This window comes from Thermorhabdus hydrogeniformans (assembly GCF_049310025.1).
In the GTDB taxonomy this organism is placed as follows: domain Bacteria; phylum Bacillota; class Thermosediminibacteria; order Thermosediminibacterales; family Tepidanaerobacteraceae; genus JBJYKD01.
In genome coordinates this window covers 1-54783 of the sequence record NZ_JBJYKD010000022.1, presented here as the reverse complement: position 1 = coordinate 54783, position 54783 = coordinate 1, and the positions used below count along the sequence as shown (strand labels likewise).

Below are 54783 nucleotides of genomic sequence, written 5' to 3'. Positions count from 1 at the left end.
TTTACCGGCATTAAAGATATGCTGGTGGCGGCGGTGGTCTTTGCGGGGCTGTACCTGCTGAAAATAAACCCGCTCATGATTATCGCTCTAGCCGCTGCCCTGGGTATCTTAATATATTGACGATAGATAAATGGCTTTTCAGAAAAAACAAATAAGTGCTTCAAAGATATAGACATCTTCCTGAGGAGAAGTAATCATCTACATGGCTAGGTGCGGCATAATGCCATTTCTAGGGGAAGTTCTCAAGTACGCAGATAAAAGACATAGAGAGTTTGTGATACCCATGCATATAGCTGTAACCAGCTTAGGAGATTTTTGAATTACAAAAGTGGGGATTTTATTTTATACCTCTGTCCATTTTTATTATGTAATAAACAACCTGGCTTCCTGACTGTGTCGCCATGAATAGCGAACATCCGAAAGGGCTGCTGGAGGAACGACAGAAAAACTATTAAATAGAGCCCTCAACAAGCCTTGCGGCAAAGTTAAGGGCTCATGAGTCTAGTCAAAAGATATCATGAAATTCGGTCAAGCTTGGTGAACAGCCAGATACGGGACCATACGTTGGTGGTATAAGCGGGCGGGGGTTAATCACACCCTCCTACTCGATTTTTTAAAATTCTGTGAGAGAGCCTCCGGCCCTGCTTTTTGCAATCCTTTTGACCGATTGTTGATATAGGGTATAGAGAACGGATACCGGTTAACTCCTTCCGATTTTTAATTTTAATATGAAGTTGTCACTATACCCAGAACTGCACCTGTTATCATTTGATTGGAAGAGAGCTTTTCTAATGATGACGGGCTTCCCACGGCCACTACACCGTAATATTTAATCCCGTTCTCTTTCAAGTAGTCTGTTGTCCTTTTTATATTATCAGAATGATAACTCGGTATATTGCCAAGTCTTTCAAGGTCGTTTACAAATTCCTTTTCCCCGTTCCTGTCAGCAAGGTAGGGGTTGCCCACCAGCCTTTCATCAAGATAATTTTTTTTCTTATAGTCTTCATCTTTGAAAACACTCACGGCACCCCACATCAGCTTTAAATCTCCTGGCATTAATGCTTTCATTTCATCAAATGTTAGAGGCTTTTTAAACGAAAGTGCCATTTCCACAAGATTATCGCGGGGGATATTTTTCAGCGCGTCAAATTCTCTTGCGATATTTTCATGATTCGCAGCAGGATGATAAAATCTCAGTTTCGGCACCGCATAAGGAGCGATGTATTCTTTAGCTCCTTCCGGGATGGAGATTGATAACTTTGATGCCTGCAAAACACTGAAAGCGGGGTTGCTCATGGTTTGTTCTCCTCCCCATATGTCAAAATCGACTGTAGTTGTTCCAGCAGGGTAGGGTTTATCGGCTATCAATCTGATCAAATAATACTCCAGTTGCCTGCCGAACAGTCTGACATTATAGCTTTTTCCTCTGAGCGCAATTGTGTTTGGCTCACTGAACTTAACGAGGTCCGGGTAAAATTCATTTATTCGGTTTTCTTGATTTTGCAGGAGTATTTCGGGTAAGACGAATGACAGCATAAACACGCCGATTGCCACACCCAAGGAGATTAAAATTATACGGAGAGTGCTTTTTAAACGGGCTTTACGTAAAAAATTTTTCTCGTCAAAACGTATGTTATTGGCATCATTTTCAAAACTTCCGTTTTGAACCATTCAGCTTTCAGCCTCCCCTTCTAGATACTCTTTCAATTTTTTTCTTATCCTGTACAGCATCACCTTGACAGAGCCGGGCGTTGTTTTCAGCAAAGATGAAATTTCAGCATTCGTCAGTTCCAAATTGTATTTCATATAAAAAAGCTTCTGCTCATTGAGATTGAGTTTGTTAAGCGCCCTTTGCATCACATCTTTGTTTTCGATTTGATGAATTTGTGCAAATTCACTCATACAAAAGTCACTTATGATTGGGGTAATAAATTCTCTGCCGTTCTTCCTTAAAAAGTCAATGTACTTGTGTTTTGCCGTGGTCAGCAGATAAGTTTTTAATTTGCCTTCCTGGATGCTGTCCAGATGCAGGTATGTAGACAAAAGTGCCTCCTGCGCTATATCCTCCGCGTCCGTATAAGGCAAGCCCAGTTTCAGTAAATAGCGAAAGGCGGTTTTGTACAAATCCTGCCACATCAATCCCTCCCCCTTATAATTGTTTTCACTTTATAAAGACGTTTTAGGGAGCAAGAAGTAAACAAAAAAAACGAAGAATTTTTCACAGCGCTCTCCGGCCCTGTAATTACTCGACGATTATTATTGAGAAATTATATGGAATTTACCGCTGTAAATGCAAATCCTGTGAGACATTTTATTATATTTCCCGCATGTTGAGAAGCAGGTTATAGTTTTTGAAAGATGAGAAGGCTGAAACTCTTCATCTACTATATATTGGCATATATATTGGCACGGGCCTTGGTTTTCGGGTGTTTATATTTTTTAAGTAATACTGTATAATTTTAAATATATTAATTATTAATTAATCAACTGCAAAAGCAATAGATTGTACCATTATTGCAGGATTTGCAGGATGGTGGGAAGCCAAAATTTGTTATGGGAGATGGTAGGATGGTAGGCAGGGTTTTATTTCGGGCCGCAGGCCTTTTAATTTTAGCGGGATGGAGGGGGGGAGTATGATGTTATGGTCGGAAAATGAGGCCCTTTCCAGGAAAAAATTGGAGGAACTGCAGCTGGAAAGGCTGAAGCATATCGTAAAATATGTTTATGAAAGAGTCCCGTTTTATAAGAACGCCTTTGACGGGATGGGTCTGTCCCCGGATGATATAAAGTCGCTGGAAGATATAGAAAAAATCCCGTTCACCACTAAGGAAGATTTGAGACAAAATTACCCTTACGGCATGTTTGCGGTGCCCATGAAAGACGTGGTCAGAATTCACGCCTCGTCGGGCACCACGGGCAGGCCGACGGTGGTGGGGTATACCAGACAGGACATTTCCACCTGGTCCGAACTTGTGGCCAGGATTGCCTACATGGCAGGCGCAAGGGAAGACGACATAGCCCAGATTTCCTTTGGTTACGGGCTTTTCACCGGAGCGCTGGGCCTTCACTACGGCCTTGAAAAAATCGGGGCGTCGGTGATTCCTGTCTCCAGCGGCAACACCGAGCGCCAGGTAACTATCATGCGGGATTTCGGCTCAACGGTTCTTGTAAGCACTCCGTCCTATGCCCTTTACATGGCCGAAGTGGCCAGGGAGATGGGTGTAAGGCGGGATGAGCTTCGCCTGAGGCTGGGGCTTTTCGGAGCCGAGGGTTCCACAAAAGAAATGAGAAATGAGATAGAGCGCTGCTGGGGCATCACCGCCACCGAGAACTACGGCCTCAGTGAAATCATAGGCCCCGGAGTTGCAGGAGAGTGTGAAGAAAGGGAAGGCATGCACGTGGCGGAGGACCATTTCCTGGTGGAAATCATAGACCCCGAAACCGGCAGGAGGCTGGATTACGGCCAAAAGGGGGAACTGGTCATCACCACCCTTACAAAGGAAGCGCTGCCGCTGCTGCGATACAGGACGCGGGATATCACCAGCCTGAATCCCGAGCCATGCCGGTGCGGCAGGACCCTGCTCAGGATGGCCCGTGTGGACGGCAGGAGCGATGACATGCTCATAATCCGCGGGGTAAACGTGTTCCCGTCTCAGATAGAAAGCGTGTTAATGACGGTGGAGGGCATCGGGCCGCATTATGAGATAGTTGTAACAAAAAGAGGCTACCTGGATGAGCTTACCGTAAATGTGGAGCTTTCCGACGGAAGTATGCTTGACAACTACCGGAAACTGGAGGAACTCGCCGCCCTTATCCGCCGCAAATTGAAAACCGTGCTCCAGGTGGATGCGAGGGTGAATCTTGTGGAGCCCAGGAGCCTTGCGAGATTTGAAGGCAAGGCGAAGAGGGTAAAAGATCTGAGAAAAATGGGGTGATGGTATTGAAAAGATTAATGCTCGGCAATGAGGCGGTGGCCAGGGGGGCTTATGAAGCCGGAGTGAAGGTGGCTGCGGCCTATCCCGGCACCCCCAGCACCGAGATCACCGAAAGCCTGGCAGGATACGATGATGTATACGTGGAGTGGTCGCCAAATGAAAAGGTGGCCCTGGAAGTGGCGCTGGGAGCGGCTATAGGAGGCGCCCGGGCGATGGTATGCATGAAACACGTGGGCCTCAATGTGGCGGCAGACCCCCTTTTTACATCTTCTTATACGGGCATAAATGCTGGCCTTGTCATAGTAGTCGCCGACGACCCGGGGATGCACAGCTCCCAGAACGAACAGGACACCAGGCTTTATGCCAGAGCCGCCCATATCCCGCTGCTGGAGCCTTCCGACAGCCGGGAGGCCATGGAATTCACCAAACTGGCTTTTGACATAAGCGAAAAATTCGATACGCCGGTTATCATAAGGATGGCCACCCGTGTTTCACATTCCAGAAGCCCGGTGGAATTGGGGGAGAGGATGGACACCGGAATTTTGGACTACAAAAAAGATGCCGGCAAGTATGTGATGATGCCGGTCATGGCCAGGGTAAGGCGGCTTGTACTGGTTGAGAGGGAAAAAAGGCTTGAGGAATACAGCGAGAGCGCGAGTGTGAACAGGGTGGAACCTGGCGGCAAAATCGGCATAATAACCGCCGGAGCGGCATATAATTACGCAAAGGAAGCCTTCCCACAGGCGTCGTTTTTGAAGCTCGGCATGGTATACCCCCTCCCCCGCAATTTGATAAAATCCTTTGCGGGCAGGGTGGATAAACTCTACGTGGTGGAGGAACTGGAAACATTTATAGAAGACCACGTGAAAGCCCTGGGGCTGGAGGTCAGGGGCAGAGAGATTTTCCCGAAAACCGGGGAACTTTCATACGAGACTGTGGCCGCCGGCTTAAAGTCTGACGGGGTAACTTGCGGCGTGGATTTATCTTTTGAAAGCCATGTGAAGCTTGCGACAGATGAGGCCATTCCGGCCAGGCCGCCGGTGTTGTGCCCCGGGTGCCCCCACAGAGGAGTATATTACGTATTGAGGCGGATGGAGCTGACCGTGACGGGGGATATCGGGTGTTATACGCTTGGAGCCCTGCCGCCCCTGTCGTCGATGGATACCTGCATCTGCATGGGCGCCAGTATCGGGAACGCACTTGGCATGGAAAAGGCCCGGGGCCGCGAATTCGCCAGGAAAACCGTTGCGGTGATAGGCGATTCCACCTTTATTCATTCGGGCATTACAGGTCTTATCGATGTGGTCTACAACGGCGGCAACACCACCGTTATAATCCTCGACAATTCAACCACCGGCATGACGGGCCACCAGGACCACCCGGCCACCGGCTTTAACGCCAGGGGGGAACCGGCGGCTAAACTCAACCTGGAAAAGCTGTGCGAGGCGGTGGGGGTAAAACGGGTCAGGGTGGAAGACCCCTTTGACACCGAAGGCTTTGAAAAGGCGGTGAAAGAGGAAATTGAGGCGCCGGGGCCTTCTGTGATCATCGCACGCCGCCCGTGCGCCCTGCTGAAAAGGGCAGGGAAGAAAAAAGCCTTATACAGAATAAATCCGGAGACGTGTATGGCGTGCGGCATATGCGTTGAACTGGGATGCCCTGCGATAATGAATTCCGATTCCGGCGGCGTATATATAGACGAAACCGTGTGCAACGGGTGCGGATTGTGTGCGGGAATTTGTCCCACAAGGTCGATAGAATGTGAACAGGTGGTGAGATGATGGCAAATACGGGCGTACTTATAGCAGGTGTCGGCGGGCAGGGGACGCTTCTTGCAAGCCGCATCCTGGGGGAAGTGGCCCTCAAAAAGGGTTTTGACGTGAAGGTTTCGGAGGTCCACGGCATGGCCCAGAGGGGGGGCGGCGTGGTCACCCACGTGAGGTTTGGAGAAAGGATTTATTCGCCCCTGGTGGGGAAAGGGCAGGCTGATTACATCCTGGCCTTCGAAAAACTGGAGGCCCTCAGGTGGGCCGAGTATTTAAAAAAGACAGGGACATTTATAGTGAACAATCATGAACTGTATCCTGTGCCCGTAACCCTGGGATATCAGAAATACCCCGCCGGTATAGAAGTAAAGCTTGCCGAAACGGCCGAAACCCTTATCATCGATGCAAGAAAAATGGCGGCTCGCTGCGGAAGCGTAAAGGCGCAGAACGTGGTGCTTCTGGGCGTGCTGGCTGGCCGCCTTGATTTTGAAAAAGAGCTCTGGGAGGAAACCATAAAAAATACGGTGCCTCCCTCGACGGTGGAAGTCAACCTGAGGGCCTTTGAAGAAGGCTTCAGGGCCGCCTGCAAAGGCTTAGAGTAAACAGGCAGGGACGTTGAAATCCACCGAGGGGGTGCGACGAGCGGCGGGAAGTAAGTTCCAGGCGTACATTTGCAAGCCGGCTGAGCCGGATGGCAGTTGAGTTTGCGGCACTGGCAGATTGCCCGGCACCGCTGGGGAATTTACGAATGCGATATAATGAGGGGGTTTGGCAATGTACTGGAATAAGACCCGGGAGTGCATGGATAGAGAACAGCTCCTGGCCTATCAGCTGCAAAAGCTCAAGGAAACCGTTGATAGGGTTTATCATAATGTGGAAAGCTACAGGCAAAAGATGCAGGAAAAGGGCTTGATGCCCGAGGATATCAAAAGCCTGCAGGATCTCAGACTCCTGCCGTTTACCACCAAGCAGGATTTGAGAGACAACTATCCCACCGGTTTGTTTGCCGCGCCTTTAAGCGAGATCATCAGGATTCACGCCTCCTCCGGCACCACCGGCAAGCCCACGGTGGTGGGCTACACCCGCAGGGATATCGCCGGCTGGGCGGAACTCATGGCCCGGTGCCTCACTATGGCGGGAGGCGGGAGAGATTCGGTGGTGCAGGTGGCGTACGGCTACGGCCTCTTCACCGGAGGCCTGGGATTTCACTACGGTGCAGAAAAACTGGGGGCCATGGTGATACCCGTTTCCGGCGGCAACACCCGCAGGCAGATAATGCTCATGAAGGATTTAAAGACCGACATACTGGCATGCACCCCATCCTACGCCCTGTATATGGCCGAAACCATGCGGGAAATGGGCGTCGACAGAAGCGAATTGAACTTAAAGGCCGGTATATTCGGGGCGGAACCCTGGACCCAGAACATGAGAAAAGAAATTGAAGAAGCGCTCAACATAAAAGCGCTGGATATATACGGCCTCAGCGAGGTCATCGGCCCCGGGGTGGCATGCGAGTGCCCGGAGCAAAACGGCCTTCACATCTTTGAAGATTACTTCATTCCGGAAATCATAGACCCGGATACCGGCGAACCTCTTCCACCCGGCAGCGAGGGGGAACTGGTTATTACCACCATTGATAAGGAAGGGCTGCCGGTGATCCGGTACAGGACAAGGGACATAACCTCTATAACGTATGAGATTTGCCCGTGCGGCAGGACCCACGCCCGCATTGAAAAGATAAAGGGCAGGACCGACGACATGCTCATCATCAGGGGCGTCAATGTATTCCCTTCCCAGATAGAAAGCGTGCTTATGGCCACAGGAGAGACCGAGCCCCACTACCTGCTTATCGTGGACCGGATCGACAACCTGGACTCCCTGGAGGTATGGGTGGAAGTTTCGGAAAAACTTTTCTCCGATGAGGTAAGGAAACTGGAAGACCTTCGAAAGAAGATTGCCTCCGATATTTACACCACCCTGGGCATAAATGTAAATGTGAAACTGGTGGAACCTCATACCATCGAGCGCAGCGAAGGCAAGGCAAAAAGGGTAATCGACAGGAGAAAGATGTAACCGACGCAGCCGGATAAAATGTCAAGGAGGGATGATAATGTTTGTCAAGCAGATATCGGTTTTCCTGGAAAACAAGCCCGGCAGGCTGGCGGCCGTGACCGGAGTTTTGAAGGAAAAAAACATAGACATCAGCGCCATATCCATAGCCGATACCACTCAATTCGGCATTTTGCGGATGATCGTCAACAGGCCCGAAGAAGCGGTGGCTGCCATAAAAGAGGCGGGTTTCCCCGTGAGCACCACCGAGGTGCTGGCGGTGGAGGTGGCCGACCGGCCCGGTGGGTTAAACCGTGCCCTGCAGGTGCTTCAGCAGGCCGGGGTAAGCATTGAATACCTTTACTCGTTTATAAAGCGCAATAAAGACAGGGCTCTCATATTGTTTCGGGTGGAAGACCCCGACAAAGCCGTAAAGGCCCTGAACTCGGCGGGAATAAAGATGTACAGCAGCGAAGAAATAGCGGCGCTGTGAGTCAAGCACGCCACGGTTCGCTCCAGACCCGACCGGTGCTGCCATCAAGACTTTACCTTCACCGGCAAATTTTGGCCGGTGTTTATTTTCCACAAATTTTCCACATTTGTAATAATATTCTCCCGCAAAAAACGGATAGAATAAAAAATGTAAACATCATCATAAAAAATCAATCAAAGGAGATGGTGGCATGCTAAAAAAGGTAATTTGCGTGGTGATGGGGGGGTTGATGCTACTTTACTTTGGGGCTGCGGCCCTTGCCGGAGAAGAACGGGGCGTGACGGCGGAGACAAACGTGATAACCAGCGCAGCGGCAAATGAAGACCGGGACACTTCGGATAACAGGACCGAACTTTACAAACTGAGAGCGGAAGTCAAAGAAATGGCGGGGGATTACCATGATTACCTCAAGACCTTGAGCCCCGAGGACAGGCAGGGAATAAAAGACAGGTTGAAGGATGAGTTTACAAGGCTCAAGGAACTCCGGGAGGAAACGGGGGTTTTAAAGGAGGAGCTGAAGGACAAGCGCCGGGAACTGAAAAGTCTGTTGCCCGAGGCAAAAAAAGATGAAAGTCTGAAAGACGACCTCAGAGCGATAAAGGTGGAGCTCAAAAACCTCCACGACGCCGGCATGAGATTGCGGATGGCCAAATTAAATCTGTGGAAAGAGTTTTTTAAAGAAATGCTGGATGGAAAAGTCGCAGAAGCTGAAGAGACGTTGAAAAACGTCATTCATTACAAGATGCTGATCAACGCCAACCTCAAATCCGCAGGGGAACTCGTGGGCAAGGCGATAAATCTCATCCGGAAAGCAGGCTGAGGGAAAAGCGGGATATTCCTGCCGGAGGTATATCCCGCTTTTTTTATTGCGACATACAAAGTGTTTGATAATTGCCGTTTTTTGTTATAATATCTAATCGGGGTGATGTTGTGAGGGAACTGATTTTTGTGGCCGATGATGACCCGAATATTTTGAACATACTGGTAAAATACATAGAAAAAGAGGGCTACCGGGTGAAGGGGTTTGAGTCGGGGGCCGAACTGGAAGGAGCCCTGGAACGGGAACATCCAGATATGCTGGTGCTTGACATCATGATGCCGGGGAAGGACGGCCTGGAACTTTGCAGGAGCATCCGGCAAAAATCGGATATACCCATAATATTCATCTCCGCCAGAGGCGAAGATGTGGACAAGATAGTGGGGCTGGAACTGGGAGCCGACGACTACCTGGCCAAGCCCTTTTCCCCCAGGGAGCTGGTGGCGAGGATAAAGAGCGTTTTCAGGAGGACCAGGGCGAGAGCCAACGGCCCGGAATCATTCTATGCCGCGGATGTAGAGATACATCCGGAAGAACGGCGCTGCCTGGCGAACGGAGAGGAACTGGATTTGACCCCGAAGGAATTCGATATGTTGCTCTGCCTGTTGCGGAATAAAAACCGGGCATTGAACCGCGAGCAGCTTTTAAATAATGTCTGGGGAACAGACTATTTTGGCGACGGCAGGGCCGTGGACGACGTCATAAAGCGCCTGAGGAAAAAGCTCCAGGAAAAAGGGTCAGCCCTGGAAATTAAGACCGTATGGGGATACGGATACAAAGTAGAGGCATGATTTGGCAAAAAACGGAGGTTTTGGCTATGGCCGACGCAGACATAAGGCCGAGAGGCGGGGGGCGGCTGGCTTACAGGCTTGCGGCCTCGTATTTTATTATTCTTATCTTTACTTTTGTAATCCTGACGGGTTCCTTTTATTTTTTTCTGAGAGCGAGCCTCCATCGCGAGGCTATAAAACAGCTTAAAAGGCAGGGGGAAGCGCTGGAGAAAGCCTACAGTTCTTTTGAAGATAAAAGTGGTCCTCTGGGGGATTTGAAAAAGAGGGAATTTTTCAGGCTTACCGGCAAACTGGTGGTACCCGAATGAATTTTTGAGCCTAATGAATATAAAATATAAAGTAGAGAGGAGTTTTTCTGTGATTCATATTAAAAACGCCCGTGTCTTTGCACCGGAAGATCTGGGAATCTGCGACGTCCTCGTGGAGGCCGGTAAAATCCTGTATGTGGGAAGAAGCGCGCAGGTGTCTTTGCCCGTACCCGTAGAGGTGATCGATATAGATGGCTATTACCTGTGTCCGGGATTCATCGACCAGCATGTGCACATAACCGGCGGGGGAGGCGAGGGCGGCCCCGAGACGTCCACACCGGAGATTATGCTGAGCGACCTAACCCGGTACGGGGTAACCACCGCCATAGGGTTGCTGGGCACCGACGGCATAACCAGGTCGATGGAAAGGCTCTACGGCAAGGCCAGGGCTCTCGATATCGAGGGTATATCCACTTTCATGTTTACGGGCGCATACCAGTTTCCACTCCCTACTCTGACGGGCAGCATCCAGAAGGACCTGATTTTTATAGACAAGGTGGTCGGCGTGGGGGAGATAGCCATTTCCGACCACCGGTCCTCCCACGCGTCGGCCGCGGAACTTGCCCGCATCGCCGGCGAGGCCAGGGTAGGGGGCATGATAGGCAAAAAGGGTGGGATAGTGCATCTCCACGTCGGCGACAGCCCGGCGGGGTTGAAGATGCTCTTTGACGCCGTCAACGGCACCGATGTGCCCGCCTTTCAATTTCAGCCCACCCACCTCAACCGCTCCCGGCGACTTATGGAGGAGTCCTTTGAATTTGCCAGGGCCGGGGGTTACTGCGACTACACGGCGGGGGAGAAGGTTTATGAAGATGGCGGGGTTCCCGCCGCCGAAGCGGTGGCCGCGGCATTGAAAAACGGCGTTCCCGCCGGGCGCATCACCATAAGCTCCGACGGAAACGGCAGCCTCCCGATATTTGATGAAAACAAGAGCCTTGTGGGCCTGGGTGTGGGGAGCGTAAAGGCTCTCCTGGAGAGCCTGCAGGCCATGGTGTTCAAGCATCATATTCCCCTTGCCACAGCCCTGATGACGGTGACGAAGAACCCCGCCGGGATACACCGCCTCCCGGGGAAGGGCATGATAAAAGAAGGATACGATGCGGACATGGTGGTCATGGACGGGAATCTTTCCATAGTCCATGTCATGGCCGGGGGCAAGTGGATGGTGAAAGATGGCAAAGTAACGGTATCCGGTAAATTTGAGCGGCTTTAAACCGCCGGTATAAAGAAACAGAACTCCGCCCCCTTCCCTTCCTCGCTTTCAACCCATATCCTGCCGCCGTGGGCTTCCACCAGGCCTTTTGCTATGGATAGGCCCAGCCCCATGCCGCCGGTCGCCCGGGAGCGTGATTTTTCCGCGCGGTAAAATCTTTCAAAGACGTAAGGCAGGTCCTCTTTTTTTATACCGGCGCCGGTGTCCCTGACGGAAAATATGATTCCGTTTTCTGCCTTTTTCGCGCAAAGCTCGATTTTCCCGGAAGAGGTATGGCGCAGGGCGTTATTCAACAGGTTGGATATTACCTGGGTTATGCGGACCACATCGACGGAAATTTGGGGCAGGTCTTCGGGTATATCTATGATAAAGTCAAGGCCCTTCAATTCGGCTTCGGTCTTAAAGTAGGAAAATTTATCCTTCAGCCGGGCGGGAGAAATAACCTCCCTATTGAGTTCGAGACTGCCGGCCTCGGCCCGGCTCAAATCCGAAAGATCTTTTACAAGCCGTGACATGCGTATGATTTCGTCCTGCAGCGAAAGTATGACATCGGGGGTGGGTTTTATAACCCCCGCCTGGATGGATTCAAGGGTCCCCCGCAGGATGGTGAGGGGTGTCCTGAGTTCGTGGGCCACATCCGCTGTCAGATTTTTCCGGAGTTCCTCGCTTCTCTTGATATTGTCCGCCATCGCATTGAAATCCGCAGCCAGGGTTCCAAGCTCATCGTCGCTTTTAACGGGAATGCGCACGTTCCTGTCGCCCTTCGCAAAAAGCCGGACGGCGGAGGACAGCTCCTTTATGGGCATTACCAGGCGGCGGGATATGAGAAACCCCACCCCAAAGGCCAGACCCATGGAGAAAAGAGCTGTCAGAAAGGAGTAATTCGAAATTGTGCGGGAAAAGATGAATTCCAGGCTTTTTTCATCCCGCCTTACCGGAGTCCAGACGATCAGATAGCCAATGTGTCCCCGTTCGGAAAAAATAGGTACTCTCAGGTCCCACAATGATTTCGGTATGGGGGCAGAGATATTTATTTCTTCCGATGAGGCCATGATATTGCCCTGTCGGTCCGTGACGATGACCCATCGCAAAACCAGCCCCATCATGGGCCCCGGATCCTTCCACGGGTTTTGTCCGGGTTCCATACCCATTCTTCGCCGGTACCCCTGTCTCATCATTGAAGCGCTTTCCACCAGGGACCGTATGCCGTCCCAGCCGCTCTGACTGTAGACGTCGCCCAGAATGGCGCTTATCTCGCGGCCCTGCTGGATTCTATTCTCCTTGACGTAGTCGTAAAAGGCCCTTTTGGTCAGCACGAAGAACAGCAGCACCGAAAGAGCGGCCGTCAGAAGGGCCGTTATTACAAGGCCGGCCGTAATTCTGTATCCTATCCCCGGCTTTTTCATGATTAACCTCCCAGTTTATATCCCATGCCGTAGACTGTTTTTATGTAATGGGGGTTCGCCGGGTCGTCGCCCAGCTTTTTCCTCAGGTTGCTCATGTGAGTGTCGAGAGACCTCTCATAGCCTTCATAGTAATCTCCCAGCACCTCTTCCAGTATCTGCAGGCGGGAGAATACCACACCCGGGTTTGAAAGAAGCAGGGCGAGGATTTTGTATTCGGTGGGGGTAAGAGGTATGCTTTTACCGTTTAGTGTTACGCTTTTTTTCATCTGATCCAGTTTGATACCCTCGTATTCCAGAATGCCTTCCCCCCCGCCCTCCGGCGCCTTTCCGTCAAGCTGTCTTTCGATTCTCCTTAAAACCGCCCGGATGCGGGCAGCAAGCTCCCTCAGACTGAAGGGCTTGGTTATGTAATCGTCCGCGCCGAGCTCCAGCCCCAGGAGTTTGTCCACTTCTTCCGATCTTGCCGTAAGCATAATCACCGGGGTTTGTGAGGCGGCACAAATTTTTTTACACACTTCATAACCGCTCATTTCCGGCATCATGAGGTCCAGCACCACAAGGTCCGGCTTTTCAGATTCAAAAAGCTGAAGGGCTCTTTTCCCGTGGGACGCGGTAATTACTGAATAACCTTCCTTCTCAAGATAGGTTTTTATTAAATCTAGAATTTTTATCTCGTCATCGACTACCAAAATCCTGTATTTACCCATAAAAAACATCCTTTATTCCGCAATTTTATAATACAAAAAGAGGCGAGTGCCGGCGGGCCTTTTACTCAAATGCCGGCGGCCTTTTACTATTTAATGCAGAATAGTTTCATTTTTTAATTTTGTCATCCTTAAGTATAGCATTTAACCATCGTTGTTACAATGATCAAAGTGGATTGAGGGAAAAGCTGACTTCGCAAAATATTCAATATGCTTCAAGTAATGAAGTATCGCAAAACAATGGAATAGGGGTAGCCATTGCTACCCCGACGAACCACAGTCTTTATATAATTATGATTTTTTACTGCTGTTGCTGCTGAGTCCAATTGAAGCCGTTCATCATGCCTCTGCCGCCTCTCATGCCGAAACCGAAGCCGCAGTCAAAGCCAAAGCCGAATCCGAAACCTCTGCCAAAACCCTTGCCCTTGAATTCGCCCAGCTTGTCGAGCTGTTCTTGAGTTAAGACGCTTTTTGCTTTAGTGGTAAATTCTTCGCTGATTTCCCTAATTTTTTGCATCAGGGTGTTGATTTCACTTCTTTTTTGTTCAATGGCACTTTCATCGGGTTCGTTATACAGGTAAAGGTTCCTCAGCTCCAGGTGTTTTTTGGCGAGTTCATTTCTTAAATCCAACACTTTGTCAAAATACTCATTGTTGAGCTCCCTCAGTTTGGCATACTGTTCATCGGTAAGGTTGAGCTGGGAAAAAATCGGAGTCCTATTGGGCTTCGCCGCGGTCTGAGAGCCGGTGTCCTGGTCTGCCAGCGCCACGACGGCTATGCCCAGGACCAGCAATCCCACCATGCTGAGAAGGAAAATTTTTTTAAACACAGCCACCACTCCTTTAAATTTTTTGTCTTTCTGTTTTTATTATAACCGGCGAATTTCAGAAATCTTTAAGCAAAATCTAAAGAAAATCTTAAGATATGTATTTTAATAGCGTCTAAAACGTATCATTAAAAAAGGTGCGTAAATACTTACGCACCTTAACCCGAACTTTTTACGAACTTGATGGCGCCTGATAAGACCGTCCTTGCTGCGAATACCGAGATAAGGCCGTCGGCAAAGTGATGTATAAAAGTCCCGACACCCACCACCACGAGGGCGGTGTAAAGGTCAAAACCGAAGAGCATCACCATGACGGCTTCTCCCAATGCGTGTATGGGCGCTGTTAAAATGATTGCCTTTTCAAAAGAAAGCCCTTTTTTTATGAGAATTGCACCTGCGAGCCCGAAAACGGTGTGGATGAACGCCCGGGCGGCCACGACCGGCCCTAAAATTATAAGGAAACCAATGGTGGAACCCACCCCTACCGTGACGGCCACGAGAGGGTTTATTAACATGGCCAGCATCGAGGGGACATGGGATGCGAGAGTGGCTGAAAAAGGAGGGATATAGATCCTGAGATAGCCGCCAAACGCAATTGGGATGACGAGAGACAGGGCGGTTAAAAGAGCTCCGGTTACCATGCTTTTTGTCTTCACGGCTGTTGCTCCTTTCAAGGATATGTGATCTGGCTGCCGGTACGCCGCAGACCCAAATCATATCCGGGATTTGGTTTAATTATACTGCATATACACCTGTATAGTCAATAGTTTATAAAAAAATTATTTTAAAAGGATACCCTTTTTTCGGAGCACATCTTCAGCCATTTTTATGGAGTCTTCATTTAGAGCTTCCACCGTATGAAGGTGCACGCCTCCGGTCAGCCTGGAAAGCAGGGTGGCTCCGTGTCTTTTCACCTTTTCCATAAACTCTTCCACATCGGAAGAGTTTTTAAGCATGAGCATACCGTGAAGTTCCCCGTACAGGGGATGTTCCACGATCACGTCCAGCACTCTGCAACCGCATTCTATAAATGTCATGAGCTCGTCTCTCGTCTCGGCATCACCGTGCCTCACGGCGACCTTCTTTGCTATGAGGGGCACGGGTTCCGCCGCCATGTATCCCCGGGATGTGGCGATTATATCGTTTCCCGAAGCCCTGAGGATGGCGATGTCCTGCACGATTATCTGACGGGTTACCCCAAACATCTTTGCAAGCTCGCCGCCGGATAGCGGCCTTTTTTCCGCCTTTAAAAGGTCCAGGATCCTTGCCCTGCGTTCATCGGCGCTCATTTTTCAGTCCTCCAGTTTCTAATGCTGTTTATCCACCGCCGCTTAAAAAAGTTAAGCTTCTTCCTCTGCCGGTTTTGTCACATTCCATGATTTTAGTATAATGCGCCGTATAAAATATTGCAACAGAATTGCCGTTCATCTCCCGCCAAAAATTCGCGAGGGAAGATACCTTGAATTTATATTGGTGTAATTTTAAAATTTTTATCGAAAAAAGAAGGATTTTCCATTTTAATGTCGAATGGTAAAATAAAGAAAAATATAATGAGAGGATACCGAAAAGGGCAAACCTGTCGAAAGACAGGGACGCAAAGCCACGGGTCTAAGGCGCAAGCTATGACAGCCGGGCTGCCGAAGTATCGAATTTAAAGGTACTTCTGTGCCCTTGCGGTACGGAAGTTTTTTATTTTACATTGCAGGTGCAAAAAAATTAAAATGCCTGGAAACCGGAAAACGGCCACGCTTCCTGCCGGAAGAAGATATACTTTGAGCCGGCTCTGGAGCCGGCGGCGCTAAAAATTTGAGCGGAGCAAAAGTAAGTTGGATAAGAAAAGGAGGTCTGAGTTATGAACAAAGCCGAACTTGTGGCGGCCGTGGCGGAGAAGGCCGGTATGACTCAAAAGGATACCGCCAGAGTCATTAACGAGTTTATAAACGTGGTCTCGGAAGCCATGAGTAAAAGAGAGATTGTAAGAATAGTAAATTTTGGTACTTTTAAAGTGCGCGAACGTGCGGCGAGGACCGGCAGAAACCCGGTGACGGGTAAAAAAATGCAGATTCCCGCACGGGCGGTTCCGGTGTTTACACCCGGAAAAATGTTAAAAAAGAGTACATAACAGAAAAAGAGGAGAAATTTTTCAGGCAGTAAGAATGGCCGTTTTCCATCCTGCTCCTTTTTGAACCACCTTTTGAACCACAGGATGGGCAAATCCCCCCTTAAAATAAATAAATTCCCTTTCTAAAAACGGCGGAATGTTATTCTGCCGTTTTTTTTACACTTGTATATTGATATTTCTTGGAGCATGGTCTACACTTAAAATACCGATGTTCCTTTTTGAGATGTCAGCCCTGGGTTACGAATTTGCCGTTACCCGATGGATCGTAGATGTGGCGGGGGTAATCATCATTTCCGCCTTAATCGACAGGCTGATGAGTATTGAAGAAAAGAAGGAGATCTATCAAAAACATGCGGTTGAATTTTGATATGTGTCGGGAGAAAATGGCTTGCTCGGCGGTTGTTTTATGCGGGGGTAAGTCTTCAAGGATCGGAGTAAAAAACAAAGCACTGCTGAAAATCGGGGGTTTGACCATTATTGAAAGAATATATTCCGTACTGGCGCCTATATTTGATGAGGTTTTTATTGTGGCAAACAGCCCGGCAGAACTGCTTGATTTAAACCCGGAATTCAGTATATATACTGATGAAACGGAAAGCCGAGGGCCATTGAGCGGGATTTATACGGGATTAATAAAAATGAAGGGTGAAGCGGGTTTTTTTTGTGCCTGCGATATGCCCTTTTTAAATGAGGAATTAATAAAATACTTGATTAAATCAAGCGCAGGGTGGGATGTGACCTGCCCCAGAAAGGACAATTACGTGGAACCTCTTCATTCCGTGTACAGAAAGACATGTATCGAACAAATTAAAAAGCTGCTGAACTCCCCGGGCGCGGCTAAAGTCCAGAGCCTGTACCGGCAGGTTAAAACCAATTTTGTCGATATAAAAAATCTGCCCTGCAAAACGGGCCCGTATGATTTTTTTAACGTTAACACGTGGGAGGATTACCGAAAAGCAATAGAAATATATGAATTAATAAATGACAGGTGACGATGCGGGATTATTGACACTGTACTAACTATATGCTAATATAGGAATATAGCCAACATAATATTTATTGCCGGTGAGGAGATGATACAGATGCCGCGTGATATTTACGAAGTCAGGTCATCCGTTTTTAAAGCACTTGCACACCCCACAAGGCTCAAAATCCTGGACCTTCTTGGGTCGGCGGAAGAACTTTGCGTATGCGAAATTGTGAAAGAGCTGCAGATTGATCAGCCTACGGTTTCAAAGCATTTGTCCATATTAAAGAATGCCGGCATAATTGATAGCCGTAAAGAGGGCCTTATGGTTTTATATAAGCTAAGGATTCCATGTGTGCAGGACTTTTTCCGCTGCGTCGATAACATCATTAAAGAGGATATTACGGCTAAAATCGGATTTTTCACAGACTCATAATTATCGGTTTATACTGCGATTTCACATGAGCAAAGTTAAAATTTTAAAGGGGAGAAAATTATGCAGACCTGGAAAAAATTTGTTATAATTGTAGGCGTATTCCTGGCGGCCTATTATATGCCGCTTACAAGCCACAGATTTACCGGTGCAGTACTTGAATCCTTATATATGCTTCAGGATTACGCGAGGCTTCATGTTCTTACATGCCTTATCCCCGCACTTTTCATAGCCGGCGCCATCGCCAATTTTATATCACAGGAAGCAGTTATTAAGTATTTTGGCAGCGAGGCAAAAAAGTGGGTTTCATACGCCGTGGCATCGGTATCCGGGACAATTCTTGCGGTTTGTTCCTGCACTGTACTGCCCCTTTTTGCAGGAATATACAAAAGGGGGGCGGGGCTGGGGCCTGCCATAGCGTTTCTCTACTCCGGACCGGCTATTAACGTGCTTGCAATAATAATGACGGCAAGGATTCTAGGAGCCAAGCTCGGCATTGCCCGGGCAATAGGGGCAATGATGTTTTCAGTCATCATAGGGCTCATCATGGCTGTTCTATTTAAAAAAGAGGATAGCGAACGGCTTAAAAAATCTGCCGGAAAAAACGGTGCCGGCATGGAAGAAGGGCGGTCCTTAACACAGAACCTCATATACTTTGCAAACCTGGTTTTTATCCTTATCTTTGCCGCATGGGGTAAACCCACCCAACCGGTGGGATTTTTCAGTGCCGTATATAATATAAAGTGGTATATCATAATCATTTTGCTTGTATTGCTGGGATTCATTCTTATTAGATGGTTTAAAAAGGCCGAGCTTTCCTCCTGGATGGAATCCACCTGGGGCTTTGCACAGCAGATACTCCCACTCCTGTTTATCGGTGTGCTGGTAGCGGGATTTCTGATGGGAAGACCCGGGATCGACGCAGGAATCATTCCGTCCAGATACGTGGCAGCGGTAGTGGGCGGAAATTCAATATTATCCAATTTTATAGCATCGGTTGTGGGAGCATTTATGTATTTTGCCACACTAACCGAAGTGCCCATACTCCAGGGGCTGCTGGGGTCCGGCATGGGGCAGGGCCCGGCGCTGGCACTGCTGCTTTCGGGTCCGGCACTCAGCCTCCCAAGCATGCTCGTCCTAAACAGTATTTTAGGACCGAAAAAGACAGTCACATATGTTTCACTTGTTATAATAATGTCAACGATAGTCGGTTATATTTTCGGAATGATTGCGGGATGAAACTGCTGGTTGGAAGGGTTTTCCTTCTGCAAATACAATGACATGAAAAATAGGGAGGTGAACTCATGGAAATTAAAATTTTGGGGACGGGATGTCCAAAGTGCAAGGCTTTGGAGAAAAATACCCGTGAAGCTTTAGAGGAACTGGGAATCACTGCCGAAATTGAAAAAGTTACACAGATAAACAAGATAATGGAATACGATATCATGTATACCCCCGGCCTTGTGGTAAATGGAGAAGTCAAGTCTTCGGGCAAAGTACTGGATAAAGAGGATATCAAGAAAATATTAGCAGAGGCTCAGCAATAACGGAAAAGGGGAATCATTCCATTTATAAGAATGATTCCCCGATTTTTTAAAACATAACCATCAATCTTGTGTTTTTTTTTACAAATCAAATTCATTATTTTTTATTCTTTTTATCAGAAGCTTTACCTTTTCTTCTATCAAGTCTCTAATCCTTCTGAATTCTTCCACCGGCTTGCCGGCGGGGTCGTCAAGCCTCCAGTCTTCCCTGTGCTTGCAGGGGACAAACGGGCACTCCACCCCGCACCCCATGGTGATTAAAATGTCGAGCCCGGAGGGTATATCTTCCAGCAGTTTGGGATACTGGCCGCTTATATCTATGCCTTTTTCCTTCATGACAAGAACCGCGTTTGGATTTATTTCCGCCGCAGGATTCGTCCCGGCGCTGTACGCCTCAATCATGTCGTTTCCGTAATGCCTGGCAAAACCCTCGGCCATCTGGCTCCTGCAGGAATTTCCCACACATATAAAACCCACTTTTATCTTCATAAAACCAAATCCTTCCTTTAATTATTTTTTGATTTTAGACATCCAATGCTGCAGATGCATCACCAGCTGATGATGAAAATGTTGCTTTATATATCAGAATAGTTATTTGTTACTTGCGGCGGCATGGTTACGCAGTCGGAAACCAGTGCCGCGTAGCATTGGCTATTCTCACCAGCGTCAGCATAATGGGGACTTCCGTCAAAACACCCACAACCGTGGCCAGGGCGGCTCCCGAATCCAGGCCGAAAAGCGATATGGCCACGGCTACCGCCAGTTCAAAAAAGTTGCTGGCTCCTATCATTCCCGCGGGAGCGGCGATGTCGTGAGGGAGTTTCCACAGCATGGCCCAGAAATATGCTATAAAGAATATAAGAAAAGTCTGGATTATGAGGGGGACTGCGATTAATGCGATATGCAGCGGATTTCCAAGAATTATCTCTCCCTGGAATGAGAAAAGAATTATCAGGGTAAGGAGCAGCCCGATGATGGTTACGTTATCGAACTTTTTCAGAAATACGTTTTCAAAATAGTCCAGGCCCCTATACTGTATGATATATTTTCTAGACAGGTATCCTGCAGTAAGCGGTATAACCACAAACAATACCACCGATAAAAATAGGGTATCGTAAGGAACTCTCACATTGCTGACTCCCAGTAAAAATGCCACAATAGGAGTAAAGGCAAATAAGATGATGAGATCGTTTGTCGCCACCTGCACCAGCGTATAGGCGGGGTTTCCCCTTGTCAGGTAGCTCCATACGAATACCATGGCGGTGCAGGGCGCCGCCCCCAGCAGTATTGCTCCGGCGAGGTAACTTGTGGCGAGATCCGGTGAAATCCACTGTCTAAATACAACTCTCAGAAAAAATCCCGCAATAAGATACATTGTGAAGGGCTTGATGAGCCAGTTTGTAACCCACGTGACAATAAGCCCTTTTGGATTTTTGGTGGCGCGCACGATACTGGAAAAATCAATTTTTAACATCATAGGGTAGATCATCAGCCATATCAATATAGCAACAGGTATGGAGACATGGGCGTATTCAAACATGCTTAAAGTCTCTGGAAATGCTGGGAACCACTGTCCTATGGCGACTCCCACGATAATGCACAGCGCGACCCATAGTGTAAGGTATTTTTCAAATAAGCTCAGACCTTTTTTTTCACTTGCTTTTGTATTTTTGGTAGCAGATTCCATATGAATACCTCCAATTTTTGGTTTTAATAAATATTAAAACTTATCACCAACTCAACAGTATGCCGTCTTATAAATTTCTCACCCTCCTATTGCAGGCTGATATAATCTCACTTCCTGGCCTTCTTTTAAAGTTGCCTCTTTGTCGGTCATCAGGGTCTTATTGTCTACAACATAATAAATGTATTTTAAATTTATCGAACTGTGATTTAGTCCTGGAAAGCGTTCAATTATTATTTTTTCTAGGTCTTTTATTTTAATCTCTCCATCTACTTCAAGGTCCACCTGATCTTTCTCGGTATAAGCGTTCAAAGGCCATGAAAATTGAACGGTGACTTTTCCCATAAAATATCCTCCTCATAAAGAGATGAATTTAATCAAATGCCAGAATTCTTTTTTGATAAAAGCTTGTTCTTTGCTCTAATGTTTTTGTAGAAGTTATCCCGGGGCCGTTTATGCACCCCCCTTCACACGCCAGCAGTTCCATTGCAAGGCAATCGGGTTTTTCATATTCCCAGTTGTCTAAAAGTTTAATAACGCTTTCAATCCCGGATTTATAGTAAACAAGCGCACCTAATTTAACCCACAGCGGCGCATCTGAAAGAAAATTCTCTTCATTTTGCTGGGATATGCTAATACCGTGCCTTTTGAAGACCTCTCTGATCTCTCTGAAAGTTAAGACAAGGTCTAAAGTGGTCTCATTGTAAAAGCGGGACTGCTCCCATTTTTTTGCCATGCAGGGGCCTAAAAAGACTATTTTTGCGTCGTTAAATTTTCTTTTTAAACGACGGGCGTGCAGTATCATCGGAGATGGCAAGTTTAATATAAATTTTTTTAAATGGGGGTAACGTGTTTCGATCAAGTTCCATACGACAGGGCATGAATTGAAAATTACAGGGTTATTTGATTTTTTTACAGCTCTATGCCTTGCTTCTATAATTTCGGGCAGTACTGCTATGGTTTCTTCAACTCCATAAAACCCAAGGCTCTTGAGTGCGCCTGCGATTTTTTTAGGGCGTTCATCAAATTCAACAACATATGACGGGGCAATGCTGGCAACGATCTTTGACCCCCGGGTCAGCCAGTGCTCCAATACCTCCATATCATTGTTCACATAGAATCCCTCTCTGTCTAAAGATAAGCGGCAAGCTTTCCTTCTTTTAACTGCTCGCAGGTAATCCCGCTTTTTTTATATATTGACAATTTTTCCCTGTCTTTTTCGCACTGCTTTATTTCGCTTAGCCCTTCTTTTAAAATCGCTTTTAAAAAAGGATACTTATCAAGCATTTCTTTGTTTATACGGTAATATACATAATGGGCCCTTTTTTCATATGTTACCAAATTGGCGTTGCTCAGTTTGTTTAAATGTCTTGAAGCATTGGATTGATTAATATTTAATAAGACTTCCAGCTCACAGACGCAAAGTTCGGTTTCCATCAGCAGGTTAAGTATTCTCAACCGGGTCTCATCTGCCAGGGCTTTCAATAAACATAACAAAGACAATACTTTCAGCCTCCCGAAATAATATGATTATATTCAAATTTAATCATATTATACATTTCATAAGAATAAACGTCAATAATTATTTGTTTTTGGATGGCAAAATCGTCAGGACAAAACAACAGATAAAAATCGACTCTTCAGCCGGAGGAATGGTAAACAAAGTATATTGTATACGACCCTTTTCCGCAAAAATACAAAGAGCAAAGTTGATATAGAACAGATTATTGCTGTATAACTACAATAAGCCGGGATAAAAGGCGGTATTCCGGGTTTTATCGGAATTGCCTTTAAAAATCAAAGGAGTAATATATCTATATAACTCGTTAAAATCAGAATCCTGGCTGGCAAGGTGATGCATATGGAAGAACAGGCCATCATGAGGCTGCTGGAGATTGACACCCGGGCGACGGAAATCCAGGGCAAAAGGGAGAAAGAGCTTGCCCTCCTTGAAAAACGGTTAAAAGACGAACTGCAACAAACGGCCCGGCATCTGAATGAAGAAATAGAGAAAACGGCTGAGGAAACCCGTGACCGAATAACGCGGGAGGCGCAGGAAAAGGTGGAGCAGATAAACGCCGGGACCGCGGCCATCCTGCAGAAAATGGAAGAGGAATTTGAGACGGTTAAAAAAGATATTGAGCAGGAAGTTTTGAAAAAGATTTTTAGCGTTGAGAGGTAATAAGATATGGATACGGTGACCCGCTATGCCGCAGTGAACACCAAGATACGGGCCATGGAAGGACGCTTTTTGAAGAAGGACGACTATGCGAATATGATACAGAAAAGGTCCGTGGCGGAGGTGGCCAGGTATCTCAGGGAATATACATCATACAGGACTTTTCTGGAAGACGTAAACACGGAAAAAGTCAGCAGGAGAAATCTGGAAGAAATTTTGAAGAGAAACATGATAAACAACATAGACAGGTTGATGCATTACTATCACGACAGCTACAGGGATTTTATCCGCTCCCTCTATATGAAGTACGAGATAGAGGACTTGAAAAGACTCGCCAGGGCCATAGCCAACGGCAGGAAAGAGGAAATACTTCGAGAAATCCCTCACCTGTTCATCGGCAAATACAGCCGGGTGGACCCGCAGCGGGTTTTTGAGGCTGGAACAGTCAGGGAATTGATATACTCCGTGAGGGGCTCCGAATTTTACGATTACCTGGAACCGCTTCTGGACGGCAAAAGAGATAACCTCTTTAGATTTGAAATGGCTTTGGACATGGCGTATTTCAGCATAATCCGGGAGAACTGGAAAAGGATATCCGCGGCGGACCGCAAGGTCCTGGAAAAATGGCAGGGCGTGGTGGCGGACCTTTACAACCTGCAGTGGGTGTACCGGGGTAAAAAATTTTATCGCCTGTCACCCGAAGAATTGTTGAACTACACGATAAATTTCGGGGACAGGCTTACGTTTGCGGATCGAAAGGCCCTCTGCTATGCAAAAAGTCTTGAAGAGCTGTACAGGCTGACCATGTCGACCGGTTACGGATTTTTGTTTAACAAGGAAGAGACGCGGGACATATACATGGAAAGGCGTTTGAACAGGTATATATACTACAGGCTGAAAGCCTTAAAACGCCTGTACCGGATGAATATAATACAGACCGTAGCTTACGTGCTGTTTCTGGAGTTTGAGATAAGGGACATCATTTCCATCGTGGAAAGCATCAGATACAACCTGCCCCCCGATGAAGTTAAAAAATTTCTTGTGAGGGCCGTATAGTGGCAATCAGGAGGCGATTTTGATATGGCAGTGGAAAAAATGAAAATCATGGGGGTAATTGGCAAGGCCAAGCTGACCAGCAGGATCCTTCGCCTGGTGGTGCTCAATGGGAGCCTGCACATGATTAATGCCCTCTCGAGAGTGAATTCCAGCGACTTTATCCTGCCGCCGAATGAGAAAAATATAGAGGCTCTGGAAGAACTGCCTTTTTTAAAGTCCTATTCTTCAAAAAGGGATTTTTCGCGGGATGAAGAAGTGGTAAAATCTCTGATGGACCTTTTCAACATAAGACCCGAAGTGCTGGTCGAAAATCTGGGACAGGATTATGATTACGACGACTACATGAAAAACCTGTCGGGCATCTATGAAAAAATCAAGGCCAGCGCCGGTGAACTTAAGGAGCGGACGGCCTCCATAGAGAAAAAGAACGAGTACATCAACAACCTGAGGTTTTTGGAGCAGTTGAACATTGATGTGGGCCGCCTTACAAAAATGAAATATCTCACCTTCCGGCTCATTAAACTGCCGAAAGAAAACTACACAAGGTTAAAGCAGAATTACGAGAACATACCGGCGGTGGTAAAGAAGGTGGCTGTGGAAGGCAGGAACGCCGTTCTCGTCTCCATAACCCCCAACAGCCTTGAAGAGACCGCCGAAAAAATATTCGGCTCTTTGAACTACACCCAGCTTTCCATCCCGGAAGGCTATGACGGAACGGCTTCTCAGATCATTGAAAAATTGAGGCAGAGCATTGACGAAGACCGGAAGGTCATCGATGACCTTAAAAAATCCCTGGAGGAGTATAAAAGGCAGAACCTTTCCGAAATAGAAAAAGCTTATTCAAGACTGGAAATGGAAAAAAAGGTGGAAGAATTAAAAAGCAACCTGGCCTTCGGGAAAAACCTGTTTTTCATGTTCGGCTTTGTGCCCGTAAGCCGGGTGAATGAACTCAAAGAGGAACTGGAAGGGCACTTCAGAGACGATATAATAATCCTTATAGATGATGTCGACAGTCCCCGGGCGGGCCTGACTCCTCCGACAAAACTAAGCAACATCGGGATTTTCAGGCCCTTTGAATCTCTTGTGAAGATGTACGGCACCCCGGCCTACAACGAAAAGGACCCCACCGTTTTTTTCGGGCTGACATACATGCTGCTCTTCGGCCTGATGTTCGGTGATGTGGGCCAGGGCCTGGTGCTCTTTTTATCCGGACTCATTCTGGAATTTGCCATGAAAAGGAAATCTCTGGGTGGCGTGCTGGCGAGGATAGGGGCCAGCTCCACCCTGTTTGGATTCTTTTACGGCAGCGTCTTCGGTTCGGAAGAGATAATACCGCCGCTTATCGTAAGGCCCATGGCCAATATCAACTATATGCTAATAAGCGCAGTGGTGATTGGCGTGATACTTATCACCGCCGGCTTCATATATAACATCCTGAATTCCAGCATTCAAAAGAATCTGGAGGAGGGCGTTTTCGGGCGCAACGGTGTGGTGGGTCTTGCCTTCTACCTGCTGCTGATATATATAATCGCCGGTCTCGCATTGGGCAGGAGCGGGTATACCCCGGCGGAGGCCTACATCATGGCCGTACTGCTGCTGTTGATGGTTTTCAAACAGCCCTTATCCAACAAGCTGACGGGCGCCCCAAGGCTGTACAGTGAACCGCCGGCCGACTACTACGTTGAAGAAGGTTTCGGCGTCATAGAGACACTCCTTTCCATGCTGTCCAACACCATATCCTTCATAAGGGTCGGCGCCTTTGCTTTAAACCACGTGGGACTGTACATCGCCTTTTCTACCATGGCCCGCATGGCGGGGAGCAAATCGGCCGGTATCGTATTGCTGGTGCTTGGAAACCTGGTGATTATCGGCCTTGAAGGGCTGATAGTGTTTATCCAGGCCCTCAGGCTGGAGTACTATGAACTCTTCAGCAAATACTTCAAGGGAGATGGTATTGAGTATGTTCCCGTAAGACTTTCGGTGCAGCCCAGGGTGAAAAGAAGTTTACACATATTCCGGATGTTGAGGGCGGCCGGGAAAAAGAGCGTTAATCTTAAAATGGCAATTTAAAAAATTGGGGGTATTCATCATGTATGTGATTGTATTTTTAGCTGTAGCTATTTCAATACTGACCGTTGCGGCGGGGTTTTACATGTATAAGAAAGGCGACGGAGCCGTCACGGCGGCGGCCAGAAAAGCGATAAAATACAGCGTGGGTCTTTATTCGGCCCTTGTGGCCGTATTCCTGTTTTTCCTGATGCCTGAGCAGGCTCGGGCGGCGTCTGCAGGCAATCCGCAGGCAGGCATGGGGTTCCTGGCGGCGGCCCTTTCCACAGGCCTTGCCACCATAGGTGCGGGTTACGCAGTCGGGGCCGTGGGTTCGTCGGCACTGGGCGCGGTATCCGAAGACCCGAAAATCCTCGGCAAGACCCTGATATATGTGGGCCTTGCCGAAGGTATAGCCATATACGGCTTGATCGTATCAATCATGATACTCGGCAACCTGTAGAGGGGATGGCCCATGAAGGTTTTTCTTTTAAGCGACAATACCGACACCCTGACAGGATTGCGATTTGCGGGAGTTGAAGGGGAGGTTGTCCATGAAAGGGATGAGGTTTTGCGAGAATTAAGGAGGCTTTCCTCAGACCCGGAAATAGGCATTCTTCTCATTACCGAACTCCTGGCGGAAAAGGTTAAAGAAGAGGTCGACAACCTTAAACTTTCCAGGAGCCTGCCCGTGATCGTGGAAATCCCAGACCGGCACGGCAGCAGGCGGCCCGCCGACTTTTTGACCAGGTATATCAGGGAGTCGGTGGGACTTAAGATTTGAGGTGATTGAAGTGGCCACCCTGGAGGATAAAATCAACCTCTTTACCAAAGTGATCTTTGACAGGCTGGAAAGCGAATACGAGGCCAGGAGGCAGAGGCTCCTGGACCAGTATGAACAGGAAAAGGCCGGTATAACCGGGGAATATGAAAAGAGAAAAGAAGAAACCATTGAAGAGGTAAAGAGGGAAGCGGAGATAAAAAAGCAGCGGATGATTTCAAAAGCCCTGTCGGACCGTCACCTGTCTTTGCTTAAAAAAAGGCAGGAGCTTGTAGACAGGATAATGGATGAGGTAAAACGGCAGGCGGGAAATTTTATCGAGACGCCCGCCTACGGAGATTTTCTGAAAAAGGCCGTTTCCGAGGTCACCTGTCGTTTTACACCCGGGCAGTTTGTGGTCTACCGGTTCAGCGCCCGAGACGTAGAAAAAAACGGGCGGGAGATCGCGGATTTTATCAAGACCCTGAGAGGCGAGGACAGCTTTAGAATCGAAAAATGCGACGATATGGTCGGCGGAGTCTTTGCCAGGAGCGGCGACGGCAGGGTTGAGGTAGATTATACGGTAAATACCACCATAGAGGAAAGTCGCCGGCTGGTGGGAGAGCTTATCTCCCAGCGGCTGGGCGAGGGGGTGTAAATTTTGGAAAAAAACGGTGAGATTATATATATAAACGGCCCTGTGGTAAAGGCAAAACACATGGAAGGCTTCATGATGAGGGAAATGGTAATGGTTGGAGAAAAGAGGCTCATCGGGGAAGTAATATCTCTGGAGGAGGACCTCGCCACCATTCAGGTATACGAAGAGACCTCGGGCCTCAAGATGGGGGAGCCGGTGCGGGGCACCGGCAAGCCTCTTTCGGTGAAGCTTGGCCCGGGAATCATCGGCAATATCTTCGACGGGATAGAAAGACCTCTTTCCAGAATTTACGCTTCAGGTTTCAGCTTTATCCCGGAGGGCATAGGCCTTATATCCCTGGATGAAGAGAAAACCTGGGACGTAAAACTGCTGGCGAAAGAGGGGGATGTGCTGAAAGGGGGGGATGTTTTCGGCGAGGTGCAGGAGACGTCCTTTGTCGTCCATAAACTCATGGTTCCTCCCGAAATCGGCGGAAGGGTGGTTTATGCAAAAGCCGACGGCCGGTATAATATAAATGAGACTCTGGTAATCCTTGAAGACGGCAATAAAAGGCATGAGCTCAAGATGTACCAGGAATGGCCCGTCAGGACGCCCAGGCCCGTGGCCAAGAGAATGCCCATAGAAAAACTGCTGGTCACCGGCCAGAGGGTTATCGACACCTTTTTCCCGCTGGCCAAGGGCGGCACCGCCGCCATACCGGGAGGCTTCGGCACCGGGAAGACCATCACCCAGCACCAGCTGGCCAAATGGAGCGATGCCGACATTATTGTCTATATAGGCTGCGGCGAGCGCGGCAACGAGATGACGGAGGTTCTGGAGGACTTCCCCAAGCTGAAAGACCCCAGGACTCAAAAGCCTTTGATGGACAGGACGGTGCTCATAGCCAACACCTCCAACATGCCGGTGGCCGCCAGGGAAGCTTCCATCTATACCGGCATAACCATTGCCGAGTACTACAGGGACATGGGCTACAACGTGGCCATCATGGCCGATTCCACCTCGCGCTGGGCCGAAGCCCTGAGGGAAATCGCCGGCAGGCTGGAGGAGATGCCCGCCGAAGAAGGCTATCCCGCGTATCTCGCGTCAAGGCTTGCACAGTTTTATGAGCGGGCGGGATACGTTAAAAACCTCAACGGGAGTGAGGGCTCAATTACGGTAATAGGCGCCGTTTCGCCGGCAGGCGGAGATTTTTCCGAGCCGGTCACCCAGGCCACCAAAAGGGTGGTGGGGGCGTTCCTGGCGCTGGACAGGGAACTGGCTTACGCCAGGCATTTCCCGGCCATAAACTGGCTTTCTTCCTACAGCGGCTATGTGACTATGCTTAACGACTGGTTCAGGGACAACGTGGCGCCAGACATGCTGGGACTCAGGGTCAAAATGCTGAAACTTCTCCAGGAAGAAAACAAGTTGATGGATATTGTCAAACTCGTGGGCGAGGACGTGCTTCCAGACGAACAGCGGCTTACACTGGAAATCGCAAGGATAATCAAAATGGGCTACCTCCAGCAGAACGCTTATCACAAAGAAGATTCTTACGTCCCCCTTGCCAGACAGTACGGCATGCTAAGGGTGATCGACAGGCTCTACGAAAGAGCCAGGGCCTGCATTAAAAAGGGGATTCCCATTTCGCGGGTTAAAGATGAGAACCTCTTTACCGAGATAATCATGATGAAGTACAACTACTCCGGGGATAAGCCCGGTTTCTTTGACGAGATGGCCGCCAGAATAGACGAATACTACGACGGCCTTGAAAGCGTATACAAAGAAGGTGCAAGTAATGAAGGTTAAATATTTAAAGCTTGAAAAAGCCGAAGGCCCGCTTATTGTGCTGGACGGCGTAAAAGACGCGGTTTACGATGAAATCGTAGACATAGAAGAAGCGGATGGAAGGCACAGGACGGGCAAGATCGTCCAGATAGACGGCGGCAGGGTCATAATACAGGTCTTCGAAGGCACATCGGGGCTTTCCCTGGACGGCGCCGGCGTTTCTTTGAGCGGCAGGCCCATGGAAATCCCGGTATCCCGGGAGATTCTGGGCAGGGTACTAAACGGCATCGGCCGCCCCATAGACGGGGCGGGGGAGATATACTCGCCGAGGATGTACAATGTAAACGGCCGTCCGATGAACCCGGTGGCAAGGCTTTACCCCAGGAACTATATTCAGACCGGTATTTCCGCCATCGACGGGCTTATTACCCTCATCCGGGGCCAGAAGCTGCCCATATTTTCGGGGGATGGCCTGCCCCACAATGAAATCGCGGCCCAGATCGTAAAGCAGGCCAGGATATCCGAAGGCGAAGCCGGGAAGTTCGCCGTGGTGTTTGCGGCCATGGGGATAAAACACGACGAAGCGGATTTTTTCCGGAAAAGCTTTGAACAGGCCGGAGTTATGGACCGGGTGGTGATGTTTTTAAACCTGGCCGACGACCCGGTGGTGGAACGGATAATAACCCCGCGTTGCGCGCTGACGGCGGCCGAATACCTGGCCTTTGAGTGCGGCATGCACGTGCTGGTCATCATGACGGACATCACCAGTTATTGCGAGGCCCTCAGGGAGATTTCCTCCGCAAGGGAAGAGGTGCCTTCGAGAAAAGGCTACCCCGGCTATATGTATTCCGATCTGGCCAGCCTTTACGAAAGGGCCGGAATGCTCAAGGGTTCACCCGGGAGCATAACCCAGATACCCATACTCACAATGCCCAACGACGACATAACCCACCCCGTGCCGGACCTGACAGGCTATATAACCGAGGGCCAGATTGTTTTAAACAGGGCCATGCACCAGATGGGCATCTACCCTCCCATAAATGTGCTGCCTTCGCTGTCCAGGCTTATGAAAGACGGCATAGGCGAGGAGTACACCCGGGAGGACCATCCAGACGTGGCCAACCAGGTTTTTTCAGCCTATTCCAGGGTTCAGGATGTGCGGGCGCTGGCTCAGGTCATCGGCGAAGACGAACTTTCCGAGACGGACAAAAAGTACATGGAGTTCGGGAGGCAGTTCGAAAACATTTTTGTAAAACAGGGGTTTGACGAAAACAGGGATATAGAAAAGACTCTGGACCTGATGTGGCGGCTTCTTTCGATCCTGCCGGAGCAGGAGCTCACAAGAGTGGATCCTTCCCTTGTGAAAAAATACCTGAGGAAGTGATGGCCTTATGCAGGAAAACATAGCTCCGACCAAGGCGAATCTGATGGCCGCCCAGGCGGCTCTTGCCTTTTCCAGGAAGGGATACGAACTCCTGGACAAAAAGCGCAACGTCCTGATAAGGGAAATGATGGGCCTGATGGACAGGGCGGAGGAAATACAGAATAAGGTGCGGGACATTTTCAAAGACGCCTACGAAGCCCTGAAGACCGCCAACATAACGCTGGGGATCACCGAGGTCTACGAGGTGGCCAAATCGGTGCCCCTCGCCACAGAGTTTACCGTTCTCACCCGCAGCGTCATGGGCGTCGAAATACCCACCATAAGGTATGAAAAGCAGGACCTGGAGCACTATTACAGCTTTTACCACACCAATACCGCCCTGGATGTGGCCATGCAGAAATTCCACGAGGTAAAGTACCTGCTGTATGAACTGGCGGAAGTGGAGGATTCGGTCTACAGGCTGGCCACGGAAATCAAGAGGACACAAAAGAGGGCCAACGCCCTCAAAAACATCCAGATACCCAGATACGAATCCATCGTAAAGACGATCTCCGAAGTGCTGGAAGAAAAGGAAAGGGAAGATTTCTTCCGGCTGAAGATACTGAAGAAGAAATTTGTGAAAAGGGCAAAGAAAACGCAGCTCCTGCCGCAGTAAATTTTTCAGATTGATACGACTCTACGGTCGAATTTTCAACCCGGGAGATTTAGGATTGTGTGAGCGTAGGGAAACGGCTGCAGCGCCCTATCCAGTATACCGTGAATATAAGCTATCAGCACCCCGTAGTTTACCACGGGGATATTTTTTTCTTTGAGAACTGAGAGGCGGTAGAGCATTTCCCTGCGGTTCAACATGCAGGCTCCGCAGTGGACCACCAGCTTGAATTCATGCAGGTTTTCGGGGAAGGAAAAGCCGCTGGACCACTCGAAGTGCAGATCCCCTCCCGCCACCTGCCGGAGCCAGCGGGGGATTTTTACCTTACCTATGTCGTCGGCCTGGCGGTGGTGGGTGCAGGCCTCGGATATCAAAACCCTGTCTCCGGGCTTCAATTCTTCCACGGCCTTAATCCCCGCCACCAGCTGGGCCAGATCCCCTTTATGGCGAGCAAACAGGATGGAAAAGGAAGTCATCCACACGTCTTTTGGCGTATCGGCGGCCACTTTCAGAAACGCCTGGGAATCGGTGACCACGATCCTGGGCTTTTTTGAAAGATGGTCGAGGGTTTCTTTGAGCTCATGCTCCTTGGTAACGATAGCCATTGCATCGTGGTCGAGGATGTCCCGTATGGTCTGCTGCTGCGGGAGAATCAGCCTGCCCTTTGGGGCAGCTTTGTCTATGGGTATAACCAGCACCACAAAATCGCCCGGATTTATCAAATCGCTGATTATGGGAAGCTCGGAAAAATCGGCCGGGGCCTTATTGATTATTTCCCGCTTTAACTCTTCGATGCCCTGTTTTTTCAATGCCGAAACCTCTATGAGGTTTGTCCCCAGGAGGTTTTCCCATTTTTTCTTGTCTTCCCCGGTGTAGTTTGCCAGGTCTTTTTTATTAATTACCCCCACCAGCGGTATATTTTTTTCTCTTACCTTCCGGACGATGTCCATGTCGTAATCCGTGACGCCGACCCGGCCGTCGACGATAATCACCGCCAGGTCGGTTTTATTTAATACCTGGTATGTCTTTTTTACCCGGAGCTCGCCGAGCTCCCCGACATCGTCTATGCCGGCGGTGTCGATGATGACCACCGGCCCCAGCGGCAAAAGCTCCATGGCTTTAAACACCGGGTCGGTGGTGGTGCCGGCCACTGATGACACCAACGCTATGTCCTGATTTGTGATAGCGTTTATCAAGCTCGACTTGCCCGCGTTCCGGCGCCCGAATATGGCGATGTGCAGCCGGCTGGCGGTGGGAGTGGCGTTCAGACCGCTTTCCATAAGTTTTCACCTCTTCAAGTTATTAATGAAATCCGGAAAAACGCCTGCGCTTCAGGCAAAAGCCGTCATTGCCCCGCTATCCCCGGCTTTGTAAGCTCGTAGGGACGCAGCACCTTGTCCAGCTGTTCTTCATCCATCAGTCCCAGCTCCAGGACCGCCTGCCGCACGGAAAGGCCTTCCGAACGGGCCTTCCGGGCCACTTCTGTGGCGGCTTCATAGCCTATGTGAGGGGTCAGGGCCGTCAATGTGGAAAAACTCTGGTCCAGGAGTTTTTTGCACCGCTCGCGGTTTGCCGTAATGCCCGATACGCACCGGTCTATAAAGATATTCACGGCGCGCTCCATCAGCTCCAGGGATTCCAGGAGGTTGTGGGCGATGAGCGGCAGCATGGCGTTCAACTCCAGCTGGCCCGCCTGGGCCGCCAGGGTGATGGCCAGGTCGCTGGCCATGACCTGGAAGGCCGCCTGATTTACCGCCTCGGGGATTATGGGGTTTACCTTGCCCGGCATGATGGAGGAACCCGCCTGCATCGGCGGCAGGTTTATTTCGCCAAGACCCGCCCTGGGCCCCGAAGAAAGAAGCCTCAGGTCGTTGGCTATCTTGGAAAGGTTAACGGCTGCGGATTTCAAAAGACCGGATACCTCCACGAATACGTCGGCGTTCTGGGTGGGGTCCATCAGGTACTCCGCCCGGGCAAGCCCCAGGCCCGTGAGGTCCTGGAGCTTTTCCGTGACGAGGTAGATATATCTCCTGTCGGCGTTGAGGCCGGTCCCCACGGCGGTCCCTCCGATGTTTACCTGGCGGAGGCGCTCCTCCACCTTATAGAGGCGCCACCTGTCCCGGGCCACCGCCTGGGCGTATGCTCCGAATTCCTGGCCCAGCATGACAGGCACCGCATCCTGCAGCTGGGTGCGGCCTACTTTTATCACATCCGAAAATTCATTTTCCTTTTCCTGCAGGGCTTCCTGGAGACGGGCCATACTTTCGCTTAAAGGCCTGAGAAGCCATATGGCCGCGATTCTCACCGCCGTCGGGTATACGTCGTTGGTAGATTGTGATAGGTTGACGTGATTGAGGGGGTGCACTATGGAGTAATCGCCCTTTGCGCCCCCGAGGATTTCGATGGCCCTGTTGGCGATGACCTCATTGGCGTTCATATTTGAGGAAGTCCCGGCCCCGCCCTGAATGGAGTCGACGATAAACTGGTCCAGAAGATTTCCGGCCAGGATTTCGTCACAGGCGCATAGGATCGCTCTGCCGACCTTTTCCGGGAGAAGGCCAAGCTCCATGTTGGCGAGGGCGGCCGCCTTTTTTACCGTGACAAGCGCCATGATAAGTTTCCTGTGGATGGGTCGCCCGGTCAGGGGAAAGTTTTCCTTTGCCCTCAGGGTGTGTATGCCGTAATAGGCGTCTTCGGGTATTTGTTTTTCACCGAGAAGGTCGTGCTCGACGCGGTACCTCAAAAATCTCACTTCCTGTATGTCTGTAAAATTTCAGCTTGTTTATGTCAATTATATCACATGTTGATGTACAACCTCATTATGATATAATATTAACAACATTGCGAAACCGGGCGCCTGTGACAAAAAATTTTCGCGGTACCGGCTCTAAAATATACTTATTAACCGCATCATGTTATAATTATAATAGGTAATATATCGGCCGGGGTGAAAAAATGTCTTTACAGCTTTTTGAGCTTTTTAAGGGTTTTCGATTGATGGACCTTCTGGACATCGCCATAGTGGCATATGTGTCTTATAAAGCCATACAGCTCATCCGGGGGACCCGGGCGGTGCAGCTTTTGAAGGGGATACTGGTGCTGGTGGTCTCCACAAAAATCAGCGAGTGGCTGGGGCTATACACCATAAACTGGCTGCTGAAAAATGCCATGACCCTCGGATTCATAGCCTTAATCATAGTTTTCCAGCCCGAGCTCCGGAGGGTCCTGGAACAGCTGGGGCGGGGCGGATTTTTCTCCGCGCCGCTTTTCAGCCTCGGCGAAGAGGAATTAAACCGCCTCATAGACCACATAGCGGGGGCGGCGGAGGAGCTTTCCAGGGACAAAATAGGTGCGCTCATGGTGCTGGAAAAGCAGACCGGCCTGAACGAATACATTGAGACGGGGATAAAGATAAGCGGAAACGTGAGCGCCGAGCTCTTGATAAACATATTCATCCCCAACACCCCCCTGCACGACGGCGCGGTCATAATCCGCAACGACAAGATAATGGCGGCTGGGTGCTACCTGCCTCTAACGGAAAACCCCAACCTGAGCAAGGAACTGGGCACCAGGCACCGGGCCGCCCTGGGGGTTACCGAGCAGTCCGATGCCGTGGCCATAATTGTATCGGAAGAGACCGGCGTCATTTCGGTGGCCAGAGAGGGTAAGCTGACCCGTTATCTTGATATAAAGACTCTTAAAAACATGCTGAAAGATATATATCAGGTTAAAGAAAAAAAGCCATCCCTGTGGAACTGGAGGAGAGCCAATGGGTAAATTCCTGTCCGGCGAGCTGGCCATTAAAATAATTTCGGTGGTTGCCGCCTTCGTCATGTGGATGTATGTTATGAATGAGCAAAATCCCCAGGTCACCTATGTGGTGCGGAATGTGCCGGTGAAACTTCAGAATCTCGACGAGAGTAAATTTGCGCTAAGAAATACAAATCAGCAGTTTTATATAAACGTCAAGGTCAAAGGTAGGCGCAGCCTTATAGCCGATTTGAAACCCCAGGACATCGAAGCCGAAGTAAACCTGCAGGGCCGCATGGAAGGGGAGAATCTCCTGCCGGTGAGCGTCACCGTGCCGGGCAATGTGGAGCTTCTGGACTTTTCTCCAAAAGAAATCATGGTGGTGCTCGATGCGGTGATAGAAGAACAAATGCCGGTCTATGCCGACATTAAGGGCGTACCGGCCGAAGGCTACGCCTATACAAAACCTGTGGTGCGGCCCCAGGCCGTAGTCGTCAAAGGCCCCAGGACACTGGTCAATTCCATCAAGAAGGTTACGGTCCAGGTGGATATTTCGGGCAAAAATGCCACTGTGGTGAGCACTCTGCCGCTCAGGGTGCTTGACGCCCAGGACAGAGAGCAAAGGGGGATTACCTTCAGGCCGGATGTGGTGGAGGTAACCGTACCGGTTGTCCCGGTAAGCAGCGTGCCAATCAGCCCCGATATAAAGGGCAATCCCCAGGAAGGCTATATTGTAAAGGACGTCAGGGTGGCCGTCCCGGTGGTGGTTTTGACGGGCGGCCGGGATGTTCTGAGAAGTATCGACACTGTCTTTACGGAACCCATTAATATTGAAGGCTTGACCCAGACCGTCTCAAGGGATGTGAGGTTGATACTTCCCAGGGGGGTTAAAATTTTCGAAGAACAGGTGAAGACCGTGCGGGTAACGGTGGAAATAGAAAAACTGTCTTCCAGAACATTAACCTTTCGACCGGAGGAGATAGCGGTTAACAACCTCCCGCCGGAGTTTGCTGCGGAACTGGAAAATAGAGACATCGTATTGACAGTGCGCGGGCCGGAGAGTATTATTGATAAGGTGAATAAAAATATGGTGGAAATTTACGTAGACGTTCTGGGGCTCGTAGAAGGGGAACACCTGTTGAAGATAAGGGCCGGGATCCCCCGCCCCTATACCATTGCGGAAATTCAACCAGAAAGCATCAGGGTCACATTGCGCCGCATATGATGCATATGATGATATTATGGGAGAGGAGAAAATAGATGAGCGAGAGACTCTTTGGGACCGATGGGGTCAGGGGAGTTGCCAATAAGGATTTAACCCCCATTCTGGTTTATCAGCTGGGGAGGGCCGGGGCCTGCGTGCTTTCGGAACTCCATCAAAAGCCGGTCATTGTGGTGGGCAGGGATACCCGCATATCCGGCGACATGCTGGAGTCGGCCCTGGTGGCCGGTATTTGTTCCGCGGGGGCCGATGTCCTGAAGGTAGGGGTTATGCCCACACCCTCCATAGCTTTTCTCACCCGCTATTTTAATGCCGATGCTGGTGTTGTCATATCGGCTTCCCACAATCCCGTTGAATACAACGGCATAAAATTTTTCAACAGGGAAGGCTTCAAACTGCCGGACGCCATGGAGGACGAGATCGAGGCACTGGTCAAAAATCCCGACGGCGGCATCCAGAGCCCGACGGGACCGCAGGTGGGCAGGGTTTATGTCGAAGACGGCCTCCGCCCCTATGTGGATTTTGTCAAATCGGTGGCCTCGGCGGACTTTACAGGCCTGAAAGTGGCGGTGGACTGCGCCAACGGCGCGTCGTACATGGCCGCTCCGGCGGTGCTGAAAGAACTGGGGGCTGAAGTCCACGTTATAAACGCCGGCCCCGACGGCTGTAACATCAACGTGAAATGCGGCTCCACCCACCCGGAGGCCATATCGAGCTTTGTGAAAGAGATCGGCGCCGACGTGGGCCTTTCCTTCGACGGGGATGCCGACAGGCTTATAGCGGTGGATGAAAAGGGAGAAGTGGTAGACGGCGACCACGTCATGGCCATTTGCGGTACATATCTCAACAGGCGGGGGCGCCTGAAAAACGGCACCGTGGTGACCACGGTGATGAGCAATATGGGGCTTGAGGTGGCCTTAAAGAAAGCAGGCATAAAAATGGTCAGGACCAGGGTGGGCGACCGCTATGTGCTGGAAGAAATTTTGAAAGAGGGCTACAACTTCGGAGGGGAGCAGTCCGGCCACATCATATTCCTGGACCACAACACCACGGGCGACGGCCTTATCACCGCGGTCAACCTGCTCAAAGTGATGGTCGAGGAGAAAAAACCCCTTTCCGAACTCAAAAAAATAATGAAGGTATTCCCCCAGGTGCTGGTAAACCTGCGGGTGAAAGATAAGTCGAAATACGCAGGAAACCCGAAAATCCGGGAGGCCATTAAAAAAGCCGAAGAATTCCTGGGAGAGAGAGGGAGGATTGTAGTCCGCCCGTCCGGCACCGAGCCCCTGATACGGGTCATGGTGGAAGGAGAAGAAGAGGCCGCCATCAAAGAAGTGGCGGAGACAATAGCTGCGGTAATCAGGGAGGAGCTGGGCTAGGGACGCGGGGGCCCGCTCTGCAGGTGAATTGCAACGGGAGGCGTAGTTCTGCCGCGGGTTTCCCGGAGGGAGAAATAATAATTTTGCAAAGGGGGTGATGGTAATTAAAAAGATAAAGTATTAAAAAGGTGGTGATGTATATAGAGAGACGGCGGACAGGTGAGAGTTGATACTTAATTGAAGCATGACAAGGTTTATTGGTTTTTGATTGTTGAAGCATAACGGTTTGCCGCAAAAACGGCGGCGGTTTTAAAAAAGCGCCAGAACTCGCAAAAACTTGCGAGTTGACGAGGTTGGGGTTTATCGAAATGTTCGGCGGATGCCCCACGGTGTTCTGCCACCGTTAAAGGCTCACAAAACCGGCAAGCGATTGCCGGCACAAAAGGGCCCGGGCAGTGAACTTTGAAAACACAATAGCGAAAGGCAGGAAGACTTATGTGCGGAATAGTTGGTTATGTTGGAGATAAAGAAGCGGCACCAATTTTGCTTGACGGCCTGAAAAGGCTTGAATATAGAGGATACGATTCGGCGGGAATCGCCATTTACAATACCCACAGCATGAAACTCATCAAGAGTGAGGGCAAGATAAAGGTCCTGGAAGAAAAACTGGGCGGGGTTTATCCCGAAGGCCATATGGGCATAGGACATACCCGCTGGGCCACCCACGGGAGGCCGTCGGACATCAACGCCCATCCCCATGACGACTGCACGGGCGACTTCATAGTGGTGCACAACGGGATAATCGAAAACTTCCAGGAGCTCAAAGAGTGGCTGCAGTCCCAGGGTCATGTCTTTAAATCCGAAACCGACACCGAAGTCGTCCCGCACCTTATCGAACACTTCTACGACGGCGACCTCTTTGAAGCCCTGAAAAAAACCGTCAATAAGCTGGAGGGCTCTTTCGCCCTGGGGGTGATTTCAAAGCGGGAGCCGGAAACTCTGGTGGCGGCCCGCAAATCCAGCCCCTTGGTGGTCGGCCTGGGCGAAGGCGAAAACTTCGTGGCTTCGGACATACCCGCCATCCTGCAGCATACGCGCAGAGTATACATCCTGGAAGACGGCGAAATGGTCAGGATGACAAAAGACGAGATAAAAGTCACAGATTTTGCGGGAAACCCTGTTCAAAAAGACGTCTTTGAAGTAAAATGGGATGCAGTGGCGGCCGAAAAGGGCGGCTATCCCCATTTCATGCTGAAAGAGATCCACGAACAGCCCAGGGCTTTCAGAGATACCATGGCCGGCAGGATTTTCCCGGAAAAAGGGGAGATTAAGCTCGACGATGTCCATCTCGACAGGGATTACTTGCTAAATATCAAAAAAATTTTCATCGTCGCCTGCGGCACCGCATACCACGCCGGAATGGTCGGGAAATACGTAATAGAAAAACTGACCAGGATTCCGGTGGAAGTAGATATAGCTTCGGAATTCCGTTACAGAGACCCGATGATAGATAAGGATACTCTGGTCATTATTATAAGCCAGTCCGGAGAAACGGCGGATACCCTGGCTGCCCTTCGAGAAGCCAGGAAACGGGGGGCGAGGGTGCTTGCCATCACCAACGTGGTCGGAAGCTCCGTTTCCCGAGAAGCCGACGACATTATCTACACCTGGGCCGGTCCCGAGATAGCCGTGGCTTCCACCAAAGCTTACAGCACCCAGCTTATTGCACTGGATCTTATAGCGCTGTACATTGCCCGAACTCTGGGAACCCTATCCGAAGAAACCATAAAAGATATAATTACAGCGATGAAACAGCTTCCCGACCAGGCAAAAACCATACTTGGCACTGAAGACAAACTAAAAGCCATCGGGCGGAAGATTTCAGGGCATCAAGACGTATTTTACATTGGGAGAGGTCTGGATTATCCCCTTTCTCTGGAAGGCGCCCTGAAGCTGAAAGAGATTTCGTATATCCATGCCGAGGCGTACGCCGCCGGGGAATTAAAGCACGGCACCCTGGCACTTATAGAGGAAGGTGTTCCAGTAATCGCTCCGGTTACCCAGGAACACCTGTTTGAAAAAACCTTGAGCAACATTAAAGAGGTCAAAGCCCGGGAAGGGTACGTAATAGCCATTGCCAATGAAGGGAACGAAGAAATTAAAAAATCGGTGGATGATGTGATTTATATCCCCAAAACACATCCTATCCTCACGCCTGTTTTAACGGTAATACCCATGCAGCTTCTGGCCTATTACGCCGCCGTTGCCCGCGGCTGCGACGTGGATAAACCCAGAAACCTTGCCAAGAGCGTTACGGTGGAATAAAAGGCCCACCGGGCGGTGATGCAGATGTATTTTTCATTTAATCCTCCCACCCATGCGAAAAAAGTGGTTCCGTTGAGGGGTAAGAAAGGGAAAAGGATAGATGAAGGGATAAGGATAAAGGGTAAAGGAATAAGAGAAGGGATAAGTGGTAAGGCCTCAAAAAATGCGGAATTTACGCCACTTATCCCTTTTTCCTTTTAACCTTGACCCTGTTCCATTCGGAAAGCCTTTTTTCGCACAAAAAAGAAGTTTGATTGGGAAATTTTAGTAGAAATATAGTTGCATTACGGAAAAACATTATTGCCTTCCAGGAAATGACAAGTAGAGTTTATGCGGGATTGAAAGATTGGAAATGGAAAGGGTTTTTTTTAAAACAACATAGTTAGGGAGAAGGAAAAAGGGAGAAGGATCAAGTTTGGAAATTGTTTTTGGCGGAAGTTTTTCCGTGAGTAAAAAAGTCATTCCGAAAGGGGAAAAAAGTTTTTCAATAAACTTCACTTTGCATATGAAAAAGTAGTTTTCTGGAGCTCTTTAGCTTGGAAAATGTCTTCTTTAAAGATATACGGAATTGTGATATTATTATTACAAAGAGAATCAGGGGGGAATGAAGCTGGAGCGAAGATTGTATTTTACAAAAGACAGCATTTTTACAGATCAGACGGAAAGAAAAACAATTGAACAGAAAGTGGCTGAAATAATTAAGAGAAATGAAAATTATATTTCCCAGCTTGAAGAAGGAGATATGGGAAAAATTGTAGATACTAACGAGAGGATATTTTTTAGATTTTATGTTACGGCCAAAACAATAGCAGTAGATTTGGTGGAGGATGAAGTTTTTATAGGACAGTAAGAGAAAAAATAGGGAATAAGTATTAAAGCAATTTGCATATACTTATTCCCAAATAATACGAAGATGTTTATTTGACTCAAGCAATAAAATTATGCTATATCTTCATTTTCTTGTATAGTCTGTAATTTCCGTATAAAACTAATCAGCATTTTTATAATTTCTGTGGTTTTTTCTTCAAGCTTTACATAATCTTCTTGAGAAATATATCCATTATCTAATGCGACAACAAGCCAATGCCGCGTTTCCGATGCACTGCCGAGTGCATTATTAAGGAAATTGATTTGTTTTTTCTGATAAAGCTGGCCGTTACCCTCTGCTATGTTGGCGCCGATGGAGGTAGCGGCCCTTATTATTTGGGATTTTACTGCATAAGTTTCAAATGCGGGGAAGTTTGCGGAAATTTTGTATATGTCATTGGCCAGTTCTCTTGCTTTTTGCCAGACAATTAGCGTTTTAAAATCCTTTATGCAGATATCATTTTGCGCCATTCTATCACTCTCCTTTCTTGTCTTATAATACCTGAAAAGGGATTTTAAAATCAAATTTTACGTTTTTAAAAGCGAGAGGCATAGTGTCAGGTTAAAGAAAAATGAAAAATGAAAAGCCTCTACTCTGATTTTCAGGGCAGAGGCTTTATTTTTTTTCGTTTTTGGCTTTCGTTTTTAAAAATAAAGGGAACGATTTTAAATACATTGAGACAAAAGCTTTCGTTTTTAAAATCGATGTTGCATAAAAGCTTCTGCCAATCTTGCTGAAAATTTTGTAGACAGGTTCTAATTTTTGATTTTCGTTTTTTAACTGTAATTTTAAAAACGTTTTCCTAAACTTTTTTTAGTTTTTAAAAACGTTAATATCGTAAGAAGACTGAATTCTGATGGTATTAGCCCGTGTATCTTCAAATTATTTTTGGATGAGATAGTTTTATTAACGTCTGTTAATCCTTATTAATTTGTATTAACGGCTATTAATGGAAATTAATAGCGATTAACAGCGATTAACAAACTTTATATCAATACATAAAAGCCAAGAAGGTCAGGAGCGGTGGCAGAAAACAACAATTGAAAAAAGATGTTGAAGATGTTGGACACGATTTTAAAAACAAACCAAGCATTGGAGAACAAAGGTGATTTACTGGTAAAAACGTTAGTATTGTGAGAAAAACAGAGAAAAATCACAGCAAAACAGAATAATTTGCCAAGGTCAGCCTTATTAGGTAATTTTCAATGCTAAAGAGTAGTCCTTAGTTTTACAGACGAAGTTTAAAGAAAAATAAAAAAAAATACTTGATGAATTTCACTATGCATTGTGCTATGATTAAAAAGAGGGAGGGGGATTTATTTCGTGAGAAAGCCTCATCAAATATGGGCCTTAATTAGTCCCGAGATGCATAAGAAACTAAAAAAATATGCGGTTGAAAACCATTTGGCTTCTACCCGTGCCAAGATGATTATGTATATACTTTATAATTTCCATCCCGACCAGTTATTGGAAGACTATACTTTCCAATCGAAGGTAGGGAGAATGGTTAATATAAAAGTTTCCGATGCAGAGCTTGAGTATATCAAAAGCCTTGCTCAACGCTACAATGTAACAATTAGTCGATTGCTGAGAAATATGGTTTATACTTATTTCCATATTATGGAAAAGGAAGAGCAAAAAGCCTAATTTTATTAAAAGCGAAATAATTATTTAGGGAGTGAAATAAGAAATGGGTCAGAATAATGATGGGGTGTTAAACTTTGCTTCAACCCTTTGGGCGGCAGCCGATAGGTTGCGAAACAATATGGAGCCGTCAGAATATAAGCATATTGTCCTCGGGCTTATATTCTTAAAATATATCTCTGATGCATTTAAATATCGTCGAGAAGAGTTAGAACATTTGATAAAAGATCCTAAAAACGAGGATTATTATTGCAGTTCCGAAGATGAGGCACAATTTATTTTGGAAGACAAAGACGAATACATAGCCGAAAATGTATTTTATGTACCGCCAGAGGCGCGATATGAGTATATAATGGCAAATGCTCGGCGAAGCGATATAGGAAAACTTATTGATGACGCTATGGATTTGATTGAGAAAGAAAATCCGAAGCATCTAAGAGGTGTTCTGCCCAAGGTATACGCTAAAGCGCCTTTGGATCCGCACACCCTTGGCGAAATTGTCACCTTGATTGGCAGCATTAATTTTGGTAAAAACGAGGAATTGGATGTTTTAGGAAGAGTTTATGAATATTTTCTGTCTGAATTTGCAAAAAAAGAAGGGAAAAGAGGCGGTGAATTCTTTACACCTTCGAGTGTTGTTAAACTTCTTGTAGAAATAATTCAGCCACTTCATGGCAGGGTTTTTGATCCATGCTGCGGTTCTGGGGGTATGTTTGTCCAGAGCATTCGCTTTGTAGAGGCTCATGCAGGCAAGAAGGGAGATATTTCAATCTATGGACAGGAATCCAATCCGACCACTTATAGGCTGTGTAAAATGAACCTTGCAATCAGAGGGATTGAAGCAGATATAAGGCTGGGGAATTCCTTCACAGATGACCAGTTTAAAGATTTGAGAGCAGATTATATATTAGCAAATCCGCCCTTCAATGACAGTGCCTGGGGAGCAGACAGGTTGGCGAATGATGTTAGGTGGAAGTATGGACTTCCGCCAGATTCCAATGCAAATTATGCGTGGATACAGCATTTTATTTATCATCTTGCGCCAAAAGGTGTCGCTGGTTTTGTGCTTGCCAATGGTTCTATGACTACAAGCAATAATGCGGAGTATGAGATAAGAAAGAGAATTATAGAAGATAACCTTGTTGACTGTATGGTAGCCCTGCCACCACAGCTGTTTTACACAACGGGAATTCCTGCGTGTTTGTGGTTCATCCGCAAAGGTAGGGAAACGAAAGAAACTCTTTTTATCGATGCAAGAAAAATGGGTGTTATGGTAGACAGGACGCATAGAGAACTTACCGATGAGGAAATTCAAAAGATTGCCGAGACTTATCACAACTGGAGAAATAAAAAAGGGTATCAGGATATAAAGGGTTTTTGTGCTTCGGTTCCTATGGAGGTTATCGCACAAAACGATTATGTCCTTGCACCTGGAAGATATGTAGGCGTGGAGGAGACCCAGGAAGATGATATACCTTTTGAAGAAAAAATGGCAGAGCTGACTGAAAAACTTTATCAACAAATGAAGGAAGCGAGAAGGCTTGACGAAATTATAAAGGCTAATTTGGAGGAGTTAGGGTATGGGGAGTGAGTGGAAGGAAGTCATTTTCTCTGAGGTTATTGAAATAAATCCAAATAGAGAGCTGAGGAAAGGGCAAGAATATCCTTTTATTGATATGCAATCGGTAGAACCTTATACCCGTAAGGTTTCAAATATAAAATTTAGAAAATATAATGGTTCAGGTAGTAAATTTAAAAATGGCGATACTCTTTTTGCCAGAATTACACCATGTTTGGAAAATGGAAAGACAGCATATGTTAAAGAATTAAAGAGTGGAGAGAAAGGTTTTGGCTCTACTGAGTTTTTGGTGTTTTCTGGGAAAGAAGGCGTAACAGATAATTTATTTGTTTATTATTTATCTCGTTCTCAAGAAATTAGAGAGTATGCTGTTAAAAATATGATTGGAACTTCAGGAAGGCAAAGAGTTGATAAATCATGCTTTAATGAGTTGAAAATAAATCTTCCTTCCTTACCCGAGCAGCAAAAAATCGCCGCCATTCTTTCTGCTTTTGACGATAAAATCGAGCTCAACAACGAGATGAACAAGACGCTTGAAGAAATAGCACAGGCGATATTCAAGCACTGGTTCATTGATTTTGAATTTCCAAACGAAAATGGGGAACCTTATAAATCCAGCGGGGGTGAATTTGTAGATAGCGAATTGGGACCGATACCAAAGGGGTGGAGAGTGAAAAGTATAGGCGAATTGATAGATTTTACTATAAGCGGAGATTGGGGAAATGATGAGAGAACACAAGAGTATGAAAAAAAGTGTTTTTGTATAAGAGGAGCTGATTTTCCGCCAATACTGAGGGGAGAGAAAACAAGTATTCCAGTAAGATTTTTGAAGCGAAGTAGTTTTGAAAAGAGAAGACTAAAACATGGAGATATTCTTATTGAAGTTTCTGGTGGAACAAAAGGGCGTCCTACAGGAAGAACTGTATTCATACATCAAAATTTAATAAAACAGTTCGATGAATCATTGGTTTTTTCTAACTTTTGTAGGCTAATAAGGGGGAATGATATATTAAATTCATTAATTTTATTTTTATATTTACAGTTTATTTATAACAAAGGTAAAATGACACAGTACGAAATACAATCAACAGGTATAAGTAACTTTCAATTAAAATATTTTTTCGAAAATGAGAAGCTTGTAGTAGCACCAATAGAGATACAGAAAAAATTTGTTAATTTGATAGAGCCAATTTTCGACAGAAAGTATACATTTGAAAATTATTATTTATCCCAACTTCGTGATACCCTGCTTCCCAAACTTATATCAGGCGAAATAAGGGTAATGTGAAGAAAATTAAAAACCCTGAAAGGAGTATATAACTATGTCGTTTCAAACACCTATAACCATATATGATGCCATAAAAAATATAAGCAGCAGAAAATATCTGCTACCTGCGATACAGAGGGAATTCGTATGGAGCGAAGAGCAGATTGAGCGGCTTTTTGATTCGATTATGAGAGGATACCCTATAGGTTCTTTTCTTTTTTGGAAAGTTTCGAAAGATAGCGTGAAAAAATATCAGTTCTATGAATTTATCTGCCACTATCATCAAGGCAAAACCCACAATCAAAAGGCAGTATTGCTGGGAGATGAAGAGATAATCTCAGTACTTGACGGACAGCAGAGGCTAACTTCTCTTTACATTGCTTTAAAAGGGAGTTATGCCTCAAAAATTCCTTACAGGCGCTGGGATGTTCCCAATGCTTTTCCTAAAAAGTATCTCTATTTAAATTTGCTTAAAGAAGCTGATGATGAAGATTTGAAGTATGATTTCAGGTTTCTCACGGAAGAAGACGCTAAGAAAAGGGATGAAAACACATTTTGGTTCAAAGTGGGAGATATTCTCAATTTTGATCCTAAAAAATCTTTTGAGTTACATAAATTTTTAGTTAACAATAATCTTAATAACGATTTTGCGGGGGAATGCCTTTTTAGATTATCACAAGTTATATATGAAGAGCGGTTGATAAATTACTATCTTGAAGAAGATCAGGAACTCGACAAGGTTTTAAATGTTTTTATCCGTGTAAACAGCGGCGGCACGCCGCTTGGTTATTCCGATTTGCTTCTTTCTATTGCTACTGCCCAGTGGGATGAAAAAGACGCTCGCGAAGAAATTATAAATTTTGTGGATGAAATCAATAGTGTGGGCAGGGGATTTAGCTTTAACAAGGATTTTGTTTTAAAGACATGCCTTGTCCTCTGTGATTTTAATGATATCAGATTCAAGGTTGATAATTTTAACAAACAAAATATGTCAGTTATTCAGGACAACTGGGACAAGATAAAAGAAAGCATAAGGGTTACTGTGGAATTGATAAATACATTTGGATTTGATTATCAGACATTGATTTCCAATAATGCCATTATACCAATAGCATATTACTTGTATAAAAAAGGCTTGAACCACAGTTTTGTAACCTCTGTTAATTTTAAAGACGAGCGAGAAAAGATAAAAAGGTGGCTTCATATCGTCCTTTTGAAACAGACTTTTGGCGGCAATTCAGACCAGGTTTTAAGCGTTATAAGAAAAATTATAGGTGAAAACTTGAACAGCTTTCCAGTTGAAGTTATGAAGCAGAGGCTGAAAGGAACTCCGAAATCAATTGATTTTGGCGAGGAGGAAATTGAAAATCTCCTGGAATACGAATATGGCAAGAAGTATACCTTTTCAGTTCTTGCGCTTTTATATCCTACTCTAGACTATAACAACCTGTTTCATCAAGATCATATACATCCCAGGAGCTTATTTACAAAGAGGAAGCTTCTTGAGAGAGGAGTAAGAGAAGAAGACATTGATTTTTGCCTTGAGAATTACAATAAGATTCCTAATTTGCAGCTTTTGGAAGGGAGTATAAATACGTCAAAAAGCGCAAAACCTTTTGAGGAATGGCTGAACGAAAACTACAAAGATGAAACTGCCAAAAGTCATTATAAACAGCTTCACTATTTAACTAATCTGGACCTTTCCATTGCCAATTTTAAACAATTTTTCTTAAAGCGCAGAGAAATGATGAAAGATAAACTTAAACAGATTTTATTGTCTTAAAAAATAGATTTTGTGGGAAAAGGGTGAATAATCCGTGAATCTTAATCAAAATTTTGAGAGTGTGGTAGAGCAGGCAGCCATCAAATGGTTTAAAGATATAGGTTACGAATATCTGCACGGCAACGAAATACCCGTTGAAGACAGAAAAGACTATAGAGAGGTCATTTTAAAAAATAGGCTTTATAAGGCCTTAATAAGATTGAATCCCGAACTTCCGCTGGAGTGCATTGAGGAAGCGGTGCGCCAGTTAAAGAGCCTCCAGTATCCGAGGATAGAGCTGAACAACAGAGAGATACATAAAATATACCGCAATGGTGCGAAAGTTACAAGGCGTAACAGCGAAGGCGAAGAGGTAGGAGAAATAGTAAAAATATTTGACTATGAAAACCCAGAGAATAATGATTTTCTCATATGCAATCAAGTAGAAATAAAAGGCGCAGCCAGAAGAGTCCCTGATATTGTGGTTTATATTAACGGCCTGCCAGTAGGGTTATTCGAACTGAAAAATCCATTAGATGAGGCAGCTACAATAGAAGGGGCATATAGGCAGCTTGAGCTTTATAAAAGGGATATTCCCGACATTTTTGCTTACAATGAGATCTGCGTTGTATCTGATGGGACGGAGGCTAAAGCAGGAACAATAACTTCGCCATGGGAGAGGTTTTCTGCATGGAAATCAATAGATGGTGTCAGCAGTGCTGAGGGGATGCCAGAACTTGAAGTTTTGATAAAAGGCATGTTTGATAAAGGAAGAATTCTCGACATAATAAGAAACTTTATTACCTTTTCAACTGCAAAAGATGAAGTAATTAAAATTATGGCTATGTATCACCAGTATTATGGTGTAAATAAAGCAGTGGAGGAAACAATCAGGGCCACATCTCCTGGCGGTGACAGAAGAATAGGTACATTCTGGCACACTCAGGGCAGCGGCAAAAGCCTTTCTATGGTGTTCTATACGGGAAAGATAATAGAGCTTAAAGAACTTCAGAATCCTACAATTGTAGTCATTACCGACCGCAACGACCTTGACGACCAGCTGTATGAAACTTTTTGCAATGCAAGCGACCTGATTCCATACCCAACGCAGATAGAAAGCGTAGAGGACTTAAAAGAAAAACTTTCGCAGGTGGCGGCTGGGGGCATCTTTTTTACAACAATACAGAAATTTCAAGCAGAAGCAGAAGAGGTTTCAGATGGAGTTGATCCAAAACTTAAAAAAGCTTTAAAGAAGGGCAAAACCTATCCCCTTCTTTCGGATCGCAGCAACATTATTGTCATTGTCGACGAGGCGCATAGGTCGCACTATGAATTTATCGATGGGTTTGCGAAGTATATAAGGCAGGCACTTCCTAACGCCAGCTTTATTGGCTTTACGGGGACGCCTATCGATCTTGAAGACAAGTCCACCCTTCAGGTGTTTGGAGACTATATCAGCATTTATGATATGAAACAAGCAGTGGAAGACAAAGCCATTGTGCCCATTTATTATGAGGGAAGGCTGGTAAAACTTCATTTGATAAACGAAAATATTGATAGAGACTTTGAAGAAGTGACAGAAGGCGAGGAAGAAGAGGTAAAGAACAAGCTGAAGACAAAATGGGCAGCTTTAGAAGCACTGGTAGGAACCAAAGAAAGGCTTGAAACCATAGCAAGGGATATTGTAGAGCACTTTGAAGAAAGGTGTAAGGTTCTTGAGGGCAAAGGCATGATAGTATGTATGAGCCGAAGGATTTGCGTTGACCTTTACAACGAAATAATTAGGTTAAGACCGCACTGGCACAGCGATGACTTAGACAAAGGCGTAATTAAAATTGTAATGTCAGGAAATCCTTCAAAAGACCCGAAAGAATTTTTGCCACACCTATATACGAAATCCCAAATAAAAGAGATTGAAAAAAGAATGAAAGACCCAAACGATCCTCTTAAACTGGTAATTGTAAGGGATATGTGGCTTACTGGCTTTGATGTGCCGTGCCTGCATACAATGTATATTGACAAGCCAATGCGAGGCCACAACTTAATGCAGGCTATAGCCAGAGTAAACAGGGTCTTTAAGGACAAACCTGCAGGATTGGTTGTAGATTACATCGGTATTGCTGATGACTTAAAACTAGCACTGGCAAACTACACAAGAAACACGGGCAAGGAGGCTGCTACCTTACCCATAGACGAAGCAATAAGGATTATGCAGGAGAAGTATGATATTGTTTGCTCGTATTTCCACGGCATTGATTTTTCGGGTTGGGAAGAGAAAGGTGCAGAGGACAAGTTAAAACTTTTAAAACAGGCTATGGACTTAATAAATAAGGATGAGACCACAAAGAAAAATTTTTTGGATCAGTGCATGGCATTGTGCAAGGCTTTTGCCCTTGTAATACCGCGAGAAGAAGCGATGCGTATTCGTTCAGATGTTGCCTTTTTCCAAGCAGTAAGAAGCAATATTGTCAAATACACGCCGCCTAAAGGGTTATCAATCGAAGAGCTGGACAGTGCCATAAAGCAGATTATTTCCGAGGGTGTTGCTGCAAGCAATAAACCAATTGACATATTCGATGCGGCGGGGCTTAAAAAACCAGACTTGTCTATTCTGAGTGAAGAATTTTTAAATAAACTTATTGGGCATGAGAATAAAAACTTGCAGATTGAGGTTTTGCGCAAGTTGTTGAATGATGAAATCAAAGCCAAAATCAGGAAAAATCATATTAAGTATGCTTCTTTTAAAGAAATGATAGAAAGAGTTTTAAATAAGTATCATAATCGTGCTATTACATCTGCTGAGGTTATAAAACACCTTATTGATTTGGCAAAAGAAATGCAGAATATGGACAAACGGGCGAAAGAAATGAACTTAACGGAAGAGGAAATGGCTTTTTACGACATTGTATGTCAGGGAGAAGAGGCTATTTTAAATGACGAAGAAGCGAAGGAAATTGCAAGAGAGCTTGTGCGGATTATAAAAAGTAAAACCGAGGGACAGGTAGATTGGACTATAAAAGAAAACGTTAAGGCATCCATTAGGGCAACGGTAAAAAGATTACTAAGAAAAAAGGGCTTTAAAGATCCACAAAAGCTTGATAATGTAGTTAAATTGGTCATTGAACAGGCTGTATCTCTCTTTGAAGATGCCGCTTAATGGAGAGATCTTGAGGAGATTAGATAGTCTAGCAAAAACAGAGTGAAATTATGGAGTGAGGTTATTTATGGGTAACTGTATTTATTGTGGTAAACCTGCAGGTTTTTTAAGAAAACGTCATCGAGAGTGTGAAGAAAAGCACAAAAATACCTGGAACACAATGGTTTTTAAAGCAAGGGAAGCTGCGCTTGGAATAGGTCAAATAATGAATTTGGAAAGAGAACTTCATGATTTGGCAAAAGAAGGTTATGTTTCACAAGATAAAGTAAAAGAGGCTTTAATTCTGGGCTGGGAAGAGGCGGTTTTGCATTTTTTGGAAGACGGCAATCTTGATGCTCGGGAAGAAAATAAATTGGTGGCATATGCAGAATACTTTAAATTTACGCAAGATGATTTGAATAAAAGAGGAATATATACGCGTTTTGTCCAAGGTGCGGTTTTGCGTGAGGTGTTGGAAGGCAAAATTCCGCAGCGTTTTAAAACAGTTGATCCTTTGCCGTTTAACTTTCAAAAGAGTGAAAGTTTGGTTTGGGCTTTTTCAAATGTGAAATATTACGAAAAAAGGACTCGAAGGGAATATGTGGGAGGAAGCCACGGTGTAAGTATTCGAATTGCGAAGGGAGTTTATTATAGAGTTGGGCAATTTAAAGGATACCCGATTGAAAGAGAGGAGCAAGTTTATGTAGACACGGGAATATTGGCAGTTACCACAAAACATCTTTACTTTTACGGCAAAACAAAAAGCTTCAGAGTGCCTTATTCTAAAATAGTTTCGTTTACGCCTTATTCAGATGGTATTGGAATCCAAAGGGATGCTACAAGCGCTAAGCCCCAAACTTTCGTAACTGGCGATGGATGGTTTATCTATAACCTGGTTGTAAACCTTGCAAGAGAACAGGTAAATTGAATTGAAATACCTAACAAAGTTAAGCTTTTAGGATTTCAGTTAATGATAAATTTGGGAGTTAGTCGGAGATGCTCAAGATAGATCAATATGAATTTAAATATGTCTGTAAGATAACTCCTGAAACCGATAATAATGGGAATATTATTGAATATTCCCCGCAAGAGTTGTACACAAAAAAGCAAAATGTTGAATTACATGAATACGGCAAGGGGCCATTTTGCAAATTCAAAATCCCAAATTGTTGGGCTGGTAAAGAAGGCGTCTATTGCATATATTCAGATGATCAATTAGTTTATGTAGGTGAATGTGTAGACCTAAGCAAACGATTTAATATGGGTTATGGCAATATCTCTCCTCGCAACTGCTTTAAAGGTGGACAGTCGACGAACTGTAAAGTCAACAATTTTATTCTAAATGAGATTAAGCAAGGAAGGACAGTAAAACTTTATTTTCTGGAGACAAAAGATCGTTATAAGATTGAGAAAGAACTATCTCAATATTTTTTGATTAGCAAAATAAAACTCTTAAAATCTTAGTTTTCCTTTAAATTTAGGCTGCTCTTGCTGTTTAACTATTGATTCTTTAGACAAAACAAGACTACCTATGGCAACTTACATAAAGTTGCCTATCATATCCTTCACTCATGCCCTCGACTACCCTATCATGTCTCTCGGGGTCCTACGCCCTTATTACATTCCTTCGTCCTGCCTTCGAGGGCTAGGCGGGGAGCTTTTTACTCGTATGCAGGGTCTTGCCCTTATAGAGGTGATATTGCTTCCCCGCATTATTGGCTATCTCACTTTTATGCCGCTAGCTGGTTTATTTGCTTCATGCGGTGTTCTCCTAGAACTTTCTTCGAATCGTAATTTTCTCTCTTTTTAGCAAGGGTGAACATTACCCTTATTAGCTTCACTGAAATTGCTATTAATGCCTGCTTGGATTTTAACGGATTTTGGGGTCTTTTTAGAAAATAGTCGTAAAGGGCTTTGAATTCCTTGTTTTTGGCTACCAGTACAAGACTTGCTTTGTAAAGGAGATTCCGCAATTCCGGACGGCCCCTCTTTGATATCTTGGCCTTCCCTTTGTGTTTCCCAGATTGGTTTTCTGCTATGTTGAGCCCTGCTAGTTTTTGTATCTGCTTAAAATGCGTGTAGTTGGCTACGTCACCTACTTCCGCTAGAAATCCAGCTACGGTTATTATCCCTATGCCGGGAATACTGAGTAGGTATTGTACTATGTCTATCTTCTTGAGCAGTTCTGCCATGGTTTTTTCAATCGTTTCTAGCTGGCCTTTTAAAAATTCTATTTCGTCAAGGTATGATTGAAGGCGGATATATGCCCCTTTTAGTCCCTGCTTTACTCCTACCGATTTTTGCGCTGATTCGATGAGTTTCTCGGCTCTTTTTATGCCTACTCTCTTGTTGGCAGCCTTTTTCATGTTCTCTGCCAGCTCTTCTTTTGTGTAGTTTAGAATCATGCTCGGAAAAGGGCAGTGCCTCAATACCCATAAAGCAGCCTTGCCTAAGATGTTCTTGAATACTTCTTCGAATTCGGGGAAGTATTCGTCTAATATTGAAATTAACTTGTTTTTTGCGCTGTTTAGCTTGTTTATTAGCTGCTTTCTTGCTACCGAAAGGTTCCTTAAGTCTGCGTAAATCCCTTCGGGTAAAAGGCAGTTTAGAAACTTACCCTCTTTTACGAGTTTAGCAATTATTAGTGCGTCTTTTCGGTCGTTTTTGGTAGGGCTGTTGTCTTCCTCCTCTTTTCTTTTCTTCACGTGGTATGGGTTTACCAGGACTACCTGGTATCCCTGTTCTTTTAAAAACCAAGTTAGGGGCTTCCAGTAATGACCGCTGGGTTCAAGGCCTATTATTACCCTTGTCGCTTTCGATTTTTCTTTGGCTTCGAGTATTTTTGAGACTAGACGAAAGTACCCATCTTTGCTATTATTAAACTTGAAAGGTTTTACCGGTTCGAGTCCGATGTGGTCTATGATTCTTGTATAGTGGCTCTTCTTTGCTACGTCAATCCCAACAAAAATTAAATCTGAACCATGGACTAAAAGGAGTTTTTCGATTTTGTTCATGTCTTTCGCCCTCCTGGTTAATTGGTTTTTCCTATTTCTTTTTTACCAGGAGGGTTTTTAGTTTGCAAAGGCTATTTCAATTTATTACAGGAATGCTTATAGAAAAATTTCATCCTCCATGGAATTCACAATCAGGGAAAAATGTAAGGAGTAATGTTAGTGCTTCAAATCAAATTGGTATGGAAGTCAATACTGCTAAAAATAAATACAGTGGTAATAAAACCGTATTTTGTGCTTGTAACGAGGGGTATGAAAAGTTATCTGCTTATCTGCAAAGAATTAATAGAGATTCTGCAAAATTGACTTTTAAAGAAATTGAAGAGATTATAAACAGACCGCTTCCTCAATCGGCTTATAGATATAGGGCGTGGTGGGCGAATGGCGGACATTCGCATTCAAATTACTGGTTGAGTGTTGGTTGGAAAGTAGGAAAGGTTGCCCTTGGAAACTATATCGTGTTTTTAAGAATAAGATAAAGGCTTGAGAAAGAAGGTAGTTGGTTTTTTATTATTTTCCGAAAGCGCATAAACAAAACAACAAAAAAGATGTTTAAGCCAAAATTTTGGAATCGGCTTTAGGGATAAAGAGGAAAGAAAAATAAATTAAAAAGATAAATCAATCCTTCATAAGACCTATAAATTTTGTTTATAAAGCCTATAGAGTACTAGTACTCTTAATACTCAAGGAAGAAAGTGTCGCTTGTTCGCCCGCCGAGTCCGCCGCTTTAAATAATGAGTTTTAGCATTTCTCTTTATTAGTTCTTTTTGTATACCAAAGGCTTATTGCCGCTCCGTCAAGATAGGGAAACAATTATAAAACCGAAATTTTGGAATCGGATTTAGGGATAAAAGGGAAAGAAAATACCATAAAATTTAAGGTAATATGTTTCTCATAGAAGGAGTTGGGGGCGAGTCGGAAAGATTACAGATTATGAAGCGTCTTACCCATAGATAAGTTGGTTGAAATTTTGTAAGCGGCTGTTAGCTTGGCAGCTGCTTTTTATTTTTTATAGAGTAAAATTTGAGTTTTATGCTTATTTTGTTCTAAAATGATAGAGAAAATCCCCTAAGTAAATCTTGTTTTGCGGGCTGTACTGGCCCCCTATTATTTGGACTTAAACGACCAACACGCCACGATTCACAGTATTTCTTAAAAATGCTTCATAAAATGCTGAGGGTGTCATATAATTCAAGGATTCATGGGGCCGTTCGCAAAGATAAAATTTTATATAATCATCCAGGCCTTTAAAAAATGACTTAGAACTTTCAAAATCATTTAAATTAACATATTCTTCTTTCAAGGTTCTATGAAATCTTTCAATATTTGGGTTTCTTTCA

The 54783-nt window shown here is 46.2% G+C and carries 54 protein-coding genes and 1 riboswitch; of the genes, 37 read left to right on the top strand and 17 right to left on the bottom strand.

What is annotated here, in order from left to right:
• Positions 1-723: 723 nt before the first annotated feature.
• Positions 724-1671: a sigma factor regulator N-terminal domain-containing protein gene (locus ACKX14_RS11050; RefSeq protein ID WP_422447577.1), complete on the bottom strand. Its 948-nt coding sequence runs from the start codon at positions 1669-1671 to the stop codon at positions 724-726.
• Positions 1672-2136: an RNA polymerase sigma factor gene (locus ACKX14_RS11045; protein ID WP_422447575.1), complete on the bottom strand. Its 465-nt coding sequence runs from the start codon at positions 2134-2136 to the stop codon at positions 1672-1674.
• A 500-nt stretch (positions 2137-2636) separates the two neighbouring features.
• On the opposite strand from ACKX14_RS11045, the gene ACKX14_RS11040 reads away from it, so the two are divergent.
• The 9 genes from ACKX14_RS11040 to iadA all read left to right on the top strand — a co-directional run bounded on the left by ACKX14_RS11040 (position 2637) and on the right by iadA (position 11372).
• Entirely contained in the window at positions 2637-3935 is a 1299-nt protein-coding gene (locus ACKX14_RS11040; RefSeq protein WP_422447581.1) for a phenylacetate--CoA ligase family protein, read from the top strand.
• A gap of 5 nt (positions 3936-3940) precedes the next feature.
• A complete protein-coding gene (gene iorA / locus ACKX14_RS11035; RefSeq protein ID WP_422447573.1) occupies positions 3941-5716 on the top strand; it encodes an indolepyruvate ferredoxin oxidoreductase subunit alpha in 1776 nt (591 codons plus the stop codon).
• The gene (locus ACKX14_RS11030) at positions 5716-6303 is read left to right on the top strand and encodes an indolepyruvate oxidoreductase subunit beta (RefSeq protein ID WP_422447571.1); all 588 of its coding nucleotides are present in this window, start codon (positions 5716-5718) and stop codon (positions 6301-6303) included. The genes iorA and ACKX14_RS11030 overlap by 1 nt, the downstream gene beginning before the upstream one ends.
• Before the next feature lie 172 nt (positions 6304-6475).
• Positions 6476-7774 (top strand): phenylacetate--CoA ligase family protein, encoded by a 1299-nt coding sequence (locus ACKX14_RS11025; protein WP_422447569.1) that lies wholly within the window; start codon positions 6476-6478, stop codon positions 7772-7774.
• Between the two features lie 37 nt (positions 7775-7811).
• Positions 7812-8243, top strand: a complete 432-nt coding sequence (locus ACKX14_RS11020; protein WP_422447567.1) for an ACT domain-containing protein — start codon at positions 7812-7814, stop codon at positions 8241-8243.
• Positions 8244-8433: 190 nt separating this feature from the next.
• Positions 8434-9063 (top strand): hypothetical protein, encoded by a 630-nt coding sequence (locus ACKX14_RS11015; RefSeq protein ID WP_422447565.1) that lies wholly within the window; start codon positions 8434-8436, stop codon positions 9061-9063.
• A gap of 110 nt (positions 9064-9173) precedes the next feature.
• On the top strand, positions 9174-9851 hold the full coding sequence (locus ACKX14_RS11010; protein ID WP_422447563.1) for a response regulator transcription factor: 678 nt from the start codon (positions 9174-9176) through the stop codon (positions 9849-9851).
• A gap of 26 nt (positions 9852-9877) precedes the next feature.
• The gene (locus ACKX14_RS11005; RefSeq protein ID WP_422447561.1) at positions 9878-10159 is read left to right on the top strand and encodes a hypothetical protein; all 282 of its coding nucleotides are present in this window, start codon (positions 9878-9880) and stop codon (positions 10157-10159) included.
• Positions 10160-10208: 49 nt separating this feature from the next.
• Complete coding sequence (gene iadA / locus ACKX14_RS11000; protein ID WP_422447559.1) at positions 10209-11372, top strand: beta-aspartyl-peptidase; 1164 nt, start codon at positions 10209-10211, stop codon at positions 11370-11372.
• On the opposite strand, the gene ACKX14_RS10995 is transcribed toward iadA, so the two are convergent.
• From ACKX14_RS10995 to ACKX14_RS10975, 5 genes are all read right to left on the bottom strand, one after another.
• Positions 11369-12778, bottom strand: coding sequence for a sensor histidine kinase (locus tag ACKX14_RS10995; protein ID WP_422447557.1), 1410 nt, complete (start codon positions 12776-12778; stop codon positions 11369-11371). The two genes, iadA and ACKX14_RS10995, sit on opposite strands and share 4 nt — an antisense overlap.
• A 2-nt stretch (positions 12779-12780) precedes the next feature.
• Positions 12781-13485, bottom strand: coding sequence for a response regulator transcription factor (locus ACKX14_RS10990; protein WP_422447555.1), 705 nt, complete (start codon positions 13483-13485; stop codon positions 12781-12783).
• Positions 13486-13783: 298 nt separating this feature from the next.
• The gene (locus ACKX14_RS10985) at positions 13784-14311 is read right to left on the bottom strand and encodes a Spy/CpxP family protein refolding chaperone (RefSeq protein WP_422447553.1); all 528 of its coding nucleotides are present in this window, start codon (positions 14309-14311) and stop codon (positions 13784-13786) included.
• A gap of 155 nt (positions 14312-14466) precedes the next feature.
• Positions 14467-14964 carry an ECF transporter S component gene (locus tag ACKX14_RS10980; protein WP_422447551.1) on the bottom strand — a complete coding sequence of 166 codons (498 nt, stop codon included), beginning with the start codon at positions 14962-14964 and terminating at the stop codon, positions 14467-14469.
• A gap of 123 nt (positions 14965-15087) precedes the next feature.
• Positions 15088-15597, bottom strand: a complete 510-nt coding sequence (locus ACKX14_RS10975) for a transcription repressor NadR (protein WP_422447549.1) — start codon at positions 15595-15597, stop codon at positions 15088-15090.
• Between the two features lie 270 nt (positions 15598-15867).
• Positions 15868-15950: riboswitch (cyclic di-GMP riboswitch) on the top strand.
• Between the two features lie 210 nt (positions 15951-16160).
• On the opposite strand from ACKX14_RS10975, the gene ACKX14_RS10970 reads away from it, so the two are divergent.
• The 6 genes from ACKX14_RS10970 (at position 16161) to ACKX14_RS10945 (ending at position 19377) form a co-directional block, all read left to right on the top strand.
• Positions 16161-16430, top strand: coding sequence for an HU family DNA-binding protein (locus tag ACKX14_RS10970; RefSeq protein WP_422447547.1), 270 nt, complete (start codon positions 16161-16163; stop codon positions 16428-16430).
• A 136-nt stretch (positions 16431-16566) separates the two neighbouring features.
• Positions 16567-16797 (top strand): hypothetical protein, encoded by a 231-nt coding sequence (locus tag ACKX14_RS10965; RefSeq protein WP_422447545.1) that lies wholly within the window; start codon positions 16567-16569, stop codon positions 16795-16797.
• Positions 16781-17422: a molybdenum cofactor guanylyltransferase gene (gene mobA / locus ACKX14_RS10960; protein WP_422447543.1), complete on the top strand. Its 642-nt coding sequence runs from the start codon at positions 16781-16783 to the stop codon at positions 17420-17422. Before ACKX14_RS10965 ends, mobA begins: the two co-directional genes overlap by 17 nt.
• Positions 17423-17512: 90 nt before the next feature.
• Positions 17513-17833, top strand: a complete 321-nt coding sequence (locus tag ACKX14_RS10955) for an ArsR/SmtB family transcription factor (protein WP_422447541.1) — start codon at positions 17513-17515, stop codon at positions 17831-17833.
• A gap of 60 nt (positions 17834-17893) precedes the next feature.
• Positions 17894-19069 (top strand): permease, encoded by a 1176-nt coding sequence (locus tag ACKX14_RS10950; RefSeq protein WP_422447539.1) that lies wholly within the window; start codon positions 17894-17896, stop codon positions 19067-19069.
• Positions 19070-19134: 65 nt separating this feature from the next.
• Complete coding sequence (locus ACKX14_RS10945) at positions 19135-19377, top strand: thioredoxin family protein (RefSeq protein WP_422447537.1); 243 nt, start codon at positions 19135-19137, stop codon at positions 19375-19377.
• 78 nt (positions 19378-19455) lie between these two features.
• Here ACKX14_RS10945 and ACKX14_RS10940 read toward each other — a convergent pair whose 3' ends face one another.
• The 5 genes from ACKX14_RS10940 to ACKX14_RS10920 form a co-directional block, all read right to left on the bottom strand.
• Complete coding sequence (locus tag ACKX14_RS10940) at positions 19456-19863, bottom strand: arsenate reductase ArsC (RefSeq protein ID WP_422447535.1); 408 nt, start codon at positions 19861-19863, stop codon at positions 19456-19458.
• A 127-nt stretch (positions 19864-19990) separates the two neighbouring features.
• The gene (arsB, locus tag ACKX14_RS10935) at positions 19991-21061 is read right to left on the bottom strand and encodes an ACR3 family arsenite efflux transporter (RefSeq protein ID WP_422447533.1); all 1071 of its coding nucleotides are present in this window, start codon (positions 21059-21061) and stop codon (positions 19991-19993) included.
• A gap of 78 nt (positions 21062-21139) precedes the next feature.
• Positions 21140-21403 (bottom strand): MoaD/ThiS family protein, encoded by a 264-nt coding sequence (locus ACKX14_RS10930; protein WP_422447531.1) that lies wholly within the window; start codon positions 21401-21403, stop codon positions 21140-21142.
• A 28-nt stretch (positions 21404-21431) separates the two neighbouring features.
• A complete protein-coding gene (locus ACKX14_RS10925; RefSeq protein WP_422447529.1) occupies positions 21432-22172 on the bottom strand; it encodes a [Fe-Fe] hydrogenase large subunit C-terminal domain-containing protein in 741 nt (246 codons plus the stop codon).
• A gap of 17 nt (positions 22173-22189) precedes the next feature.
• On the bottom strand, positions 22190-22561 hold the full coding sequence (locus tag ACKX14_RS10920; protein ID WP_422447527.1) for an ArsR/SmtB family transcription factor: 372 nt from the start codon (positions 22559-22561) through the stop codon (positions 22190-22192).
• A gap of 352 nt (positions 22562-22913) precedes the next feature.
• On the opposite strand from ACKX14_RS10920, the gene ACKX14_RS10915 reads away from it, so the two are divergent.
• From ACKX14_RS10915 to ACKX14_RS10875, 9 genes are read left to right on the top strand one after another with little or no spacing between them, the layout of a single operon-like run.
• Complete coding sequence (locus ACKX14_RS10915) at positions 22914-23240, top strand: hypothetical protein (RefSeq protein WP_422447525.1); 327 nt, start codon at positions 22914-22916, stop codon at positions 23238-23240.
• A gap of 6 nt (positions 23241-23246) precedes the next feature.
• Positions 23247-24293: a V-type ATPase subunit gene (locus ACKX14_RS10910; protein ID WP_422447523.1), complete on the top strand. Its 1047-nt coding sequence runs from the start codon at positions 23247-23249 to the stop codon at positions 24291-24293.
• A 24-nt stretch (positions 24294-24317) separates the two neighbouring features.
• Complete coding sequence (locus tag ACKX14_RS10905; protein WP_422447521.1) at positions 24318-26363, top strand: V-type ATP synthase subunit I; 2046 nt, start codon at positions 24318-24320, stop codon at positions 26361-26363.
• 19 nt (positions 26364-26382) lie between these two features.
• Positions 26383-26802, top strand: coding sequence for an ATP synthase subunit C (locus tag ACKX14_RS10900; protein WP_422447519.1), 420 nt, complete (start codon positions 26383-26385; stop codon positions 26800-26802).
• Positions 26803-26814: 12 nt separating this feature from the next.
• The gene (locus tag ACKX14_RS10895; RefSeq protein ID WP_422447517.1) at positions 26815-27123 is read left to right on the top strand and encodes a V-type ATP synthase subunit F; all 309 of its coding nucleotides are present in this window, start codon (positions 26815-26817) and stop codon (positions 27121-27123) included.
• A 10-nt stretch (positions 27124-27133) separates the two neighbouring features.
• Complete coding sequence (locus tag ACKX14_RS10890) at positions 27134-27757, top strand: V-type ATP synthase subunit E (RefSeq protein ID WP_422447515.1); 624 nt, start codon at positions 27134-27136, stop codon at positions 27755-27757.
• Between the two features lie 3 nt (positions 27758-27760).
• Positions 27761-29545, top strand: a complete 1785-nt coding sequence (locus tag ACKX14_RS10885) for a V-type ATP synthase subunit A (protein WP_422447513.1) — start codon at positions 27761-27763, stop codon at positions 29543-29545.
• A complete protein-coding gene (locus tag ACKX14_RS10880) occupies positions 29535-30908 on the top strand; it encodes a V-type ATP synthase subunit B (protein WP_422447511.1) in 1374 nt (457 codons plus the stop codon). The genes ACKX14_RS10885 and ACKX14_RS10880 overlap by 11 nt, the downstream gene beginning before the upstream one ends.
• A 7-nt stretch (positions 30909-30915) precedes the next feature.
• Positions 30916-31563 carry a V-type ATP synthase subunit D gene (locus ACKX14_RS10875; protein ID WP_422447509.1) on the top strand — a complete coding sequence of 216 codons (648 nt, stop codon included), beginning with the start codon at positions 30916-30918 and terminating at the stop codon, positions 31561-31563.
• Positions 31564-31598: 35 nt separating this feature from the next.
• Here the strand turns inward: ACKX14_RS10875 and hydF are convergent, their stop codons facing one another.
• The gene (gene hydF, locus ACKX14_RS10870; protein WP_422447579.1) at positions 31599-32828 is read right to left on the bottom strand and encodes a [FeFe] hydrogenase H-cluster maturation GTPase HydF; all 1230 of its coding nucleotides are present in this window, start codon (positions 32826-32828) and stop codon (positions 31599-31601) included.
• Between the two features lie 77 nt (positions 32829-32905).
• Positions 32906-34303 (bottom strand): aspartate ammonia-lyase, encoded by a 1398-nt coding sequence (locus ACKX14_RS10865; protein ID WP_422447507.1) that lies wholly within the window; start codon positions 34301-34303, stop codon positions 32906-32908.
• Between the two features lie 212 nt (positions 34304-34515).
• On the opposite strand from ACKX14_RS10865, the gene cdaA reads away from it, so the two are divergent.
• From cdaA to ACKX14_RS10840, 5 genes are all read left to right on the top strand, one after another.
• Positions 34516-35337, top strand: a complete 822-nt coding sequence (cdaA, locus tag ACKX14_RS10860; RefSeq protein WP_422447505.1) for a diadenylate cyclase CdaA — start codon at positions 34516-34518, stop codon at positions 35335-35337.
• The gene (locus ACKX14_RS10855; protein WP_422447503.1) at positions 35330-36535 is read left to right on the top strand and encodes a CdaR family protein; all 1206 of its coding nucleotides are present in this window, start codon (positions 35330-35332) and stop codon (positions 36533-36535) included. The genes cdaA and ACKX14_RS10855 overlap by 8 nt, the downstream gene beginning before the upstream one ends.
• Before the next feature lie 35 nt (positions 36536-36570).
• Complete coding sequence (glmM, locus tag ACKX14_RS10850) at positions 36571-37911, top strand: phosphoglucosamine mutase (protein WP_422447501.1); 1341 nt, start codon at positions 36571-36573, stop codon at positions 37909-37911.
• A gap of 435 nt (positions 37912-38346) precedes the next feature.
• Positions 38347-40176: a glutamine--fructose-6-phosphate transaminase (isomerizing) gene (gene glmS / locus ACKX14_RS10845; RefSeq protein WP_422447499.1), complete on the top strand. Its 1830-nt coding sequence runs from the start codon at positions 38347-38349 to the stop codon at positions 40174-40176.
• 604 nt (positions 40177-40780) lie between these two features.
• Positions 40781-41026 (top strand): hypothetical protein, encoded by a 246-nt coding sequence (locus tag ACKX14_RS10840; protein ID WP_422447498.1) that lies wholly within the window; start codon positions 40781-40783, stop codon positions 41024-41026.
• An 89-nt stretch (positions 41027-41115) separates the two neighbouring features.
• Here the strand turns inward: ACKX14_RS10840 and ACKX14_RS10835 are convergent, their stop codons facing one another.
• Positions 41116-41514 carry a four helix bundle protein gene (locus ACKX14_RS10835; RefSeq protein WP_422447496.1) on the bottom strand — a complete coding sequence of 133 codons (399 nt, stop codon included), beginning with the start codon at positions 41512-41514 and terminating at the stop codon, positions 41116-41118.
• A gap of 853 nt (positions 41515-42367) precedes the next feature.
• On the opposite strand from ACKX14_RS10835, the gene ACKX14_RS10830 reads away from it, so the two are divergent.
• From ACKX14_RS10830 to ACKX14_RS10800, 7 genes are all read left to right on the top strand, one after another.
• Positions 42368-42691, top strand: a complete 324-nt coding sequence (locus ACKX14_RS10830; RefSeq protein ID WP_422447494.1) for a hypothetical protein — start codon at positions 42368-42370, stop codon at positions 42689-42691.
• A 43-nt stretch (positions 42692-42734) separates the two neighbouring features.
• The gene (locus ACKX14_RS10825) at positions 42735-44279 is read left to right on the top strand and encodes a class I SAM-dependent DNA methyltransferase (protein WP_422447492.1); all 1545 of its coding nucleotides are present in this window, start codon (positions 42735-42737) and stop codon (positions 44277-44279) included.
• Positions 44269-45555, top strand: a complete 1287-nt coding sequence (locus ACKX14_RS10820; RefSeq protein ID WP_422447491.1) for a restriction endonuclease subunit S — start codon at positions 44269-44271, stop codon at positions 45553-45555. Before ACKX14_RS10825 ends, ACKX14_RS10820 begins: the two co-directional genes overlap by 11 nt.
• A 34-nt stretch (positions 45556-45589) precedes the next feature.
• On the top strand, positions 45590-47317 hold the full coding sequence (locus ACKX14_RS10815; protein ID WP_422447489.1) for a DUF262 domain-containing protein: 1728 nt from the start codon (positions 45590-45592) through the stop codon (positions 47315-47317).
• 34 nt (positions 47318-47351) lie between these two features.
• Positions 47352-50453: a type I restriction endonuclease subunit R gene (locus ACKX14_RS10810; protein ID WP_422447488.1), complete on the top strand. Its 3102-nt coding sequence runs from the start codon at positions 47352-47354 to the stop codon at positions 50451-50453.
• Between the two features lie 67 nt (positions 50454-50520).
• Positions 50521-51360, top strand: a complete 840-nt coding sequence (locus ACKX14_RS10805) for a hypothetical protein (protein ID WP_422447486.1) — start codon at positions 50521-50523, stop codon at positions 51358-51360.
• A gap of 68 nt (positions 51361-51428) precedes the next feature.
• Positions 51429-51896, top strand: coding sequence for a GIY-YIG nuclease family protein (locus tag ACKX14_RS10800; protein WP_422447485.1), 468 nt, complete (start codon positions 51429-51431; stop codon positions 51894-51896).
• Between the two features lie 266 nt (positions 51897-52162).
• Here ACKX14_RS10800 and ACKX14_RS10795 read toward each other — a convergent pair whose 3' ends face one another.
• On the bottom strand, positions 52163-53446 hold the full coding sequence (locus tag ACKX14_RS10795) for an IS110 family RNA-guided transposase (RefSeq protein ID WP_422447484.1): 1284 nt from the start codon (positions 53444-53446) through the stop codon (positions 52163-52165).
• A 62-nt stretch (positions 53447-53508) separates the two neighbouring features.
• On the opposite strand from ACKX14_RS10795, the gene ACKX14_RS10790 reads away from it, so the two are divergent.
• Positions 53509-53922, top strand: coding sequence for a DUF7662 domain-containing protein (locus tag ACKX14_RS10790; protein WP_422447483.1), 414 nt, complete (start codon positions 53509-53511; stop codon positions 53920-53922).
• Positions 53923-54560: 638 nt separating this feature from the next.
• Here the strand turns inward: ACKX14_RS10790 and ACKX14_RS10785 are convergent.
• Positions 54561-54783: integrase core domain-containing protein (locus ACKX14_RS10785; protein ID WP_422447482.1), on the bottom strand; the 223-nt coding region annotated here is incomplete at its 5' end.

Bases quoted from the DNA above. Each gene is read 5' to 3' on its own strand.
- ACKX14_RS10815 (WP_422447489.1), top strand. From the start codon at position 45,590: ATGTCGTTTCAAACACCTATAACCATATATGATGCCATAAAAAATATA.
- ACKX14_RS11045 (WP_422447575.1), bottom strand. From the start codon at position 2,136: ATGTGGCAGGATTTGTACAAAACCGCCTTTCGCTATTTACTGAAACTG.
- ACKX14_RS10970 (WP_422447547.1), top strand. From the start codon at position 16,161: ATGAACAAAGCCGAACTTGTGGCGGCCGTGGCGGAGAAGGCCGGTATG.
- ACKX14_RS10905 (WP_422447521.1), top strand. From the start codon at position 24,318: ATGGCAGTGGAAAAAATGAAAATCATGGGGGTAATTGGCAAGGCCAAG.
- ACKX14_RS11005 (WP_422447561.1), top strand. From the start codon at position 9,878: ATGGCCGACGCAGACATAAGGCCGAGAGGCGGGGGGCGGCTGGCTTAC.
- ACKX14_RS10995 (WP_422447557.1), bottom strand. From the start codon at position 12,778: ATGAAAAAGCCGGGGATAGGATACAGAATTACGGCCGGCCTTGTAATA.
- ACKX14_RS10895 (WP_422447517.1), top strand. From the start codon at position 26,815: ATGAAGGTTTTTCTTTTAAGCGACAATACCGACACCCTGACAGGATTG.
- ACKX14_RS10965 (WP_422447545.1), top strand. From the start codon at position 16,567: ATGTTATTCTGCCGTTTTTTTTACACTTGTATATTGATATTTCTTGGA.
- ACKX14_RS10880 (WP_422447511.1), top strand. From the start codon at position 29,535: ATGAAGGTTAAATATTTAAAGCTTGAAAAAGCCGAAGGCCCGCTTATT.
- ACKX14_RS10915 (WP_422447525.1), top strand. From the start codon at position 22,914: ATGCATATGGAAGAACAGGCCATCATGAGGCTGCTGGAGATTGACACC.
- glmS (WP_422447499.1), top strand. From the start codon at position 38,347: ATGTGCGGAATAGTTGGTTATGTTGGAGATAAAGAAGCGGCACCAATT.
- ACKX14_RS10975 (WP_422447549.1), bottom strand. From the start codon at position 15,597: ATGAGCGCCGATGAACGCAGGGCAAGGATCCTGGACCTTTTAAAGGCG.
- ACKX14_RS10840 (WP_422447498.1), top strand. From the start codon at position 40,781: ATGAAGCTGGAGCGAAGATTGTATTTTACAAAAGACAGCATTTTTACA.
- mobA (WP_422447543.1), top strand. From the start codon at position 16,781: ATGCGGTTGAATTTTGATATGTGTCGGGAGAAAATGGCTTGCTCGGCG.
- ACKX14_RS10835 (WP_422447496.1), bottom strand. From the start codon at position 41,514: ATGGCGCAAAATGATATCTGCATAAAGGATTTTAAAACGCTAATTGTC.
- arsB (WP_422447533.1), bottom strand. From the start codon at position 21,061: ATGGAATCTGCTACCAAAAATACAAAAGCAAGTGAAAAAAAAGGTCTG.
- ACKX14_RS10950 (WP_422447539.1), top strand. From the start codon at position 17,894: ATGCAGACCTGGAAAAAATTTGTTATAATTGTAGGCGTATTCCTGGCG.
- ACKX14_RS11015 (WP_422447565.1), top strand. From the start codon at position 8,434: ATGCTAAAAAAGGTAATTTGCGTGGTGATGGGGGGGTTGATGCTACTT.
- ACKX14_RS10825 (WP_422447492.1), top strand. From the start codon at position 42,735: ATGGGTCAGAATAATGATGGGGTGTTAAACTTTGCTTCAACCCTTTGG.
- ACKX14_RS10940 (WP_422447535.1), bottom strand. From the start codon at position 19,863: ATGAAGATAAAAGTGGGTTTTATATGTGTGGGAAATTCCTGCAGGAGC.
- ACKX14_RS10930 (WP_422447531.1), bottom strand. From the start codon at position 21,403: ATGGGAAAAGTCACCGTTCAATTTTCATGGCCTTTGAACGCTTATACC.
- ACKX14_RS11030 (WP_422447571.1), top strand. From the start codon at position 5,716: ATGGCAAATACGGGCGTACTTATAGCAGGTGTCGGCGGGCAGGGGACG.
- ACKX14_RS10875 (WP_422447509.1), top strand. From the start codon at position 30,916: ATGCAGGAAAACATAGCTCCGACCAAGGCGAATCTGATGGCCGCCCAG.
- ACKX14_RS10910 (WP_422447523.1), top strand. From the start codon at position 23,247: ATGGATACGGTGACCCGCTATGCCGCAGTGAACACCAAGATACGGGCC.
- cdaA (WP_422447505.1), top strand. From the start codon at position 34,516: ATGTCTTTACAGCTTTTTGAGCTTTTTAAGGGTTTTCGATTGATGGAC.
- ACKX14_RS10955 (WP_422447541.1), top strand. From the start codon at position 17,513: ATGCCGCGTGATATTTACGAAGTCAGGTCATCCGTTTTTAAAGCACTT.
- ACKX14_RS10820 (WP_422447491.1), top strand. From the start codon at position 44,269: ATGGGGAGTGAGTGGAAGGAAGTCATTTTCTCTGAGGTTATTGAAATA.
- ACKX14_RS10990 (WP_422447555.1), bottom strand. From the start codon at position 13,485: ATGGGTAAATACAGGATTTTGGTAGTCGATGACGAGATAAAAATTCTA.
- ACKX14_RS10800 (WP_422447485.1), top strand. From the start codon at position 51,429: ATGCTCAAGATAGATCAATATGAATTTAAATATGTCTGTAAGATAACT.
- glmM (WP_422447501.1), top strand. From the start codon at position 36,571: ATGAGCGAGAGACTCTTTGGGACCGATGGGGTCAGGGGAGTTGCCAAT.
- ACKX14_RS10855 (WP_422447503.1), top strand. From the start codon at position 35,330: ATGGGTAAATTCCTGTCCGGCGAGCTGGCCATTAAAATAATTTCGGTG.
- ACKX14_RS10900 (WP_422447519.1), top strand. From the start codon at position 26,383: ATGTATGTGATTGTATTTTTAGCTGTAGCTATTTCAATACTGACCGTT.
- ACKX14_RS11025 (WP_422447569.1), top strand. From the start codon at position 6,476: ATGTACTGGAATAAGACCCGGGAGTGCATGGATAGAGAACAGCTCCTG.
- ACKX14_RS10795 (WP_422447484.1), bottom strand. From the start codon at position 53,446: ATGAACAAAATCGAAAAACTCCTTTTAGTCCATGGTTCAGATTTAATT.
- ACKX14_RS11020 (WP_422447567.1), top strand. From the start codon at position 7,812: ATGTTTGTCAAGCAGATATCGGTTTTCCTGGAAAACAAGCCCGGCAGG.
- ACKX14_RS11050 (WP_422447577.1), bottom strand. From the start codon at position 1,671: ATGGTTCAAAACGGAAGTTTTGAAAATGATGCCAATAACATACGTTTT.
- ACKX14_RS10805 (WP_422447486.1), top strand. From the start codon at position 50,521: ATGGGTAACTGTATTTATTGTGGTAAACCTGCAGGTTTTTTAAGAAAA.
- ACKX14_RS11040 (WP_422447581.1), top strand. From the start codon at position 2,637: ATGTTATGGTCGGAAAATGAGGCCCTTTCCAGGAAAAAATTGGAGGAA.
- ACKX14_RS10945 (WP_422447537.1), top strand. From the start codon at position 19,135: ATGGAAATTAAAATTTTGGGGACGGGATGTCCAAAGTGCAAGGCTTTG.